This window comes from Rhodopseudomonas pentothenatexigens (genome assembly GCF_900218015.1).
In the GTDB taxonomy this organism is placed as follows: Bacteria; Pseudomonadota; Alphaproteobacteria; order Rhizobiales; family Xanthobacteraceae; genus Rhodopseudomonas; species Rhodopseudomonas pentothenatexigens.
Map to the genome: position 1 here is coordinate 171,673 of NZ_UFQQ01000009.1, position 42,726 is coordinate 214,398.

At 66.2% G+C, this 42,726-nt stretch carries 42 protein-coding genes (1 of these 42 only partly in view); 37 read left to right on the forward strand and 5 right to left on the reverse strand.

What is annotated here, in order from left to right; translation table 11 throughout:
- The 4 genes from hemF to DWA33_RS10585 all read left to right on the forward strand — a co-directional run.
- Positions 1 to 582, forward strand: partial view of an oxygen-dependent coproporphyrinogen oxidase gene (hemF, locus tag DWA33_RS10580; RefSeq protein ID WP_114358098.1) — the 3' portion only. It extends 330 nt beyond the left edge of the window; 582 of the gene's 912 nt are visible here — the last part of the coding sequence; the start codon falls outside the window, past its left edge; its stop codon occupies positions 580 to 582.
- 58 nt (positions 583 to 640) lie between these two features.
- Positions 641 to 775 (forward strand): hypothetical protein, encoded by a 135-nt coding sequence (locus DWA33_RS25600; RefSeq protein ID WP_283808606.1) that lies wholly within the window; start codon positions 641 to 643, stop codon positions 773 to 775.
- Positions 772 to 915 carry a hypothetical protein gene (locus DWA33_RS25170; RefSeq protein WP_167443181.1) on the forward strand — a complete coding sequence of 48 codons (144 nt, stop codon included), beginning with the start codon at positions 772 to 774 and terminating at the stop codon, positions 913 to 915. The genes DWA33_RS25600 and DWA33_RS25170 overlap by 4 nt, the downstream gene beginning before the upstream one ends.
- A gap of 79 nt (positions 916 to 994) precedes the next feature.
- A complete protein-coding gene (locus DWA33_RS10585; protein ID WP_114358041.1) occupies positions 995 to 1,297 on the forward strand; it encodes a GIY-YIG nuclease family protein in 303 nt (100 codons plus the stop codon).
- 327 nt (positions 1,298 to 1,624) lie between these two features.
- Here DWA33_RS10585 and DWA33_RS10590 read toward each other — a convergent pair whose 3' ends face one another.
- Both DWA33_RS10590 and crtD read right to left on the reverse strand, forming a co-directional pair.
- Complete coding sequence (locus DWA33_RS10590) at positions 1,625 to 2,578, reverse strand: carotenoid 1,2-hydratase (RefSeq protein ID WP_114358042.1); 954 nt, start codon at positions 2,576 to 2,578, stop codon at positions 1,625 to 1,627.
- Positions 2,579 to 2,582: 4 nt separating this feature from the next.
- On the reverse strand, positions 2,583 to 4,142 hold the full coding sequence (gene crtD, locus DWA33_RS10595; protein ID WP_114358043.1) for a 1-hydroxycarotenoid 3,4-desaturase CrtD: 1,560 nt from the start codon (positions 4,140 to 4,142) through the stop codon (positions 2,583 to 2,585).
- Between the two features lie 120 nt (positions 4,143 to 4,262).
- Here crtD and DWA33_RS10600 point away from each other — a divergent pair, with 120 nt between their 5' ends.
- The 17 genes from DWA33_RS10600 to DWA33_RS10680 all read left to right on the forward strand — a co-directional run bounded on the left by DWA33_RS10600 (position 4,263) and on the right by DWA33_RS10680 (position 20,091).
- Entirely contained in the window at positions 4,263 to 5,129 is an 867-nt protein-coding gene (locus tag DWA33_RS10600; protein ID WP_114358044.1) for a polyprenyl synthetase family protein, read from the forward strand.
- Positions 5,130 to 5,177: 48 nt separating this feature from the next.
- Positions 5,178 to 6,299 carry a methyltransferase gene (locus DWA33_RS10605; protein ID WP_114358045.1) on the forward strand — a complete coding sequence of 374 codons (1,122 nt, stop codon included), beginning with the start codon at positions 5,178 to 5,180 and terminating at the stop codon, positions 6,297 to 6,299.
- Between the two features lie 88 nt (positions 6,300 to 6,387).
- A complete protein-coding gene (bchC, locus tag DWA33_RS10610) occupies positions 6,388 to 7,326 on the forward strand; it encodes a chlorophyll synthesis pathway protein BchC (RefSeq protein WP_107343538.1) in 939 nt (312 codons plus the stop codon).
- Positions 7,326 to 8,324, forward strand: a complete 999-nt coding sequence (locus DWA33_RS10615; RefSeq protein ID WP_114358099.1) for a chlorophyllide a reductase iron protein subunit X — start codon at positions 7,326 to 7,328, stop codon at positions 8,322 to 8,324. The genes bchC and DWA33_RS10615 overlap by 1 nt, the downstream gene beginning before the upstream one ends.
- Positions 8,325 to 8,347: 23 nt before the next feature.
- Positions 8,348 to 9,937 carry a chlorophyllide a reductase subunit Y gene (gene bchY / locus DWA33_RS10620; protein WP_114358046.1) on the forward strand — a complete coding sequence of 530 codons (1,590 nt, stop codon included), beginning with the start codon at positions 8,348 to 8,350 and terminating at the stop codon, positions 9,935 to 9,937.
- Entirely contained in the window at positions 9,937 to 11,385 is a 1,449-nt protein-coding gene (gene bchZ / locus DWA33_RS10625) for a chlorophyllide a reductase subunit Z (RefSeq protein WP_114358047.1), read from the forward strand. Before bchY ends, bchZ begins: the two co-directional genes overlap by 1 nt.
- Before the next feature lie 76 nt (positions 11,386 to 11,461).
- On the forward strand, positions 11,462 to 11,686 hold the full coding sequence (locus tag DWA33_RS10630) for a hypothetical protein (RefSeq protein WP_114358100.1): 225 nt from the start codon (positions 11,462 to 11,464) through the stop codon (positions 11,684 to 11,686).
- Positions 11,687 to 11,839: 153 nt separating this feature from the next.
- Positions 11,840 to 12,037, forward strand: a complete 198-nt coding sequence (gene pufB / locus DWA33_RS10635; protein WP_011157086.1) for a light-harvesting antenna LH1, beta subunit — start codon at positions 11,840 to 11,842, stop codon at positions 12,035 to 12,037.
- Positions 12,038 to 12,052: 15 nt separating this feature from the next.
- Complete coding sequence (pufA, locus tag DWA33_RS10640) at positions 12,053 to 12,244, forward strand: light-harvesting antenna LH1, alpha subunit (protein ID WP_011157087.1); 192 nt, start codon at positions 12,053 to 12,055, stop codon at positions 12,242 to 12,244.
- A gap of 131 nt (positions 12,245 to 12,375) precedes the next feature.
- Positions 12,376 to 13,209 carry a photosynthetic reaction center subunit L gene (gene pufL / locus DWA33_RS10645; RefSeq protein WP_114358048.1) on the forward strand — a complete coding sequence of 278 codons (834 nt, stop codon included), beginning with the start codon at positions 12,376 to 12,378 and terminating at the stop codon, positions 13,207 to 13,209.
- A gap of 27 nt (positions 13,210 to 13,236) precedes the next feature.
- Positions 13,237 to 14,160 (forward strand): photosynthetic reaction center subunit M, encoded by a 924-nt coding sequence (gene pufM, locus DWA33_RS10650; protein WP_114358049.1) that lies wholly within the window; start codon positions 13,237 to 13,239, stop codon positions 14,158 to 14,160.
- Between the two features lie 288 nt (positions 14,161 to 14,448).
- A complete protein-coding gene (gene ppsR, locus DWA33_RS10655) occupies positions 14,449 to 15,882 on the forward strand; it encodes a transcriptional regulator PpsR (RefSeq protein WP_114358050.1) in 1,434 nt (477 codons plus the stop codon).
- Positions 15,875 to 16,768 (forward strand): chlorophyll synthase ChlG, encoded by an 894-nt coding sequence (gene chlG / locus DWA33_RS10660; RefSeq protein WP_114358051.1) that lies wholly within the window; start codon positions 15,875 to 15,877, stop codon positions 16,766 to 16,768. Before ppsR (DWA33_RS10655) ends, chlG begins: the two co-directional genes overlap by 8 nt.
- Positions 16,769 to 16,770: 2 nt before the next feature.
- Entirely contained in the window at positions 16,771 to 18,093 is a 1,323-nt protein-coding gene (locus tag DWA33_RS10665) for a BCD family MFS transporter (RefSeq protein ID WP_114358052.1), read from the forward strand.
- Position 18,094: 1 nt separating this feature from the next.
- On the forward strand, positions 18,095 to 19,300 hold the full coding sequence (locus DWA33_RS10670; RefSeq protein WP_114358053.1) for a geranylgeranyl diphosphate reductase: 1,206 nt from the start codon (positions 18,095 to 18,097) through the stop codon (positions 19,298 to 19,300).
- A gap of 20 nt (positions 19,301 to 19,320) precedes the next feature.
- Complete coding sequence (locus tag DWA33_RS10675; protein WP_114358054.1) at positions 19,321 to 19,785, forward strand: TspO/MBR family protein; 465 nt, start codon at positions 19,321 to 19,323, stop codon at positions 19,783 to 19,785.
- A gap of 33 nt (positions 19,786 to 19,818) precedes the next feature.
- The gene (locus DWA33_RS10680; protein ID WP_114358055.1) at positions 19,819 to 20,091 is read left to right on the forward strand and encodes a hypothetical protein; all 273 of its coding nucleotides are present in this window, start codon (positions 19,819 to 19,821) and stop codon (positions 20,089 to 20,091) included.
- Positions 20,092 to 20,270: 179 nt separating this feature from the next.
- On the opposite strand, the gene DWA33_RS10685 is transcribed toward DWA33_RS10680, so the two are convergent.
- On the reverse strand, positions 20,271 to 20,690 hold the full coding sequence (locus tag DWA33_RS10685; protein ID WP_114358056.1) for a c-type cytochrome: 420 nt from the start codon (positions 20,688 to 20,690) through the stop codon (positions 20,271 to 20,273).
- A 332-nt stretch (positions 20,691 to 21,022) separates the two neighbouring features.
- Between DWA33_RS10685 and ppsR (DWA33_RS10690) the strand changes: the two genes are divergently transcribed.
- Positions 21,023 to 22,417 carry a transcriptional regulator PpsR gene (gene ppsR, locus DWA33_RS10690; protein ID WP_114358057.1) on the forward strand — a complete coding sequence of 465 codons (1,395 nt, stop codon included), beginning with the start codon at positions 21,023 to 21,025 and terminating at the stop codon, positions 22,415 to 22,417.
- On the forward strand, positions 22,418 to 24,613 hold the full coding sequence (locus DWA33_RS10695; RefSeq protein ID WP_114358058.1) for a GAF domain-containing protein: 2,196 nt from the start codon (positions 22,418 to 22,420) through the stop codon (positions 24,611 to 24,613).
- A gap of 24 nt (positions 24,614 to 24,637) precedes the next feature.
- Here DWA33_RS10695 and DWA33_RS10700 read toward each other — a convergent pair whose 3' ends face one another.
- Both DWA33_RS10700 and DWA33_RS10705 read right to left on the reverse strand, forming a co-directional pair.
- A complete protein-coding gene (locus DWA33_RS10700; protein ID WP_114358059.1) occupies positions 24,638 to 25,300 on the reverse strand; it encodes a biliverdin-producing heme oxygenase in 663 nt (220 codons plus the stop codon).
- 59 nt (positions 25,301 to 25,359) lie between these two features.
- On the reverse strand, positions 25,360 to 26,241 hold the full coding sequence (locus DWA33_RS10705) for a cobalamin B12-binding domain-containing protein (protein WP_114358060.1): 882 nt from the start codon (positions 26,239 to 26,241) through the stop codon (positions 25,360 to 25,362).
- A gap of 331 nt (positions 26,242 to 26,572) precedes the next feature.
- Here DWA33_RS10705 and bchF point away from each other — a divergent pair, with 331 nt between their 5' ends.
- From bchF to hemA, 14 genes are read left to right on the forward strand one after another with little or no spacing between them, the layout of a single operon-like run.
- Positions 26,573 to 27,058 (forward strand): 2-vinyl bacteriochlorophyllide hydratase, encoded by a 486-nt coding sequence (bchF, locus tag DWA33_RS10710; RefSeq protein WP_114358061.1) that lies wholly within the window; start codon positions 26,573 to 26,575, stop codon positions 27,056 to 27,058.
- Positions 27,055 to 28,344, forward strand: a complete 1,290-nt coding sequence (locus tag DWA33_RS10715) for a ferredoxin:protochlorophyllide reductase (ATP-dependent) subunit N (RefSeq protein ID WP_114358062.1) — start codon at positions 27,055 to 27,057, stop codon at positions 28,342 to 28,344. The genes bchF and DWA33_RS10715 overlap by 4 nt, the downstream gene beginning before the upstream one ends.
- Before the next feature lie 2 nt (positions 28,345 to 28,346).
- Positions 28,347 to 29,969, forward strand: a complete 1,623-nt coding sequence (gene bchB, locus DWA33_RS10720) for a ferredoxin:protochlorophyllide reductase (ATP-dependent) subunit B (RefSeq protein ID WP_114358063.1) — start codon at positions 28,347 to 28,349, stop codon at positions 29,967 to 29,969.
- Positions 29,944 to 33,690 carry a magnesium chelatase subunit H gene (locus tag DWA33_RS10725; protein WP_114358064.1) on the forward strand — a complete coding sequence of 1,249 codons (3,747 nt, stop codon included), beginning with the start codon at positions 29,944 to 29,946 and terminating at the stop codon, positions 33,688 to 33,690. The genes bchB and DWA33_RS10725 overlap by 26 nt, the downstream gene beginning before the upstream one ends.
- On the forward strand, positions 33,687 to 34,625 hold the full coding sequence (gene bchL / locus DWA33_RS10730) for a ferredoxin:protochlorophyllide reductase (ATP-dependent) iron-sulfur ATP-binding protein (protein WP_114358065.1): 939 nt from the start codon (positions 33,687 to 33,689) through the stop codon (positions 34,623 to 34,625). Before DWA33_RS10725 ends, bchL begins: the two co-directional genes overlap by 4 nt.
- Entirely contained in the window at positions 34,625 to 35,326 is a 702-nt protein-coding gene (gene bchM, locus DWA33_RS10735; RefSeq protein WP_114358066.1) for a magnesium protoporphyrin IX methyltransferase, read from the forward strand. The genes bchL and bchM overlap by 1 nt, the downstream gene beginning before the upstream one ends.
- Positions 35,323 to 36,756, forward strand: a complete 1,434-nt coding sequence (locus DWA33_RS10740; protein ID WP_114358067.1) for a BCD family MFS transporter — start codon at positions 35,323 to 35,325, stop codon at positions 36,754 to 36,756. Before bchM ends, DWA33_RS10740 begins: the two co-directional genes overlap by 4 nt.
- A gap of 22 nt (positions 36,757 to 36,778) precedes the next feature.
- Positions 36,779 to 37,546 (forward strand): photosynthetic reaction center subunit H, encoded by a 768-nt coding sequence (gene puhA / locus DWA33_RS10745; RefSeq protein WP_114358068.1) that lies wholly within the window; start codon positions 36,779 to 36,781, stop codon positions 37,544 to 37,546.
- Positions 37,543 to 38,205 carry a photosynthetic complex putative assembly protein PuhB gene (puhB, locus tag DWA33_RS10750; protein WP_114358069.1) on the forward strand — a complete coding sequence of 221 codons (663 nt, stop codon included), beginning with the start codon at positions 37,543 to 37,545 and terminating at the stop codon, positions 38,203 to 38,205. Before puhA ends, puhB begins: the two co-directional genes overlap by 4 nt.
- Before the next feature lie 12 nt (positions 38,206 to 38,217).
- Complete coding sequence (puhC, locus tag DWA33_RS10755) at positions 38,218 to 38,724, forward strand: photosynthetic complex assembly protein PuhC (RefSeq protein WP_114358070.1); 507 nt, start codon at positions 38,218 to 38,220, stop codon at positions 38,722 to 38,724.
- A 2-nt stretch (positions 38,725 to 38,726) separates the two neighbouring features.
- On the forward strand, positions 38,727 to 39,026 hold the full coding sequence (locus DWA33_RS10760) for a hypothetical protein (protein WP_011157110.1): 300 nt from the start codon (positions 38,727 to 38,729) through the stop codon (positions 39,024 to 39,026).
- On the forward strand, positions 39,023 to 40,120 hold the full coding sequence (gene acsF / locus DWA33_RS10765) for a magnesium-protoporphyrin IX monomethyl ester (oxidative) cyclase (RefSeq protein WP_114358071.1): 1,098 nt from the start codon (positions 39,023 to 39,025) through the stop codon (positions 40,118 to 40,120). The genes DWA33_RS10760 and acsF overlap by 4 nt, the downstream gene beginning before the upstream one ends.
- Positions 40,121 to 40,133: 13 nt before the next feature.
- Positions 40,134 to 41,198, forward strand: a complete 1,065-nt coding sequence (gene puhE / locus DWA33_RS10770; protein ID WP_114358072.1) for a putative photosynthetic complex assembly protein PuhE — start codon at positions 40,134 to 40,136, stop codon at positions 41,196 to 41,198.
- Positions 41,195 to 42,406, forward strand: a complete 1,212-nt coding sequence (hemA, locus tag DWA33_RS10775; RefSeq protein ID WP_114358073.1) for a 5-aminolevulinate synthase — start codon at positions 41,195 to 41,197, stop codon at positions 42,404 to 42,406. The genes puhE and hemA overlap by 4 nt, the downstream gene beginning before the upstream one ends.
- Positions 42,407 to 42,726: the final 320 nt, after the last annotated feature.

Genomic DNA, 42,726 nt, shown 5'->3' on the forward strand with positions numbered 1-42,726 from the left:
GGCAGCCTCGACTACGTCTCCACCAGCATCAGCCTGATCATCCACCCGCGAAGCCCGCGGGTGCCGACCGTGCATATGAACACGCGATTTCTGTCGACGTCGAAAGGCTGGTTCGGCGGCGGCGCCGATCTGACGCCGATGCTGCCGGAGCAGCGCAGCCAGGATGCCGAAGACGCGGTGACCTTCCACGCCGCGATGAAGCATGCGTGCGACACGCACGATCCGGCCTATTACGAGAAGTTCAAGCCCTGGGCGGACACCTACTTCTTCCTGCCGCATCGCGGCGTGGCGCGCGGGGTCGGCGGAATCTTTTTCGACTATCTCAACAGCGGTGATTTCGATCGCGACTTTGCCTTCACCCGCGATGTCGGCTCGGCGCTGCTCGACGTCTATCCCAGGATCGTGCGCAAGCGCATGATCGAGCCGTGGACCGACGAGGAGCGGGCGCAGCAACTCGCCTGCCGCGGGCTCTATGTCGAATTCAACCTGCTGTACGATCGCGGCACGATGTTCGGTCTGCAGACCGGCGGCAACACCGAGACGATCATGAGCTCGATGCCGCCATTGGTGAGCTGGAGCTGATCAGGGCCGCGACTGCACGGCCCTGAGCCGGCAGCAGGCGGTTTGGCGGAGATTGGCGATGGAACAGTACTACGGACTGATCGAACTGGTCGCGGTGTTCGCCTGCCTGGTCGTCGGCTGGCTGGTGCTGGAGCGTCAAGGCAAACGCCTCGACCGCGCTCGCGCCGACCGCGACAAGACCGACCCGCGATGAACAGCGACAGCGCCTTCAACTATTTCGAAATCCTGATGCTCGGCATGTTCGTCGCCGGCTGGGCCGTGCTGGAGTGGCAGGGTAGGCGGCTGGACCGGAAGCGGGAGGCGGAGAAGGGGAAGCAGGAGGAGAGAAGATAAGGTTTGCGAATGCGACGATTTTCGTCTCTCATCGCAGGCAGGCTGTAAGGTAGCCGTCATCGAAGGATGAGGCCTGACGATGTCCGAGGGCGCCTTTCTCTACATCGTCCGCTGCGCCGACAGCAGCCTTTATACCGGCACGACGCGCGGTTCGCTCGACATGAGGATCGCTCAACACAACGACGGGACCTTCGAGGGGTACACTTCGACTCGGCGTCCCGTGGTACTCGTCTATTCGGAATGGTTCGAACGCATCACCGATGCAATTGCCTGCGAACGCAAGCTGAAGAAGTGGTCGCGTGCCAAGAAGGAGGCGCTGATCCAGGGGGATATGGATGCCTTGCACGTTCTGTCGAAGCGACGAACGCCTTTCGGCGCATGAACATCGCCGACAACAGCCTATGACCTCATCCTGAGGAGGTCGCGAAGCGACCGTCTCGAAGGATGAGATATGGAGCGCTTCATCGCTTCATTGAAGTGGATTTGGCGGTTTTCAAGGGCAGTGAGTCCTCATCCTGAGGAGCCCGGCGAAGCCGGGCGTCTCGAAGGATGAGGGGACGTAAGAGGCTGCGGCGCATGGTTCGAGACGGCGCTACGCGCCTCCTCACCATGAGGTCTTGCCTGGGGTGAGTTTCCAGAGGCGCCTTTGATTCCATCAGAATCAGAAGCGCTCCAGGAAACGCATGTGACAATGAGCATCCAGCGCTTACTACCTCCGCCGCGGCATCCGGAACGGCAGCATGGCCTGCACCACCGGCATGCGGAAGCGGTCGAGCGACAGGCTTTCGTGCACCAGCGTCACCTTCTCGCCGAGCAGCGTCGTCTCGACCATCGAGCGGGCATAGAACGGGGTGTCTTCGAGGGTGCGGACCAGCTTGGCGCCGGCCTCGCTACGGGCGCTGCGGTCGACCTTCCAGCCCGAGCGCGGCAGCGGCAATAGCTGCGGAGGGGTGAATTCCTGCTTGTTGCCGTCGGCGTCGAAGGTGACGGCGAGGTCGACCCGGCTGCCGTCGCGGCGTTCGGCTTCGTACAGGATCACGGTCTTGTCGCGCATCGCGCCGCGCGCCCATTCCCAATGCCGGAAACCGGTCTCGATCGGCTCGTCGCCGGCGTTGCTGTCGAGATAGCCTTCGCCCTGCCAGGAGAGATTCGGCCGCCGCAGATCGACTTCGACCCGCGCGCGCGGCGCGATCGGCCACCAGCGGTGATTGCCCTGCGGGTTGAGGACGAAGAAATCCTTGGTGATCGCGAGCGGCGTCACCCGGACCCGACCTTCAATCCGCCCCGGCACCGGCGCGCCGGTCTCGCGGATGTTGATCGTCAGCGTCTTGCCGTCCCAGCCGAGATCGCTCGGGCCGATCAGGAACGCGTTGACGTTGCGCGCGACGCGTCCGCGGCCGCGCTCGGTCATGGTCCAGCGTTTGCCGGCCTCGTGATACAGCGCGACGTTGATGGCGCAATGGTCGAGCGGATCGGCGGGCGTGCGGCGTCGGGCGAACGCGTAGTACGGCGAGAACACGCTGCCGATGAAGGCGATAATTGTCAGCCCCTCGCGGCCGTCGTCGCTGATCGCGTCGACGTACCACCAGGCGTAGCCGTTGCGCGGAACGTCGGCGTTGAATCCGGCGCGGCGTTCGTCGGTTTCGTTAGGCCAGGCAATCATAGGCTCACGTCGTCTTGGATGAGGCGGGGCGAAGCGCAGGCTTCGGCCCTGCAGGGTTGGAGTCGAGGTCGGCGAGCAGGGTCGCCGCCGCGGCGCGGCCCGACAAAGCGGCCATCGGCACGCCGGGACCCGGATGGGTGCTGCCGCCCGCCAGATACAGACCGGGGATCTTCGTACGCGCTCCGGGACGTTCGAACGAGGCACTCCAGCCGTGCGAGGTGCGACCATACAGCGCGCCGCCGGTCGCCGGGAACAGCCGGTCGAAATCCGCCGGGGTCGTCACCTGTGCCTTGCGCGGATCGACGTCGATCCGCAGCCCGCAGCGCTGCAGCACGCCGAACGCGCGCGCGGCAGCGCTGGCGATTTCGTCCTGACCGAAAGCCTTCTTGTCGCCGACCGGCGGCGCGTTGATCAGCACCAGCAATTCTTCCTCGCCGGTTGCGCCGAGACGAGCCTCGTCGTCGATGCGGTCCTGCGCGCAGACATACACCGTCGGTTCGCTCGGCACCTCGCCGCGGCCGAAGATCTCGGCGAACTCCCGTGGATAATCCCGCGAGAAGAACACCGAATGCCGGCTCAGCGGAAACCCTTCGGTCTTGGCCACCATGCTCCAGGTGATCGCCGACAGCGAACGCAGCCGGGGTGCCAGCGGCGCCGCCGCCGTGCGCACCGCCTCGCCGAACAGTCCGGCCGGCAGTGCACCGACGTCGGCGTTGACGATCACCGAGTGCGCTTCGATCCGCTCGCCGTTCTCCAGAATCACGCCGGCGGCGCGTCCGCCGGAGACCATCACCTCGCGCACGCTTTGATCGTAGCGAATCGTCGCGCCGAACGTCGTTGCGCAATCGGCGAGGGCCCGCGCCAGCGCGTGCATGCCGCCTTCGATGATCCAGACGCCCTCGTGTTCGACATGCGCGACCAGCATCAGGGTGGCTGGCGCATCGAATGGCGACGAGCCGCAATAGGTCGCATAGCGGCCGAACAGTTGCCGCATCCGGGGATCGTGGAAGTAATCGCCGAGCGCCTTCCACATCGTGGTGAACGGGCGGATCTTGCGAAGTTCGAGCAGCCCGCCGAGACCGCCGGCGGTCGCGAGCCTCGGCAGGCTCGGGGCGGTGACGCGGAGGAACGGCTTTTCCAGGATCTCGTAGATCCGCCGGCTGTCGGCGCAGAATTGCCGGTAGCGCTTCGCTTCCGCCGCGCCGGCGAACGCGCCGATCGCGTCAGCCGATCGCGCCTCGTCGGCAAACAGATCGAGGTGCTGGGTGTCATCCCAGGCGTGGCGGGCCAGCACCGACAAAGGTCGTAGGCGCACATATTCGGAGAAGTTCAGGCCGATGCCCGAGAACAGCTCTTCGAACACCCAGCGCATCGTGAACACGGTCGGGCCGCTGTCGATCCGCGACGAGCCGATCGCGACTTCGCGCATTTTGCCGCCAGGGGCGGATGCGCGTTCGAGCACCGTCACGTCGAAACCGCGGGCGGCCAGCGACAGCGCAGACGTCAGTCCCGCGACGCCTGCGCCGATCACCACGACGCGATTCCTCGCGGTCTGATCCCGCATCCGTTTTCTCACTCCGGCCTAGCTGTCTTTGAGCCATATCATTGACAGGTGTCCATAATAACTTACAGTTTCGCATGACAAGTTAAATTGACACTTGTGCCTCAGCGCGGGAGTGTGGCCATGGATGTGACCAATCGGATCGAGCGTGCTTTGACGGATGCGCTCAATCAGGCCGACATGGCCGGATGCCCGCCGCGGCTGGCAGTGGCGATGCGCAGCGCGGTGTTCCCGCGCGGGGCGCGCGTTCGTCCGCGACTGTGCCACAGCGTGGCCCTTGCCTGCGGCGAAGACAATCCGGGCATTACCGAAGCTGCCGGCGCTGCGCTCGAACTGATGCATTGTGCTTCGCTGATCCATGACGACCTGCCGTGCTTCGACGGTGCCGACCTGCGCCGTGGTCGCCCCTCGGTGCACAAGGCGTTCGGCGAACCGCTCGCGGTTCTCGCCGGTGACGCCATGATCGTGCTGGCGTTCCAGACCATCGCCCGGGCCGAAGGTCCAGCGGACCGCCTGTTGAAGCTGACACAGCTGATCGGCAGCGCGGTCGGCGTGCCGTTCGGCATCGTTGCGGGCCAAGCCTGGGAATGCGAGTCGGAGATCAATCTCGCGCATTATCACCGCTCCAAGACCGGCGCGCTGTTCGTCGCCGCCACCGCGATGGGCGCGGCTTCCGCCGGCGCCGATCCGGAGCCCTGGCGGATGGTGGGCGAGAAGATCGGCGAGGCTTATCAGGTTGCCGACGACCTGCGTGACGCCGCTGCCGACGTCGAAGAGATCGGCAAGCCGGTGGGCCAGGACATCGCCCACGATCGCCCCAGTGCGGTGCGCGAGATGGGCATCGACGGCGCGATTTACCACTTGAAGTCGCTGGTGCGCGGCGCCGTCGAAGCGATGCCGGACTGCACCAACGGCAACGAGCTGCGGTCGCTGATCATGTCGGAAGCGACCCGCCTGGTGCCGGCGAAGCTGGCCGCGACCGCGGCCTGATGCGGTTGCCGGCGTGGCCTTCACGGCCAGCCGGTGCTAGCAGAACATATGGTCTCCTTGAGCCTGCGTGACCGGCTGCTCGGCTGGCGCGATTCGATCCTGTCGAATCCGCGGTTTCAGCGCTTTGCCGCGGTGTTTCCGCTGATGCGGCCGGTGGCGCGCCGCCGCGCGGTGGCGATGTTCGATCTGCTCGCCGGCTTCGTCTATTCGCAGATCCTGCTGGCCTGCGTGCAGCTTCGGCTGTTCGACATCGTCGCCGAACGTCCGGCGTCGGCCGAAGAGCTCGCTGTGCGTCTGTCGCTGCCAGTCGAGTCGATGCGGATGCTGCTCGACGGCGCAGTCGCGCTCCAGTTGCTGCAGATGCGCAGCCAATCCCGCTACGGCCTCGGCCAGCTCGGCGCCGAGCTGCGCGGCAATCCCGGTGTGCTCGCGCTCGTCGAGCATCACGCGATGCTGTATCGGGATCTCGCCGATCCTGTGGCGCTGCTGCGCGGGGCGCGCGGTGGGGGCGAGCTGGCGGCGTATTGGGCGTATGTGCGGGGCGAGCGGCCGGGCGAGCTGCCGGGCGATGCGATTGCGTCCTATACCGAACTGATGGCGGCGTCGCAGCCGATGATCGCCCGCGAGGTGCTGCACGTCTATCCGTTCCGCCACCACCGCTGCCTGCTCGACGTCGGCGGCGGCGACGGCTCGTTCCTGTCGGCGGTCGCCGCCCAGGCCCCGCAGCTCCGCTGCATGCTGTTCGACCTGCCGGCGGTCGCCGAGAAGGCGGCGGCACGGTTCGCGGCGAATGGACTGGCGGGCCGGGCGACCGCCGTGGGCGGCAGCTTCACCACCGACCCGCTTCCCGAAGGCGCCGACATCGTCTCGCTGGTCCGGGTGATTCACGATCACGACGACGAGGTCGTCGAGGCGCTGCTGCGCGCCGTCCACAACGCCTTGCCTGACAACGGAAAACTGCTGATCGCGGAGCCGATCGCGGGGCTGCCCGGCACCGCCGCGATCTCCGACGCCTATTTCGCTTTCTACTTTTACGCCATGGGCTCCGGGAAAGCCCGGAGCTTCCCTCGCCTGCGGGCGATGCTGGAGAATGCGGGCTTCTCCCAGGTCACCCTGCACCCGGTTCCGATGCCGCTGGTTGCCTCCGTAATTACCGCATCCAAACGGTAGTTGTGTTAATCTGGCTTGACACTGTGATCCGTCAGTTTAGCATGACAGTCGGCGGCAGAGCTCTGCCGTCCGGAATTTGGAGTAGGCGATGGACACCATCGCGGTCGTACTCAAGCAGCCACAACAGGTCGAACTCAGTCGCTTGAGCCTTACGGCGCCGACTGACGACGACATTGTTGTCGATGTTGCCTGGAGTGGCGTCAGCACCGGGACGGAACGGCTGTTGTGGTCGGGCCGGATGCCGCAATTCCCCGGAATGGGTTACCCGCTGGTCCCCGGCTACGAGTCGGTCGGCGAGGTCGTCGAGGCCGGATCGGCCACCGACCTGAAGCCGGGCCAGATGGTGTTCGTGCCCGGCGCGAAGTGCTTCGGCGAAGTACGCGGCCTGTTCGGCGCCTCGGCGTCGCGGCTGGTGGTGCCGGCCAAGCGCGTGGTGCCGCTGGATTCGCAGCTCGGCGAGCGCGGCATTCTGATCGCGCTGGCTGCGACCGCCTATCATGCGATCGCCGCGCGCGGCGCGACGCCGCCCGACTGCATCGTCGGTCACGGCGTGCTCGGCCGGCTGCTGGCACGGATTTCGATCGCGCTCGGCAATCCGCCGCCGGTGGTGTGGGAGAAGAACCCGATCCGCAGCGGCGGCGCCGAAGGCTATGCGGTGATCGATCCCGCATCCGACGAACGTCGCGACTATCGCAGCATCTACGACGTCAGCGGCGATCCGAAATTGCTCGACACTTTGATCTCGCGCATCGCGGCCACCGGCGAGATCGTGCTCGCTGGATTTTACAGCGAGCCGCTGTCGTTCTCGTTCCCGCCCGCTTTCATGCGTGAAGCACGCATTCGGGTCGCGGCGGAATGGCAGCCGCCGGACATCGGCGCCACCAAGGCGCTGATCGAAAGCGGCAAGCTCTCGCTCGACGGACTGATCACACACCACCAGGAGGCGGCGTCGGCTCCCGACGCCTATCGGATCGCTTTCGAAGACCCCGCTTGCCTCAAAATGGTTCTGAATTGGAGACCGAGCTGATGAACGTCGTTCCGCAGATCAGCCTGCAAGACGCACAACTCCGGGCCGAGGCGTCGGTTGAACCCGATGCCCCGGTGACGACTCCCGTCACCAAGGAAACCCAGATCATTGCGATCTACGGCAAAGGCGGCATCGGCAAGAGCTTCACGCTCGCCAACCTCAGCTACATGATGGCGCAGCAGGGCAAGAAGGTACTGCTGATCGGCTGCGATCCGAAGAGCGACACCACCTCGCTGCTGTTCGGCGGCAAGGCGACTCCGACCATCATCGAGACCTCGTCGAAGAAGAAGCTCGCCGGCGAGGAAGTCACCATCAGCGACGTCTGCTTCAAGCGCGACGGCGTGTTCGCGATGGAGCTCGGCGGCCCCGAAGTCGGCCGCGGCTGCGGCGGCCGCGGCATCATTCACGGCTTCGAGACGCTGGAGAAGCTCGGCTTCCACGAATGGGGCTTCGACTACGTGCTGCTCGACTTCCTCGGCGACGTGGTGTGCGGCGGCTTCGGTCTGCCGATCGCCCGCGACATGTGCCAGAAGGTGATCATCGTCGGCTCCAACGATCTGCAGTCGCTGTACGTCGCCAACAACGTCTGCTCGGCGGTCGAGTATTTCCGCAAGCTCGGCGGCAATGTCGGCGTCGCCGGCATGGTGATCAACAAGGACGACGGCACCGGCGAAGCCCAGGCGTTCGCCAAGGCGGCCGGGATTCCGGTGCTGTCGGCGATTCCCGCCGACGAAGGCATCCGCCGCAAGAGCGCCAACTACGAGATCGTCGCTTTGCCGGACGGACAGTGGGGCCCGCTGTTCTCGACGCTCGCCGAGAACGTCGCCACCGCGCCGCCGGTGCGGCCGAAGCCGCTGTCTCAGGACGGGCTGCTCGGCCTGTTCTCCAGCGACGTCACCGGGCGCGATGTCGTGCTCGAGCCGGCGACGATGGAAGACATGTGCGGCGCCGCGGTGCTGAACAAGCCGTCGCTCGAAGTGATCTACGACGAGGTCTGAGATCGGGTGATCGGGAGTTCGTCATGAACGTCATGTCTCGCTATTCCGGCCCTATCGCCGGATCGATCGCCGATGATGCGGCCGATGTCGCCGCCGGCGAAGCCGCGCCCGCGATCAACGAAGCGGCGACCAAGACCGATGGGCTCGGCTGCCACGCCGGCGCTGCCGAGATGAAGGCGGCGGCGCAGGCTGCAGGCAAGAGCGAAGTGCTCGAACGCTACGCCGCGGACTATCCGAAGGGTCCGCACGACCAGCCGCAGAGCATGTGCCCGGCGTTCGGCTCCTTGCGCGTCGGTCTGCGGATGCGCCGCACCGCGACGGTGCTGTCCGGCTCGGCCTGCTGCGTCTACGGCCTGACCTTCGTGTCGCACTTCTACGGCGCGCGCCGCACCGTCGGCTACGTGCCGTTCAGTTCGGAAACGCTGGTCACCGGCAAGCTGTTCGAAGACATTCGCGAGGCGGTCTACAAGCTCGCCGATCCGGCGCAGTACGACACCATCATCATCACCAATCTCTGCGTGCCGACCGCGTCGGGCGTGCCGCTCGATCTGCTGCCGAACGAGATCAACGGCGTGCGCATCATCGGCATCGACGTCCCGGGCTTCGGCGTGCCGACTCACGCCGAGGCCAAGGACGTATTGGCCGGCGCGATGCTGGAATATGCCCGCAAGGAAGCGGAGCAGGGCCCGGTGCAGGCGCCGCGCGGCGGCCGCAGCGAACGCCCGACCGTGACGCTGCTCGGCGAGATGTTTCCGGCGGATCCGGTTGGTATCAATCTGATGCTGGATCCGCTCGGCCTCGCCGTGGGTCCGGTGGTGCCGACCCGCGAGTGGCGCGAGCTCTATGCCGCGCTCGACTGCCAGGTCGTCGCGGCGATTCACCCGTTCTACAAGTCGTGTATCCGCCAGTTCGAGCTCGCCGGCCGCAAGGTCGTGGGCTCGGCGCCGGTCGGGCACGACGGCACCGAAGCGTGGCTGGAAGCGATCGGCACCGCCTGCAATGTCGAGCGTGCCAAGATCGACGCCGCCAAGAACCGCTTCCTGCCGGCGATCAAGGCGGCGCTCGCCGCCAAGCCGATCAACGCCCGCATCACCGTGTCCGGCTACGAAGGCTCGGAGCTGCTGGTGGCGCGGCTGCTGATCGAAAGCGGCGCGACCGTGCCTTATGTCGGCACCGCGGTGCCGCGAACCCCGTGGTCGGATCCGGATCGCGAATGGCTCGAGGCCAAGGGCGTGCGGGTGCAGTACCGCGCCTCGCTCGAACAGGACTTCGCGGCGGTCGACGAATTCATGCCGGATCTCGCCATCGGCACCACCCCGGTGGTGCAGAAGGCCAAGACGATGTCGATCCCGGCCTTGTACTTCACCAACCTGATCTCGGCCCGTCCGCTGTTCGGGCCCGCCGGCGCCGGTTCGCTGGCGCAGGTGATCAACGCCGCGCTCGGCAACAAGGCGCGATTCGACGAGATGAAGGAGTTCTTCGGCGAAGTCGGCCAGGGCTACGCGGCCGGCGTCTGGGAAGACACGCCGAAGGACGTTCCGGCCTATCGCGAGAAGTACAAGAAGCAGATCGAAGCCGCAGCCAAGAAGCGCAAGGCGGAGGAGATGATCTGATGCTCGTCCTCGATCACGATCGCGCCGGCGGCTATTGGGGCGCCGTGTACGCCTTCACCGCGGTGAAGGGCCTGCAGGTCATCATCGACGGTCCGGTCGGCTGCGAGAATCTGCCGGTGACCTCGGTGCTGCACTACACCGACGCGCTGCCGCCGCACGAACTGCCGATCGTCGTCACCGGCCTCGGCGAAGAGGAGCTCGGCAAGCTCGGCACCGAAGGCGCGATGAAGCGCGCCCATCAGGCGCTCGATCCTTATCTGCCCGCCGTCGTGGTGACCGGCTCGATCGCCGAGATGATCGGCGGCGGCGTCACCCCCGAAGGCACCGGCATCAAGCGCTTCCTGCCGCGCACCATCGACGAGGACCAGTGGCAGAGCGCCGATCGCGCGATCTCCTGGCTGTGGAAGGAATACGGCCCGAAGAAGATTCCCGAGCGCAAGCGCAAGGACGGCGAGAAGCCGCGGGTCAACATCATCGGACCGATCTACGGCACCTTCAACATGCCGTCCGATCTCGCCGAGATCCGCCGCCTGATCGAAGGCATCGGCGCCGAAGTCAACATGGTGTTTCCGCTCGGCACGCACCTGTCCGACATTCCCAAGCTGGTGAATGCCGACGTCAACGTCTGCATGTATCGCGAGTTCGGCCGGCTGCTGTGCGAATCGCTGGAACGGCCGTACCTGCAGGCGCCGATCGGGCTGCATTCGACCACGCGCTTCCTGCGCAAGCTCGGCGAGCTCACCGGCCTCGACCCGGAGCCGTTCATCGAGCGCGAGAAGAACACCACGATCAAGCCGCTGTGGGATCTGTGGCGGTCGGTGACCCAGGATTTCTTCGGCACCGCCAGCTTCGCGATCGTCGCGACCGATACCTATGCCCGCGGCGTGCGGCATTTCCTCGAAGACGAGATGGGGCTGCCGTGCAGCTTCGCGATCTCGCGCTGCGTCGGCAAAAAGACCGACAACGAAGCGGTGCGCGCGGCGATTCGCCAGACTCCGCCGCTGATCATGTTCGGCAGCTACAACGAGAGAATGTACTTGGCCGAGACCGGTGGTCGCGCCGTGTACATCCCGGCGTCGTTCCCCGGCGCCGTGATCCGGCGCCACACCGGCACGCCGTTCATGGGGTATTCCGGCGCCACCTACCTGGTGCAGGAAGTCTGTAACGCGCTGTTCGACGCGCTTTTCAACATTCTTCCGCTCGGCAGCGATCTCGATCGCGTCGATCCGACGCCGGCGCGCCGGCACGAAGAACTGCTGTGGAGCGACGAAGCCAAGGCGCTGCTCGACGAAGTGCTCGAAGCGCATCCGGTATTGGTGCGGATTTCGGCCGCCAAGCGCCTGCGTGACGCCGCTGAAAACAGCGCGCGCCGTGCCGGGCAGGAAAAAGTCACGACCGAATTCGTCAGTAAAGCGCGTGCCGCGCTGCTCGACGGGCAATCGGTGTAACGGTGATTTGAGCTAGAACAATGCGCATCACAATGTCGCGACCAAATATGAGCAATCCAAGAGTGAGGAGATGACGATGTCCGACTATGTCCACACCGGCCGTCGCTCGAGGGTTCTACCGGATAGTGCCGCGCTCGAATGTCGGGCGATGTTCGGTGCGTGCTACGCGCTGTTTCTGATCCGCGCGATCGTGGTGCGTGCCATGCCGTGGCGCAAGAAATCCGGCTCCCAGGAATCGGTATTCAGCGAGGCTCACAACGCCGCGAGCGTGCTGGTGACGTCGTCGTTCATGGGAATGTAATTCGGGGATTTCGTCCGGCCTCCGCCGGACGGAAGGCTGCCGTTTTGGAGACGAAACGGTAAATCGCTGTCGTTTCGGAAACGATACGGCAATCGTTGCCGCCCTCGCTCGGGCGGCGTGTCGGCCGAAAGGCCATCACTAGGAGGTGACCAAATGAGTGACGGTTCCATCTCGGGACTTTCCGAAGCGGAAGCCAAGGAATTCCACTCGATCTTCGTGACCAGCTTCTTCCTCTTCATCGTCGTTGCGGTTGTCGCTCACATCCTCGCCTGGATGTGGCGTCCGTGGCTGCCCAAAGCGACCGGCTACGCGATGGACAGCGTTCATCAACTGACCTCGTTCCTGTGCTAAGGGGAGACGACTACTATGTGGCGAATTTGGCTTCTGTTTGATCCGCGTCGCGCGCTGGTCCTGCTGTTCGTGTTCCTGTTCGGCCTGGCCATCATCATCCACTTCATCCTGCTGAGCACCAGCCGGTTCAACTGGCTCGATGGTCCGCGTGCGGCGAAGGCGGCGTCGATCTCGCTGCCGTTCACTCCGCCGAGCATGCCGGTCTAATGGCGTGACTCACTGCTTGCCGGAAGGGAAGGGAAACGGACCGATCTGCCGGGCCCGAACCCTTCCGGGAAGCGACATGGACTGGACGACGACGATGGATTTTCCCTGGCTCGCACGCGGAGGAACGATCGATGGCAATGCTCAGCTTTGAGAAGAAATACCGCGTTCGTGGCGGAACGCTAATCGGGGGCGACCTGTTCGATTTTTGGGTTGGCCCGTTCTACGTTGGGATCTTCGGGGTCATGACCGTGTTCTTCACGCTGATCGGCGTCGCGCTGATCATGTGGAACACCGCGCTCGGCCCCACCTGGAATCTCTGGCAGATCAGCGTCAACCCGCCGGACGCAAAGTACGGTCTGGGATTTGCGCCGCTCGCCGAGGGCGGCATTTGGCAGTGGGTGAGCATCTGCGCGACCGGCGCGTTCGTCACCTGGGCGCTGCGTGAGGTCGAAATCTGCCGCAAGCTCGGCATTGGCTTTCACGTCCCGTTCGCCTTCAGCTTCGCTATCTTCGCTTACGTCACGCTGGTGGTGATCCGTCCGGTCCTGATGGGCTCCTGGAGCTACGGCTTCCCCTACGGCATCTTCACGCATCTCGATTGGGTGTCGAACACCGGCTACGCCTACGGCCAGTTCCACTACAATCCCGCGCACATGATCGCGATCACGTTCTTCTTCACCACCTGTCTGGCGCTCGCGCTGCACGGCGGCTTGGTGCTGTCGGCGCTGAATCCCGACCGTGGCGAACCCGTGAAGTCTCCGGAACACGAGAACACCGTGTTTCGTGATCTCGTCGGCTACTCGATTGGTACCATCGGCATTCACCGCCTCGGTCTGTTCCTGGCGTTGTCGGCCGTGTTCTTCAGCGCGGTCTGCATGATCATCAGCGGTCCGGTGCTGGCGGAAGGTGGTTCGTGGCCCGATTGGTGGAATTGGTGGCGCAACCTGCCGATCTGGAATCCGTAATTCAACCGGTCACAAGAGAGTCTTGTCATGGCCCAATACCAGAACATCTTCACGCAGGTCCAGGTTGAAGGACCTGCCTATGCGGGGGTGCCGCTACGTCCCGGCAGCTCACCCCGCGAGACCCAGACGACGTTCAACTACTGGCTCGGCAAAATCGGCGACGCGCAGGTCGGCCCCGTCTATCTCGGCTTCACCGGTGTCTGCTCGCTGCTGTGCGGCTTCGTTGCGATCGAGATCATCGGTCTCAACATGCTGGCGTCGGTGGACTGGAGCCCGATCGAGTTTCTCCGCCAGTTCTGCTGGCTGGCGCTCGAGCCGCCGAAGCCCGAATACGGTCTGACCATTCCGCCGCTCAAGGAAGGCGGCTGGTGGCTGATGGCCGGCTTCTTCCTGACCGTGTCGATCCTGCTGTGGTGGGTCCGCACCTATCGCCGCTCGCGGGCGCTCGGCATGGGCACTCACGTGTCGTGGGCGTTCGCCTCGGCCATTCTGCTCTATCTGGCGATCGGCTTCATTCAGCCGCTGCTGATGGGCACCTGGAGCGAAGCGCCGCCGTTCGGCATCTTCCCGCACCTGGACTGGACCAACAACTTCTCGATCAAGTACGGCAACCTGTACTACAACCCCTTCCACTGTCTCTCGATCGCCTTCCTGTATGGCTCGGCCCTGCTGTTCGCCATGCACGGCGCGACCATCCTGGCCGTGAGCCGCTACGGCGGCGAGCGCGAGATCGAGCAGATGCTGGATCGCGGTACCGCACTTGAACGCGCTGCTCTGTTCTGGCGCTGGACGATGGGCTTCAACGCCACGGCCGAATCGATCCATCGCTGGGCTTGGTGGTTCGCAGTGCTCTGCCCGCTGACCGGTGCCATCGGCATCATCCTGACCGGTCCGGTGGTCGACAACTGGTTCGATTGGGGCGTGAAGCACGGTCTGGCGCCGCCGCGGTAAACACAACCGCACGTCTATCCGAGCGAATGATGCGCGCGCCTGATGGTACAAATCCAATCAGGCGCGCGCTGCTGCTTTCAGCTTCCGAAAAAGGTTCTGGCGAACGGTGATTTCGTACCGTTGGCTGGTGACGAGGGAAGCGACCTGCTGTAAACGAAGCGCCTCCAACTCCGCCTGAGAGGCCAACAAACAAGCCTGAGAAGACGTTCAAAACAAAACAAGGCTCGACTTGTAAGGACGCCGACGTCGGAGTGGAGGACGAGTTCTTGCTGGAGGATATTTGCCCTGGTGCAAGTGTTCAAATCTCCGAAGGAGTCGCTGGGGGAACTCGGTGCTCAATCCGCTGCGAAGCTGATCGCCGCCGCGACCGATGTCGCGCTGGTGGTCGATGCGCAGGGTATGATCCGGGACGTGGCGTTCAATAAGGACGAACTGGCGCAGGAACTCGACCGCCAGGGACGCTGGCTCGGGTCGCGACTGGTCGACATCGTCACGTCCGACACCCAGCCGAAGATCCGCGAATTGCTGCTCGACGCCACCGTGCGCGACGCACCGACCTGGCGACAGGTCAACCACCCTTCGCCGAACGGCGAGGACATTCCGGTGCTGTATTCCGCGATCAATTTCGGGCGAGACGATCGCCTGCTGGTGGTCGGTCGTGATCTGCGTCAACTCGCGACGATGCAGCAGCGGCTAATCAACGCCCAGCAATCGATGGAGCGCGACTACATCAGGCTGCGGCACGCCGAGACGCGCTACCGGCTGCTGTTCCAGGTGTCGTCGGAAGCGGTGATGATCGTGGATGCGGCGAGTGAACTGATCGTGGACGCCAACCCGGCGACGCTGGCGTTGTTCGACACCAGCGCACCGCAGGCGTTGAACGCGCCGGTGACCGGCTTCGTCGACGGCGCCGATCAGCAGACGGTGCTCAACCTGTTCGCCGACGTGCGTTCCACCGGCCGCGACGGTCGGGCGCGGATCAAGCTGGCCGACGGTGTGCGCGCGTGCGAGTTGTCGGCATCGCTGTTTCGTCAGGAGAACGCGTCGCTGTTCCTGGTGCGGCTCGCGGCGCACGGCGCGCCGCACGAAGCCGGCAGCGCCAAGACCAATTCGTTGCTGCTGAAGTATTTCGAAGCCGCCGCCGATGCGCTGGTGATCACCCAGTACGACGGCCGCGTCGCCCGCGCCAATCTGGCGTTCCTGGAAATGGCCCAGCTCGGCAGCGCCGAGCAGGCGCGCGGCGAACTGCTCGACCGCTGGCTCGGCCGCACCGGGGTCGACCTGTCGGTGGCGCTCGCCAATCTGCGCCAGAGCGGCGCGATCAAGCTGTTCGCAACCGTGCTGCGCGGCGAATACGGCGCGGTCGCGGAGGTCGAAGTGTCGGCGGTCTCGCTCAAGGACGCCGACGACAAGCCGTGCTTCGGCTTCGCGATCCGCAACGTCGAGAAGCGGCTGACCACCGCGGCGACGTCGAAACGCGAGCTGCCGCGCTCGGTGGCGCAACTGACCGAACTGATCGGCCGGGTGCCGCTGCGCGATCTGGTGCGCGAAACCACCGACGTGATCGAGAAGCTGTCGATCGAGGCGGCGCTGGAATTGACCGGCGACAATCGCGCCTCGGCCGCCGACATGCTCGGATTGAGTCGCCAGAGCCTGTACGTCAAACTACGCCGCTACGGTCTGGCGGAACACGCGCCGGAAGGAGACGGAGCCGATGAGTAACAGCGTGGCCGTGCGTCCGGCGCCTTCTGCGGTGCTCGAGGTGCTGCACCCGATCACCTGGTTTCCGCCGATGTGGGCGTTCGGCTGCGGCGTGGTGTCCGCCGGGGTTCCGATCTCGAGCCGCTGGCTGGAAGTGATCGCCGGCATCGTGCTGTGCGGTCCGCTGCTGGTCGCGACCAGCCAGGTCGTCAACGACTGGTTCGACCGCGACGTCGACGCCATCAACGAGCCGAACCGGCCGATTCCGTCCGGCCGGATTCCGGGGCGCTGGGGCCTGTATCTGTCGTTCCTGTGGACCGCGGCCTCGCTGCTGCTGGCGAGCATGCTCGGCGCCTGGGTGTTCGGCGCCGCCGCGCTCGGGCTGGTGCTGGCCTGGATGTATTCGATGCCGCCGTTCCGGCTGAAGCAGAACGGCTGGCTCGGCAACGCGGCCTGCGCCATCACCTATGAGGGCTTCGCCTGGTTCACCGGCGCCGCGGTGATGCTCGCCGGCCTGCCGCCGTGGTGGATCGTGACGCTGGCGCTGCTGTACAGCGCCGGCGCGCACGGCATCATGACGCTCAACGACTTCAAGTCGATCGAAGGCGACATCAAGACCGGCGTCGGTTCGCTGCCGGTCAAGCTCGGCGTCGACAACGCCGCGCGGGTGCTCTGTGCCGTGATGGCGATCCCGCAGGTGATCGTGGTGGCGCTGCTGCTGTCGTGGGATCGGCCGATCCAGGCCGGCATCGTCGGCTTCGTGCTCGCCGTCCAACTCGTCTTGATGGTTCGGTTTCTGCGCTCGCCGGTCGAGCGCGCCACCTGGTTCTCGGGCCTTGGTGTCGCGCTGTATGTTTCCGGCATGATGGCCAGCGCCGTCGCCGTGTCGTCGTTCGGAGCCGCCTGATCATGATGCGACCGCTGTCCTGGCTCGGCATTGTTCGGATGGGGCTGGTGCAGACCGGCCTCGGCGCGATCGTGGTGCTGACCACCTCGACCCTGAACCGGGTGATGGTGGTCGAGCTGGCGCTGCCGGCGATGCTGCCCGGCGCGCTGGTGGCGATCCACTACGCGCTGCAGGTGTTTCGTCCCGCCTGGGGCCACGGCTCGGACCGCGGCGCGCGCCGCACGCCGTGGATCATCGGCGGCATGGCGGTGCTGGCGCTCGGCGGTTTCCTCGCCGCCTGCGCGACCGCGCTGATGACGGTGCAGCCGCTGGCCGGCACGGCGCTGGCGATCGTCGCATTCTGTCTGATCGGCGGCGGCGTCGGCGCCGCAGGCACCTCGCTGCTGGTGCTGCTCGCCAAGCGGGTCGACGAAAAACGCCGCGCCGCGGCCGCGACCATCGTCTGGGTGATGATGATCGCCGGCTTCATCGTCACCACCGCGATCGCCGGGCATCTGCTCGATCCGTTCTCGCCGCAGCGGCTGGTCGCGGTGTCGGGCGGCGTGTCGCTGATCGCGATGGTGCTGACCTTCCTGGGCGTCTGGGGCGTCGAAGGCCGCGGCGCCGCGGCCGCACCGGCGAAGCCGGCGGCGCAGCAAGAATCCTTCCGCAAGGCGTTCGCCGACGTCTGGCACGAGCCGCAGGCGCGGCGCTTCGCGATCTTCGTGTTCGTGTCGATGCTGGCGTACAGCGCCCAGGACCTGATCCTGGAGCCGTTCGCCGGTGCGGTGTTCGGCTTCACGCCCGGCGAGACCACCAAGCTGTCCAGCGTGCAGCACGGCGGCACGCTGATCGGCATGGCGATGGTGCCGATGATCGGCGCGCTGTTTCCGAAATCGCGCGGCAACCTGCAACTGTGGACGATCGGCGGCTGTGTCGCCTCGGCGATCGCGCTGCTCGGCCTGTCGTCCGCGGCGATGATCGGGCCGTCCTGGCCGCTGCGCGCCACCGTGTTCATGCTCGGCGTCACCAACGGCGCCTATGCGGTCGCGGCGATCGGCTCGATGATGGAACTGGTCGGCGCCGGCGGCGAGCATCGCGAAGGCGTGCGGATGGGGCTGTGGGGCGCCGCGCAGGCGATCGCGTTCGGGATCGGCGGCTTCATCGGCACCCTGGCGAGCGATCTGGCGCGGCTGATCCTGTCGTCGCCGGCGCTGTCCTATGCGGCGGTGTTCGCCGCGGAAGCCGGTCTGTTTCTGGTCTCGGCGGCGATGGCCGTGTGGGTGCATCGCGCGCAGAACCGTCGTGCCGTCGATTTGTCCAATGCAGCAGTAGCCGGAGGTTGAAATGAGCGATAACTCCGCAATTTACGATGTCGTCGTGGTCGGCGGCGGCCCTGCCGGCGCCACCGCGGCGTGCGATCTGGCGCGCGCCGGCAAGCGCGTGGTGCTGCTCGACCGCGCCGGCCGGATCAAGCCGTGCGGCGGCGCGATTCCGCCGCGTGCGATCCAGGACTTCGCGATTCCCGACAGCATGCTGGTGGCCAAGATCAACGCCGCGCGGATGGTGTCGCCGAGCAATGTCGAGGTCGACATGCCGATCGACGGCGGTTTCGTCGGCATGGTCGACCGCGAGCATTTCGACGAGTGGCTGCGCCAGCGCGCCGCCACCGTCGGCGCCGAGCGGCGCACCGGCCTGTTCAAGCGGTTCAGCCGCGACGAGTCGGGCGTCAACACCGTGCATTACGAAGAGCGCGGGCCCGACGGCACGATGGCCGACCAGACGGTGCGCTGCCGCGCGATCATCGGCGCGGACGGCGCGGTGTCGGGGGTGGCGCGGCAGTTCCTGAAGGACGCCGACCGGGTGCCGTTCGTGTTCGCCTATCACGAGATCATCAAGGCGCCGCAGCCGGAGCAGAAGGCCGCCTATGGCAGCCGGCGCTGCGACGTGTACTACCAGGGCCACGTCTCGCCGGACTTCTACGGCTGGGTGTTCCCGCACGGCCAGACCGTCAGCGTCGGTACCGGCTCGATGCACAAGGGCTTCTCGCTGCGGGATTCGGTCGCCGAACTGCGCAAGGCCACCGGGCTCGACGAGGTCGAGACCATCCGCAAGGAGGGCGCGCCGATCCCGCTGCATCCGCTGCCGCGCTGGGACGACGGCCACAGCGTGCTGCTTGCCGGCGACGCCGCCGGCGTAGTGGCGCCGGCCTCGGGCGAGGGCATCTACTACGCACTGCTGGGCGGCCGGCTCGCCGCCGAAGCGGTCGGCGAATTCCTGCAGACCGCCGACGCCAAGGCGCTGAAGCTGGCGCGCAAGCGCTTCATGCGCGACAACGGCTCGGTGTTCCGGATCCTCGGCCTGATGCAATGGTACTGGTACGCCAATGACAAGCGCCGAGAACAATTCGTCAGCATCTGCCGCGACCGCGACGTGCAGAAGCTGACGTGGGATTCCTACATGAACAAAAAGCTGGTGCGGGCGAAACCGATCGCGCATGTTCGGATCTTCTTCAAGAACCTGGCCCACATGACGGGGCTGGCGTCGGTTTGATTGCTGCAGGCGGTGGCCTCGTGAATCCGATTTTTGTCGCGGCCGCCGTCGCGATCTTCGTCGGTCTGCTCGGCGGTTCGCTGACCGACACCGGGACCTGGTATCAGAGCCTGGTTAAACCTTGGTGGCAGCCGCCGGACTGGGCGTTCGGGCCGGCCTGGACGGTGATCTTCGCGCTCGCCGCGATGGCGGCGGTGTACGCCTGGCGCGGCGCCCGCAGCCGCGCCCAGCGCGATTTCGTGATCGGGCTGTTCGCCGCCAACGGCTTCTTCAACGTGCTGTGGAGCATGCTGTTCTTCACGGTGCGGCGGCCGGACTGGGCGCTGCTCGAAGTGCCGCTGCTGTGGCTGTCGGTGCTGCTCGGCGTCGTGGTGTTCTGGCGCAACGCCCGCACCGCCAGCTACTACCTGATCCCGTATCTGATCTGGGTCACGTTCGCGGCCTATCTCAACTGGACTGTGGTGGCGCTGAACACGCCGTTCTGAGCGCGTGACGACGCGGCCACATCGAGAGCTGCCATGCAGATGATGTCCGACTTGTTCGCCAGCGGCGCCTTCGTCGACTGGGTGCTGATCTTCCTCGTCGTCGAGGCGGTCGCGGTGATCGGCTATTGGCTGTGGCGCCGGCGCGGCATCGCGCCGGCCGATTTCCTGCCGGGGATGATCTCCGGGGCGCTGATGCTGCTGGCGCTGCGCGCCGTGCTGGCCGGCAGCGATTGGCTGGCGCCGACGCTGTGCCTGCTCGCCGCCGGCGGCGCGCATCTGGTCGACGTGCTGCGGCGCTGGCGCTGAACCGCGGGCTGGTATCCGCCGAGGTGTCAGCCGGCCGTGCCGACGGCGCGCGGGGCAGGGCGCTTGGCACCCGGTCGGCGGCCGAAACCGCGCACCTCGAAACCCTCGAAACACGAAGGGCTCCGGTTCGTGCGAACCGAAGCCCTCGTGACGTCCAGACGTCGTTAAGTCGGATCGACTTACTTGAGGGTGGCCAGATAGGCGGCGACGTCCTTGCGCTGCTGCTCGTTGGCGAGCTTGAAGGTCATCTTGGTGGCGCCGACCGCCTGATCAGCATGACCCTTGTCGGTCAGGAACTTCTTCAGGAAGGCGTTCGGATCGGCCAGGTAGGTGATGATGTTGTCCTGGGTCCAGACCAGGCCGGCTTCGCCCGAGTGGTGGTTCAGCGGCGAATAGCTGAAGCCGGCGGCGGTGCCCGCCTTGCGGCCGACCACGCCGGCCAGCGCCGGACCGACCATGTTCTTGTCGGCGCGGTGGCAGGTCATGCACTGCTTGAACACGGCTTCGCCCTTCGCGGCGTCCTGCGCAGCGGCCGAACCGACCGACAGGGCGCCCGCGGTGGCGGCGATGCTGACAATTGCGAGAAGTTTTTTGACCACGTCTCTCTCCTTAAGAACCCGTAGAACCCGTCTTGGCGTCAAGCGACCCCGACACGCGCAGGGCACGACAAACAGTCGCATCCAAACCCTTTCCGGCCGGTTCTGTAAAGTCGTTCTAACAAAGCCGCGGCGTGATGGTTCAACCGCTTGGACAGAGATGACGTTGATCTGTCGAAATTATATTACCGCCTAGACAATTCGGCTAATTTTTAATTGCGGTTCCGAAACAGGCCCTTGTCAAGGGAACTGACACGGCCTAAGTCCGTGTCAGCACGGCATTGTTCTAGACAATGCGTCGTATTGACGCCCTGCGTGTGCCGCGAGCGGAGTTGATGACGACAAAACCCGTTCATGCCGACGTGACCCTCCTGCTCGATATGGAGGGCGTGATTCGCGAAGCGACCTTGTCTCCGGCGATGGCGGCTGAGAGCGTCGACGGCTGGCTGGGGCGGCGCTGGAGCGATATCGCCGGCAACGACGGCAGCGACAAGGTTCGCCGCATGGTCGACGACGCCCGGCGCAGCGGAATTTCCGCTTTCCGCCAGATCAACCAGACCTTCCCCAGCGGCGTCGAAATCCCGATCGAATTCACCACCATGCTGCTGGGCGACCGCAGCGGCATGATCGCCGTCGGCAAGAACATGCAGGCGGTCACCGAGCTGCATTCCCGGCTGATCGCGGCGCAGCAGGCGATGGAGCGCGACTATTGGCGGCTCCGGGAATTGGAGACGCGCTACCGCCTGGTGTTCGACGCCGCGGCCGATGCGGTGATGGTGGTGTCGGCGGCCGATCTGCGGATCATCGAAGCCAACCGGGCCGCGATCAACGCGGTCAGCGGCGAGCGTGGCAACGAGGATCTGGCCGGGCGGGACTTTGTCGCTCTGGTTGCCGCGGCCGACCGGGATGCGGTGCGCGACATGCTGGTGCGGGTGCGCGAGCGCGGTACGGCCTTGAGCGTGCTGGTGCATCTCGGCCGCCACGGCCGCGCCTGGATGTTGCGCGGCTCGCTGATGTCGTCGGAGCGACGCCAGGTCTTCCTGCTGCATTTCACCCCGCTGACCACCGCGCCAGTCGTCGACGAAGCCGACGACGACGCTGTGCTGCGCGGCCTGATCGACCGCATCCCAGATGGCTTCGTCGCGCTGGATGCGGCGGGCGTGGTGCGTCACGTCAACCAGGCGTTTCTCGATCTGGTGCAGGTCGGCTCGAAACCCGCCGCGATCGGCCGCTCGCTCGGCCGCTGGCTGGGCCGTCCCGGCGCCGATCTGGCGAGCTTGCTGACGCTGCTGCGGCGCTTCAAATCGGTGCGCCTGTTCCAGACCACGATCCGCGGCGAACTCGGCGGCGAGACCGAGGTCGAGATTTCCGCGGTCGACGGCGACGACGAGGATAAGTACATCGGCGTGCTGATCCGCAACGTTTCGCGCCGGCTCGACGGCGCGGACGACGGCGATGCGTTGCACCAGGCGCTTAGTCCGATCAGCAAGCAGCTCGGACGCTCGTCGCTGCGCAAGCTGGTCAAGAATGCCGTCAGCATCGTCGAGCAGCACTACGTCAAGGAAGCGCTGGAGCGTTCCAAGGGCAACCGGACGGCCACCGCGGAATTGCTCGGATTGAGCCGGCAGAGCCTTTATGCCAAGCTCAACCGCTACGGATTCGACGAAAAAGGTGCCGGCTCCGCTGCTGTCGACGACGGAGGCGACGCCTCAGACGACACCGAGGATTGAGTGGCTGGTCGTGCCTTGGGTAGCCCCGCATTCGGGACCGCCGATCTTTCGAATTGCGAACGTGAAGAAATTCATCTCGCCGGCTCGATCCAGCCGCACGGCGCGCTTCTCGTCGTCAGCGAACCCGATCACGTCGTTGTTCAAGCCAGCGCCAACGCCGCGGAGTTTCTGAACCTGAAGCGCGTGCTCGGCGTGCCGCTCGCCGAGATCGATGGCGATCTCCTGATCAAGATCCTGCCGAATCTCGACCCGCCGGCGGAGGGCATGCCGGTCGCGGTCCGTTGCCGGATCGGTGCCCCCGCCGCCGACTATGACGGGCTGATCCACCGCCCGCCGGACGGCGGGCTGGTGATCGAGCTGGAACGCGCCGGGCCGCCGATCGATCTGTCCGGCACGCTGGCGCCGGCGCTGGAGCGGATTCGCACGGCCGGCTCGCTGCGGGCGCTGTGCGACGATGCCGCGCTGCTGTTTCAGCAGCGCACCGGTTACGACCGGGTGATGGTGTACCGCTTCGACGAGCAGGGCCACGGCGAAGTGTTTTCCGAACGCCATGTGCCCGGGCTCGAATCCTATCTGGGTAACCGCTATCCGGCGTCCGACATTCCGCAGATGGCGCGGCGGCTGTACGAGCGCCAGCGGGTTCGGGTGCTGGTCGATGTCGGTTATCAGCCGGTGCCGCTGGAGCCGCGGCTGTCGCCGCTGACCGGGCACGAGCTCGACATGTCGGGCTGCTTCCTGCGCTCGATGTCGCCGATCCATCTGCAGTACCTCAAGAACATGGGCGTGCGCGCCACCCTGGTGGTGTCGCTGGTGGTCGGCGGCAAGCTGTGGGGCCTGATCGCCTGCCACCACTACCTGCCGCGCTTCATTCATTTCGAGCTGCGCGCGATCTGCGAACTGCTCGCCGAAGCCGTCGCGACACGCATCACCGCGCTGGAGAGCTTCGCGCAGAGCCAGTCGGAGCTGTTCGTGCAGCGGCTGGAGCAGCGGCTGATCGAATCGATCACCCGCGAGGGCGACTGGCGCGCCGCGATTTTCGACACGGCGCAGTCGATCCTGCAGCCGCTGCGGGCCACCGGCTGCGCTCTGGTTTACGAGGACCAGATCCGCACGGTCGGCGAAGTGCCCGGCACCCAGGACATCCGCCAGATCGCCGCTTGGCTCGATCGCCAGCCTCGGGCCCCGGTGATCGCGACCGCCTCGCTCGGTCTCGACCTCCCGCAATTCGCCCATCTCACCCGCGAAGCGAGCGGCGTCGCGGCGGCGCCGATCTCCGATCATCCCGGCGAATTCCTGATGTGGTTTCGCCCCGAGCGGGTTCACACCGTCACCTGGGGCGGCGATCCGAAGAAGCCGTTCACGATGGGCGACACCCCGGCCGATCTGTCGCCGCGGCGATCGTTCGCCAAGTGGTATGAGGTCGTCGAGGGGACGTCCGATCCCTGGACGGCGGCGGATCTCGCCGCCGCCCGCACCATCGGTCATACCGTGGCCGACATCGTGCTGCAGTTCCGCGCGGTGCGGACGCTGATCGCGCGTGAGCAGTACGAGCAGTTCTCCACTCAGCTTCACGCCTCGCTGCAGCCGGTGCTGATCACCGACTCCGACGGCCGCATTCTGCTGATGAACGACGTGTTTCGTGCGATGCTGCCGACCGGGACGCCGACCGTCGCGCATCTCGACGATCTCGCCGGCCTGTTCGTCGAACCGCAGGACTTCCTGCGCAACGTCGCGGAGCTGATCGACTACGGCCGCGGGTGGCGGGGCGAGGTGCTGCTGCGCGGCTCAGGCAATGCGCCGCATCCGCTGCTGGTCCGCGCCGATCCGGTCACGCCGGCGCAGGATCAGGCGCTCGGCTTCGTGCTGATCTTCAGCGACGCCACGGACCGGCGCACCGCGGACGCGGCGCGCACCCGGTTTCAGGAAGGCATCCTCGCCAGCGCGAGAGCCGGCGTCCGGCTCGACTCGAAATCCGACCTGGTGCACGAAAAGCTGTTGTCGGCGCTGGTCGAAAACGCGCAGCTCGCGGCGCTCGAGATCACCTACGGGGTCGAAACCGGACGCATCGCCGAACTCCTCGAGGGTGTGCGGCAGTCGATGCTGCGGACCGCCGAAGTGCTCGGCCATCTGGTTCAGCACGCCGCCCGCACCGGGGGGGACGGCGGCAGCGACGGCGGGACGCGCAGCGGCGCGTAGCGTCCAGGCGCCCGAGGCCGGCGGTCAGGCGACGTGTCGCTGCACTTCCATCGACAGCGCGATATTGCAGGTGAACGCGACTGCACCTTCCTCGACGATCGCAGCCGGGTCGGTCGCCGCCGCGCCCGCCCGTTCCAGCGCGTCGCGATAGGCGAGCTTCAACGTCGCCGGATCGCCGATCGCGGAGAAATCATAGTGCATCAGTTCGTTCGGACCGAGCTGCATGGTCTTCTCCAGCAGCCGCCGCACGATCTGTCCGCCGTTGAGATCGCCGAGATAGCGGGTGTAGGCGTGGGCGATCAGCAGGCTGCCGTCGGCCGCGGTCACCTCGGCTATCCGATCCGCATAGGCCGCGGCGGCCGGAAGTAACGGCAGTCGCTCGGTCCAGTCGTCCCCCGCCAGTGCGACCAGATCGGATTCGATCGCCGGCGTGCGTGCCAGCGGATACTCCGCCAGCGGCGCCAACGCCGGATCGTCGCGATGCTGCGCGATACCGGCCTCGATCGCCTGATAGGCCGGATGCAGATTGCGCAGCAGCAGGGTGTAGCCGGCTCGCCCTGCGGTGCCGTGCAGGATCTCGGCGAGAATTCCGGTCTTCTCGGCTTCGAGATGAAGCTGTCGGGTCCGCACGTACAATGCGCTCACGACGCTGTCGCCGGCGCCGCGCTTTGCCGAATTCACCACCATGCTGGCCTCCAATGCAGCGCGCCTTATAGCAGAGACCTGCCGGCGTGCACGAGGCGTCGTCAGCGCTTGTCCTTGGCCGCTGCCGCTATCTGTCGGGCGACGCGCGGCGCGCTCGCGCCATCGGTCGCACAGGCATCGGCGCCGAGCGTGCGGACCAGATCCGGCCGGCGGATCAGCAGCGGCCCGCCCAGAAGGACGGCAACCCGCCGATTGCGCGAGTCACGACGAATGTCCTGGATGTCGCGTTTCAGTTCGTCGAGCCGCCGATCGCCGCTGACGGAAAAGCCCACGACGTCGAACGCGCGTTCCTGCACCAGCGCCATCAGTTCGCGGCGCGATGCGAACGGCCCGGTCCAGATGTCCCAGCCGTCCCAGCGAAAGAACTCGGCGACCATCGCCAGTCCGAAGCTGTGCTGCTCACCGGGGATTGCGGTGAGAAGCACGGTGCCGGCGCCGCTCGCGCGGCGTTCATCCGCGACGCTCTCGCCGAGATGACGAAGAATCCGTTGCAGACGACTAACGGCGAGCGTGACGTTGGCGAAGCTCGTGGTGTCGTCTTCCCACATCTCGCCGAGGCGATGCGCGGCCGGCGCCAGCAGGTTGAGGAAGATCAATTCGGTGGCGGTCCCCCGCGCGATAAGACTCTCCACGTAGTCCAGCGCAGCCGTCTCGTCGTTGCCGAGAGCCAGCAGGGTGAACTGTTGCAAACCGAAAGGCGTACCAGGATCGACCGGGGCGGACATGTTCGTAATCGGGATCGGCGGCAGCGTCATTCGGGAATGGGTGAGAGTACGAAGCGAGGCGGCAATGGCGGCGGCCTGGAGCGGTGGGCGGTGCCGCCAGATCGGCTCCGGAATCGGAGGCGACAGAGGAGTTACCGGCGGGATGGCCGGCTCGGCGGCGGCAATCGCCGCAATCGGAAGGTCGTTCCAGTCCGCCATGAGGGGTGCTCCCTGACCATAGACTTAAGGCTGACGGCCTTCCGACCGTCAAGTTTAATTTACGTATGGTTTGATTGACAGTGGCATGCGTGGAGACTAGCCTTTGTTGATCAGCCGCACTTTTGGGAGTGGCGCGGTGCATCGTCTGTCGGCATCAGATCAAGAAAAAGAGGGTCTGGGTGCGACAGTCCCAGCCTCCCAACCGAGCGTGTCGGTATCGCACCACCGCGACGCGCAGGTGTCAAACGTTCTTTACATGAAGGCCTCGGAGTGTGCAGTGCCGCACAATGGCACCGCCAACTCGGATCCCCAGCAAAAGCAAACGGTTAAGATGCTCTACACGCCCGAAGAGCGGGTCCGCCGAGACGCAACAAAATGGACGCTGGTGCAGGGCATCCTGGCGCCGGTTCAGTTCGTGGTGTTCCTGATCAGCCTTGGCCTGGTGCTGCGCTATCTCGCCACCGGCGACGGCTACACCGCTGCGACGGTGTCGGTCGTGATCAAGACCCTGGTGCTCTACACCATCATGATCACCGGCGCGATCTGGGAGCGCGAAGTCTTCGGCTGTTACTTGTTCGCCAAGGCGTTCTTCTGGGAAGACGTGTTCAGTTTCCTGGTGCTGGCGCTGCACACCGCCTATCTGGTGATGCTGTTCTTCGGCCTCGGCGAGGCGCGCGATCAGATGTACGTCGCGCTCGCCGCTTATGCGACCTACGTCGTCAACGCCACTCAATTCCTGCTCAAGCTGCGCGCCGCGCGTCGTGACGAGCGGATCGCAGGTCTGCGCGAGCCCTCGGTGTCCGGGGGGCGCGTATGACCGTCCATGTCACGGGCTGTTCGACCGCGACCGCGGATCAACTGGTGTCCCGCGAGATCCGCACCGAGAGCGGCCAGCGCGAAGTGTTCTGCGGGCTGACCGGCATCGTCTGGCTGCATCGCAAGATCCAGGATGCGTTCTTTCTGGTGGTCGGATCGCGCACCTGCGCGCATCTGATTCAATCGGCCGCCGGCGTGATGATCTTCGCCGAGCCGCGGTTCGGCACCGCGATCATGGAAGAGAAGGATCTGGCCGGACTCACCGACGCCAATGACGAGCTCGACCGCGTCGTCACCCAACTGCTGGCGCGCCGGCCCGATATCAAGCTGCTGTTCCTGGTCGGCTCGTGCCCGTCCGAAGTGATCAAGCTCGATCTGTCGCGCGCCGCGCTGCGGCTGTCACAGCGGTTCTCGCCGGAGGTGCGCATCCTGCACTATTCCGGCAGCGGCATCGAAACCACCTTCACGCAGGGCGAAGACGCCTGCCTCGCATCGCTGGTGCCGGAGCTGCCGGCATCGACCGATAGCAAGCCGTCGCTGCTGGTGATCGGTTCGCTGGCCGACGTGGTGGAAGATCAGTTCTCCCGGATGTTCGATGCGCTCGGCATCGGCGACGTCGCGTTCTTCCCGCCGCGCAAATCGACCGCGCTGCCGAGCGTCGGGCCCAACACCAAGATTCTGATGGCGCAGCCGTTCCTGCCCGACACCGTGCGGGCGCTGGAGGAGCGCGGCGCCAAGCGACTCGCCGCGCCGTTCCCGCTCGGCGTCGAAGGCACCACCGGCTGGCTGCGTGCCGCCGCCGATGCGTTCGGCATCGACCCGGCGAAGTTCGAGCAGGTCACCGCGCCCAACCGCGCCCGCGCCGAGCGTGCGCTCGCCGCGTTCAAGAGCGAACTCGGCGGCCGGCGGATCTTCTTCTTCCCCGACTCGCAGCTCGAGATTCCGCTGGCGCGTTTCCTGTCGCGCGAACTGGACATGCAGCTCGTCGAAGTCGCAACGCCGTATCTGCACCGCGAACAGCTCGCCGAGGAGCTGAAGCTGCTGCCCGCCGGCGTCGCTCTGACCGAAGGACAGGACGTCGACGATCAGCTCGACCGCTGCCGCGTCGCGCGTCCCGACATCGTGGTGTGCGGCCTCGGTCTCGCCAATCCGCTCGAAGCGGAAGGCATCACCACCAAATGGTCGATCGAACTCGTGTTCACCCCGATCCAGGGCTACGAGCAGGCGGCCGATCTCGCTGAATTGTTCGCGCGGCCGCTGGTGCGGCGCGCCAAGTTGGTGGCCTGATCATGCAGCTCACCGTCTGGACCTACGAAGGACCTCCCCACGTCGGCGCGATGCGAATCGCCACCGGCATGGAAGGGCTGCACTACGTGCTGCACGCGCCGCAGGGCGACACCTACGCCGATCTGCTGTTCACCATGATCGAGCGCCGCAACAAGCGGCCCCCGGTGACCTACACGACGTTCGCGGCGCGTGATCTCGGCAAGGACACCGCCGAGCTGTTCATGACCGCGGCCCGCAATGCCTATGCGCGCTTCAAGCCGCAGGCGATGATCGTCGGCGCCTCCTGCACCGGCTCGCTGATCCAGGACGATCCGGGCGGGCTCGCCAAGTCGCTCGGCTTCTCGATTCCGGTGATTCCGATCGATCTGCCGGCGTATCAGCGCAAGGAGAACTGGGGCGCGTCCGAGACGTTCTACCAGCTCGTGCGCGCGATCGTCGGTCCGAAGGCGCCGCCGCCCGGCACCAAGCGTCCCGAACGTCCCGCGGGTCAGCGCCCCAAGTGCAATCTGCTCGGGCCGACCGCGCTCGGCTTCCGCCATCGCGACGACGTCACCGAGATCACCAGGCTGCTCGGCCAGCTCGGGATCGACGTCAACGTCGTGGCGCCGATGGGCGCGACTCCCGTCGACCTGACCCGGCTCGGCGATGCCGACTTCAACGTCGTGCTGTATCCGGAAGTGGCCTCGCAGGCGGCGTCCTGGCTGCAGCGGATCTTCCATCAGCCGTTCACCAAGACGATTCCGATCGGCGTGTCGGCGACGCGCGAGTTCGTGCGCGAAGTCGCAAGCCTTGCCGGCGTCGATCCGGAGCCGGTGCTGGCCGCGGCGTCGACCCGGCTGCCGTGGTACTCGCATTCGGTCGACTCGACCTACCTGACCAACAAGCGCGTCTTCATCTTCGGCGACGCCACCCATGCGATCGCCTCGGCGCGGATCGCATCGGAAGAGCTCGGCTTCAAGGTGGTCGGGCTCGGCACCTACAGCCGCGAGTTCGGCCGCGACGTCCGCGAGGCGGCGGCGAAATACGGCGTCGAGGCGCTGATCACCGACGACTATCTCGAAGTCGAAGCCAAGGTCGCCGAACTGCATCCGGAGCTGGTGCTCGGCACCCAGATGGAACGCCACATCGCCAAGCGCCTCGGCGTGCCCTGCGCAGTGATCTCGGCGCCGGTGCACGTCCAGGATTTCCCCGCGCGCTACGCGCCGCAGATGGGATTCGAAGGCGCCAATGTGATCTTCGACACCTGGGTCCATCCGCTGATGATGGGTCTCGAAGAGCATCTTTTGGCGATGTTCAAGGACGATTTCGAATTCAAGGACGGCGCGCTGCCGTCGCATCTCGGCACCGGCCACGCACCCGCTTCGGCGCCTGCCGTGGTGGAGGTCGCCGTTGCGCTGCCGCAAAGCGCGCCGGTTCTCGACGGTGCAGCATCTCAGCCGGTTCCGGCCGCACCCGCCCCTACGGGGGCCGTGTGGGCACCGGAAGCCGAAAAGGAACTGCTGAAGATACCGTTCTTCGTCCGCGGCAAGGCGCGCCGGAACACCGAGCGCTTCGCCAACGAGAATGGTGTCGCAACCATTACTGTCGAGACCTTGTACGATGCCAAAGCGCACTTCGCCCGCTGACAAGACCCCGGTCCGGGTCGTCATCGTCACACTGGACAGCCATCTGTCCGGCGCCGCTGCACGCGCCCGCAACGCGTTGCGCAAGGACTATCCCGGAATCGAACTGACGGTGCACTCCGCCGACGAGTGGGGCAGCGACGGACACGCGCTGCAGCGCTGCCTCGCCGACATCGCCACCGGCGACATCGTCATCGCCACCATGCTGTTCATGGACGATCACGTCCGTGCGGTGATGCCGGCGCTGCAGGCGCGGCGCAACGACTGCGACGCGATGGTGTGCTGCATGTCGGCCGCCGAGGTGGTCAAGCTCACCCGTATCGGCAAGTTCGACATGAGCGCCGAAGCGCTCGGCATGATCAACTGGCTGAAGAAGCTGCGCGGAAAGAAGACCGAAGGCTCGGCCGGCAAGGGCGAGATGAAGATGCTGCGGCAGCTGCCGAAGCTGCTGCGTTTCGTGCCCGGCACTGCGCAGGACATGCGCGCCTACTTCCTGACGCTGCAATACTGGCTGGCCGGCTGCGAGCAGAACATCGCCAACATGGTGCGGCTGCTGATCGACCGCTATGCGGACGGGCCGCGCAAGGGACTGCGCGGCGTCGCCAAGGTCGAGCCGCCGCTCGAATACGCCGATGTCGGCGTGTATCACCCGAAGATGAAGGGCCGCATCGCCGAGTCGCTCGACAAGCTGCCCCCGGGGCCCGCCGAGGCCAAGGGCACGGTCGGCGTACTGTTGCTGCGCTCCTATCTGCTCGCCGGCAATGCCGGCCACTATGACGGCATGCTGGAGTCGTTCGAGGCCAAGGGGCTGCGCGTCATTCCGGTGTTCGCTTCGGGCCTCGATCAACGCCCGGCGATCGAGAAGTTCTTCATCAAGAACGGCCGTCCGGTGGTCGACGCGGTGGTGTCGCTCACCGGCTTTTCGCTGGTCGGCGGTCCCGCCTACAACGACTCCAAGGCGGCCGAAGAGATTCTGACCGCGCTCGACGTGCCGTATCTGTCGGCGCACCCGGTCGAGTTCCAGACGCTGGAGCAATGGGCGACGTCGGATCGCGGCCTGATGCCGGTGGAGAGCACCATCATGGTGGCGATCCCCGAGCTCGACGGCTGCTCGAACCCGATGGTCTATGGCGGCCGCTCCGACGGCGGCGACATCGCCTGCCCGGGCTGCGAGAAGTTCTGCAAGTTCGACCGCAACGAGAGCGGCGGCGACATGTATGTCTGCTCCGAGCGCGCCGAGATGCTGGCGTCGCGCACCGCGCGGCTGATCGCGCTGCGCCGGAGCGAACGCAAGGACCGCAAGATCGCTGCGGTGCTGTTCAACTTCCCGCCGAACGCCGGCAACACCGGCACCGCGGCGTTCCTCGGCGTGTTCGAGTCGCTGTTCAACACGCTGAAGGCGATGAAGGCCGAGGGCTACACCGTCGAGGTGCCGGAAAGCGTCGACGCGCTGCGCGAGGCGATCATCACCGGCAATGCGGCACGGTTCGGTTCGACCGCCAACGTCCATGCCCGGGTGATGGCCGGCGATCACGTCAAGGCCGAGCGCTGGCTGCGCGAGATCGAAGGGCAGTGGGGTCCGGCGCCCGGCAAGCAGCAGAGCGACGGCTCCTCGATCTTCATTCTCGGCGAGCGCTTCGGCAACGTGTTCGTCGGCGTGCAGCCGGCGTTCGGTTACGAAGGCGACCCGATGCGGCTGCTGTTCGAGAAGGGGTTTGCGCCGACGCACGCCTTCTCGGCGTTCTATCGCTGGATCAAGCAGGATTTCGGCGCTCACGCGGTGCTGCATTTCGGCACCCACGGCGCGCTGGAATTCATGCCCGGCAAGCAGACCGGCCTGTCCGGCACCTGCTGGCCCGACCGCATGATCGGCGATCTGCCGAACATGTATCTGTACGCCTCCAACAACCCGTCCGAGGGCGCGATCGCCAAGCGGCGCTCGGCCGCGACGCTGGTCAGCTATTTGACGCCGCCGGTCGCGCATGCCGGCCTGTATCGCGGGCTGCTCGAACTGAAATCCTCGCTCGAGCGCTGGCGCGGGCTGACGCCGGAGGAAGAGACCGAGCGCGAGAATCTGGCCACGCTGGTGCAGGCGCAGGCCGCCGGCCTCGATCTGGTCCCGGCGGAGCCGGCGTGGACCGCCGAAGAGGCGGGCGCCGCCATCGCCAAACTCGCCGATGCCGTGCTGGAGATGGAGTATGCGCTGATCCCGCACGGCCTCCACGTCGTCGGCAACGTGCCGTCCGAAGAGGAGCGGGTGGAGACGCTGGAAGCGGTCGCCGATGCGATGCACGGCAAGCGCCCAGACAAGTCGGTGCTCGAAGCGCTGGTGCGCGGCGGCCATCCCGAACATCTGTCGGGCAACGGGCCGGAGGCGCAGGCCAATCTCGACATGCTCAAGGAGCTGGCCGGGATCGACAAGCTGCTCGCCGAGGATCACGAGCTCGCCGCGATCCTGCGTGCGCTCGACGGCAAGTTCATCCGTCCGGCGCCGGGCGGCGACCTGCTGCGCACGCCGCAGGTGCTGCCGACCGGCCGCAACCTGCACGGCTTCGATCCGTTCCGGATCCCGTCGGCCTACGCGCTGCAGGACGGCGCCAAGCAGGCGCAGCGGCTGATCGACAAGCACATCGCCGAGGGCAATCCGCTGCCCGAGACCGTCGCGATCGTGCTGTGGGGCACCGACAATCTGAAGAACGAAGGCGCGCCGATCGGCCAGGCCCTGGCGCTGATGGGGGCCCGGCCGCGGTTCGACGGCTACGGCCGTCTCGCCGGCGCCGACCTGATCCCGCTGGAAGAACTCGGGCGGCCGCGGATCGACGTGATCATCACCATGTCGGGCATCTTCCGCGACCTGCTGCCGCTGCAGATCAAGCTGCTCGCCGAAGCCGCCTTCATGGCGGCGAGCGCCGAGGAGCCGGCCGAGCAGAACTTCATCCGCAAGCATTCGCTGGCCTATCAGGCCGAGCACAAATGCGACATGGAGACGGCGTCGCTGCGGGTGTTCGGCAACGCCGACGGCGCCTACGGCTCCAACGTCAACCACCTGGTCGAGAACAGCCGCTGGGAAGACGAGGACGAGCTCGCCGACACCTACACCAAGCGCAAGAGCTTTGCCTACGGCCTCAAGGGCCAGCCGGTGCAGCACGCCGACCTGCTCAAGAGCGCGCTGGCCGACGTCGATCTCGCCTATCAGAACCTCGACTCGGTCGAGCTCGGCGTCACCACGGTCGACCACTACTTCGACACGCTCGGCGGCATCAGCCGCGCGGTGCGCAAGGCGAAGGGCGGCCAGGCTGCGCCGGTGTATATCGGCGACCAGACCCGCGGCGCCGGCACGGTGCGGACGCTGTCGGAGCAGGTCGCGCTCGAGACCCGCACCCGGATGCTGAATCCGAAGTGGTACGAAGGGATGCTGAAGCACGGCTACGAAGGCGTGCGTCAGATCGAAGAGCACGTGACAAATACTATGGGCTGGTCGGCAACCACGGGTGAAGTCGCGCCGTGGGTGTACAAGCAGCTCACCGAGACCTTCGTGCTCGACCCTGAAATGCGGGCACGCCTCGCCGCGCTCAATCCGGTCGCCTCGGCGAAAGTCGCCAACCGCCTGATCGAAGCGCACGAACGCAACTACTGGTCTCCGGACCCGGAAATGCTCGAGACCCTGCGCAAGGCAGGCGAAGAGCTCGAGGATCGCCTGGAAGGCGTGGGAGTGGCCGCATGAACATCCTGACTGATCCCAACAAGCTGAAAACCTCGGGCTGCGCCGACGTCAATGCCGGCAAATGCGCCGAGGGCGACGGCGAGGGCAGCGTCCAGGTCCAGCTCGACCCCAACGTCAAGATCGGCACCGCCAAGGTGTTCTCGATCTACGGCAAGGGCGGCATCGGCAAGAGCACGACCTCGTCGAACCTGTCGGTGGCGTTCTCCAAGCTCGGCAAGCGCGTGCTGCAGATCGGCTGCGATCCCAAGCACGACTCCACCTTCACGCTGACCAAGCGGCTGATGCCGACGGTGATCGACGTGCTGGAGTCGGTGAACTTCCACTCCGAGGAGCTGCGCCCCGAGGACTTCGTATTCGAAGGCTACAACGGCGTGATGTGCGTCGAGGCCGGCGGTCCGCCGGCCGGCACCGGCTGCGGCGGCTATGTCGTCGGCCAGACCGTCAAGCTGCTCAAGGAACACCATCTGCTCGAAGACACCGACGTGGTGATCTTCGACGTGCTCGGCGACGTGGTGTGCGGCGGCTTCGCCTCGCCGCTGCAGCATTCCGAGCGGGCGATGATCGTCGCCGCCAACGACTTCGATTCGATCTTCGCCGCCAACCGCATCGCCGCGGCGATCCAGGCGAAGTCGAAGAACTACAGCGTGCGGCTGGCGGGACTGATTGCCAATCGCAGCCGCGAGACCGACCAGATCGACAAGTTCGGCGAGCGCACCGGTATCAAGCGCGTCGCGCATCTGCCGGATCTCGATGTCATCCGGAAGAGCCGTCTGAAAAAGATGACACTTTTTGAGATGGATCACACCGCAGAAATCGAAGCTGTGCAAAATGAATATCTTCGGCTCGCTACCGAATTGTGGGAGGCGAAGGAACCCCCGGTCCAGGGCAAGCCGCTGAAGGATCGCGACATCTTTGATCTCTTGGGATTTGATTGATGGCGTTGGGCAGCTACATCGAGCGACGCGGCGAGCTTGAAACCTATTTCGACCGCACCGCCGCCGACACCTGGGCCAAGCTGACGTCGGACGCGCCCGTCAGCGGCATCCGCGCCACCGTGCGCGCCGGCCGCGACGAAATGCGCAACACGCTGCTGTCGTGGCTTCCCGCCGACATGACCGGCACCCGGCTGCTCGACGCCGGCTGCGGCACCGGCGCGCTGTCGATCGAGGCGGCGCGTCGCGGCGCCAAGATCGTTGCGATCGATCTGTCGCCGACGCTGGTGGCGGTGGCGCGCGAACGGCTGCCGGCCGACATCGATCCGGCCGCGATCGACTTCCGCTCCGGCGACATGCTCGACCCCGAACTCGGCGAGTTCGACTTCGTGGTCGCGATGGACTCGCTGATCCACTATTTGCCGCACGACATCTGCCGGATGCTGGCGACGCTGGCGTCGCGCACCCGGCAGTCGATGGCGGTGACCTTCGCGCCGAAGACGCCGCTGCTGACGCTGATGCATTTCGTCGGCGGCTTCTTCCCGCGCGCCGACCGCGCCCCGGCGATCGAGCCGATCAGCGAAAAGACGCTGCGCAGCCTGGTGGCGGCGGAGCCGCTGCTGGCGCAATGGCAGCCCGGCCGCACCCATCGGGTGTCGTCCGGCTTCTACACCTCGCAGGCCCTGGAGATGGTTCGACGATGAGCCAACTGGCGGCGACATTGGCGAAAGGCTGGATGCGTCTCGGGACGCGTTTCCTGCCGTTCGCCGACGCGGCGACCAAGGAGCTTCCGCTCGGTCGTCTGCTGCGTCTGTCGCTGTTCCAGGTTTCGGTCGGCGCCTCGGTGGTGCTGCTCAACGGCACGCTGAACCGGGTGATGATCGTCGAGCTCGGCGTCACCACGCTGCTCGTCTCGCTGATGGTGTCGCTGCCGCTGGTGTTCGCGCCGTTCCGCGTGCTGATCGGCTTCAAGTCCGACCATCATCGCTCGGTGCTCGGCTGGCGCCGGGTGCCGTATATCTGGATGGGCACGCTGCTGCAGTTCGGCGGCTTCGCGATCATGCCGTTCGCGCTGCTGGTGCTGTCGGGCGAGGGCGCTTATCCGGCGGTGTACGGCCAGTTCGGCGCCGCGCTCGCCTTCCTGCTGGTCGGCGCCGGCCTGCACACCACCCAGACCGCCGGCCTGGCGCTCGCCACCGACATCGCGCCCGAACAGTCCCGGCCGCGGGTGGTGGCGTTTCTGTACGTGATGCTGCTGATCGGGATGACCGGCAGCGCGCTGATCTTCAGCGAGCTGCTGCGCGACTTCAGCGAGCTTCGGCTGATTCAGGTGATCCAGGGCGTCGCGGTGCTGCAGCTCGTGCTCAACGTCGTGGCGCTGTGGAAGCAGGAAGCCCGCAATCCGGCGCTGACCTCGGCGTCGCGGCGGCGTCCGCATTTCGCCGAGTCCTGGACCCAGTTCCGGGACGCCGGCGGTTCGACCCGGATGCTGGTCGCGGTGGCGCTCGGCACCGCCGGCTTTTCGATGCAGGACATTCTGCTGGAGCCGTACGGCGCCCAGGTGCTGCAGCTCACCGTCGGCCAGACCACGGCGCTGACCGCGTTCTTCGCACTCGGCACGCTCGCCGGCTTCGGACTGGCGGCGCGCACGCTCGGGCGCGGCGGCGATCCGTACCGGCTCGCCGGGCTCGGCGCGATGATCGGCATGTTCGCGTTCGCCGCGGTGGTGATGTCGGCCCCGGCGCAATCGGCGCTGCTGTTCCGGGTCGGCACCGCGCTGATCGGTTTCGGCGGCGGGCTGTTCGCAGCCGGCACGCTGACCGCGGCGATGGCGGTGGCGTCTCGCAGTGATTCAGGAATGGCGCTCGGCACGTGGGGCGCAGTGCAGGCGACCGCTGCCGGCGGCGGCATCCTGCTCGGAGGCGGCATCCGCGACGCCGTCACTTCGCTCGCCAGCGACGGCGCACTCGGCGCCGTGCTGTCGGGGCCGGCGATCGGTTACTGCTTCGTCTACTACATCGAGATCGCGTTGCTGTTCGCAACGCTGGTTGCGGTCGGTCCGCTCGTGCGCACGACACGAACGGACTACGCGCAGTCGTCAGCCAAATTCGGCCTAGCCGAATTTCCAGGTTAACTAAGAGGAAGGGGTCTGTCCCATGCAACCCGGAGCGTATTTGGACTTAGCACAGGTTACCCTGTACGTATTTTGGATCTTCTTCGCTGGCTTGCTGTTCTATCTTCGCCGGGAAGACAAGCGCGAGGGCTATCCGCTGGTCGCCGATGTCGGCACCGGCACGCGCCTGGCGAAGATCGGCGTGCCGGCCCCGCCGGATCCGAAGACCTACCTGCTGCGCGGCGGCGCCACCAAGACCGTGCCGTCGACCGGCAACGACCGCCCGAACGTGGCGCTCGCCCCGTCCGCGCCGTGGCCCGGTGCGCCGTTCGTTCCGACCGGCAACCCGTTCGCCGACGGCGTCGGCCCGGGCTCCTACGCCCAGCGCGCCGACGTGCCGGAACTCGGCCTCGACAACCTGCCGATCATCGCGCCGCTGCGCGCCGCGAAGGGCATGTTCCTCGACCCGCGTGACCCGAACCCGGTCGGTATGCCGGTGGTCGGCTGCGACGGCGTGGTCGGCGGTACGGTGACCGAAGTCTGGGTCGACCGCGCCGAAGTGCTCGCCCGCTACCTCGAGGTCGAGGTCGCCAAGAGCCGCAAGCGCGTGCTGCTCCCGGTGCCGTTCGCGCTGATCAACGACCCGTTCGGCAAGGTGTCCGTCGACGCCATCCGCGGCGATCAGTTCGCCGGCGTCCCGACCACCGCCAAGACGGACCAGGTCACCAAGCTCGAAGAAGACAAGATCTGCGCGTACTACGGCGCCGGCACGCTCTACGCCACGCCGCTGCGTTCGGAGTCGCTGGTATGACCGACGCCCCCAGCCAGTTTCGTGAGCTTCCATCGCCCTTGCCGGAGGGAGAGCGCGTCATCTGGCAGGGGAAGCCGACCTACAAAGGGTTGGCCATCAGGTCCTTCCACATGCGGGCGGTGGCGATCTATTTCGCCCTGCTGATCGCGTGGAAGGCCTGGTCGAACTGGTCGCAAGGCCAGTCGCCGGCGGAAGCGTTGATGTCCGCATCGACGCTTCTGATCCCGGCGGCGGTCGGCCTCGGCCTGCTCGCACTGCTCGTCTGGCTGTTCCGCCGGGCGACCTGTTACACCATCACCTCGAAGCGCGTCCTGCTGCAGATGGGCGTGGCGCTGCCGATCACCATCAACATCCCGTTGACACGGATCGCCAACGCCGACCTCCGCCGCAATCGTGACGGCAGCGGCGATATCCCGTTGCGGATCATCGACGACAAGCGCGCATCCTACGTGCTGCTGTGGCCGCATGTGCGGCCCTGGTACATCAACAAGCCGGAGCCGATGCTGAATTCGGTTCCGGACGTCGCCACCGTCGCCGCCAAGCTGACCGAGGCGGTGAAGGCGCAGACCGACAGCTCCGCGGTGGCGATCGTGCAATCCAACAGCAGCGGACCGGAGGATGGCCCGCTGCCGAGTTCAACAGCAACGGCAGTTGCCTAACCGGAGATCGAGATGAGCGAGGCCGCGCACAATCTCAATGTTCCGAAGGGTGCTCTGATCGCGGCTGCGGCGGTCGTGTTGTTCACGATCGCTGCGGCGGCGACCACCAGCCTGACCGGAATCGGTCATTCCCGGATGACGCCGCCGGCGATGGTCGAAAGCCTCGACCTGAACTTCGAAGACAGTCCGGACGGAGCGGTGCTGGTGTATCGCTCGGCGGACCGCAGCCTGGTGACGTCGCTGCAGCCGGGTCAGTCCGGCTTCGTCCGTGTCGTACTGCACGGCATGGCGCGCGAGCGCCAGAAGTCCGGCGTCGGTTCGGCGCCGTCGTTCCAGCTCGCCCGCTACGTCAACGGTCAGTACACGCTGACCGACCCGGTCACCAAGAAGGTGATCGATCTCAATGCATTCGGCGCCGACAACCTCCGCGCCTTCGCGCAATTGATGCCCGCCGGCAACGGCACAAACCAAACCACCTCCAACAACCAGAACCTCACCGAGAAAGGCGCTTCGAAATAAGCATGTTCGGACTAGGGAAACGCACGAGCTTCGACGTCCCCTGCACGGTCGAGATCGAACAGACCTCGGAAACCCTGCATGCGCACGTCGTCCTCGACGGCGACATCGAAATCGGACCCGGCGACGAGGTCCTGGTTCACGATGCGCCGACCCACGTCGACTTCGGCGAACGTTTGGTCGTTCGTCGCACCGCAACCGTGGTCCGTGCCGGTCTTCTCGACAAGATCCGTGCGCGGTTCGAAGGCTACCGTGAACTGACCGAACTGTACGAAGTCAGCTTTTCGACCGGGAGGGTTCAATGATTCCAATGGAGGGCGGCGCCCAGGGCGCGCTGCGATCACGACCGGACATCAAAGGCAGCGTCGACAGCCTCAACATCGCCAAGCAGGACACCATCCTGACGCCGCGGTTCTACACCACCGACTACGCGGCGATGGACAAGCTGGACGTCAGCCTGGTGCGGACCGAATGGACCGCGATGATGAACGAGCTGCGGGCCGACTACAACAAGTCGCACTTCAAGAAGACCGACGAGTTCATCAACGCCGATCTCGACAAGCTGCCGCCGGAGCTGCGCGCGGAGTTCAAGGACTTTCTGGTGTCGTCGCTGACGGCGGAGTTCTCCGGCTGCGTGCTCTACGCCGAGATCAAGAAGCGGATCAAGAATCCCGAGATCCGCGAGCTGTTCGGCCTGCTCAGCCGCGACGAAGCCCGCCATGCCGGCTTCATCAACGAAATCCTCAAGGATCACGGCATCGGCGTCGACCTGTCGTTCCTGACCAAGGTCAAGAAGTACACTTACTTCCGGCCGAAATTCATCTTCTACGCGACCTATCTGTCGGAGAAGATCGGCTACGCCCGCTACATCACGATCTACCGGCAGATGGAGCGCCATCCCGAGCGCCGCTTCCACCCGATCTTCAAGTGGTTCGAGCGCTGGTGCAACGACGAGTTCCGGCACGGCGAGGCGTTCGCGCTGCTGATGCGCGCCGATCCGTCGCTGCTGTCGGGCGTCAACAAGCTGTGGATCCGGTTCTTCCTGCTCGCGGTGTTCGCCACGATGTACGTCCGCGATCACATGCGGCCGGCGTTCTACGAGGCGCTCGGGGTCGATGCCACCGAGTACGGCATGCAGGTGTTCCGCGTCACCACCGAGATCTCCAAGCAGGTGTTTCCGGTGATGATCAATCTCGACGATCCGCGTTTTCTCCAGAACCTCGAGCGGCTGCGCATAGCCGCCGAGAAGATCGACAAGAGCCACGGCCAGGGCCTGCTCGGCAGGCTGAAGCGGCCGTTCTACGCCGCCTCCGCCGCGCTGGCGTTCGGCCGGCTGTTCCTGCTTCCCGCGAAGCGCAACGAGCTGCCGCGCGTCATCGGCCTGCGTCCGGCGTGGTGAGGGGAACGATCCGATGATCAGCTACCTCGGCCCGCCGATCTTCGCAGCCTTCGTCTGGTGGTTCTCCACCGGAGCGGTGCTGCTGCTGGTCGGCAGCGTCGGCCGTTCCGAATTGCTGCGGGCGGTGTGTGCCGGGGGCATGGTGACCATCGCGCTGTGCGGCCTGTCGGTCACCGCGCACGACGTCAATGTCGGCGCGGCCTACATGGCGTTCAGTTGCATCATCTTCCTGTGGGGCGCGCAGGAGATTGCGTTCCTGTCGGGCTGGCTCACCGGCCCGCGGGCCGAGCCGTGTCCGCCCGACGCCAAGGGGTTCGCCCGGCTCAGCTACGCGCTGCAGGCGATCATCTATCACGAGATCTGCCTGCTCGCCTGCGGCGGGGTGGTGCTGCTGGTCACGCTCGGCGCTCCCAATCAGGTCGGCCTCTGGACCTATGTGGCGCTGTGGGTGCTGCGCCAGAGCGCGAAGATCAATCTGTTCCTCGGCGTGCCCGTCACCAATGACGAGCTGATGCCGGATGCCGTCCAGTTTCTGAAGACCTATTTCGCGCGCAAGCCCGTCAGCGCGTTCTTTCCGATCTCGGTGACGCTGTCGACCGCGGTGCTGGTGGTGATGATCCAGCGCATCGTCGAAGTCGCGAACACGCCGTTCGAGGTCGTCGGTCTCACGCTGGTGTCGACGCTGTTTGCGCTCGGCGTCGTCGAGCATTGGTTCATGCTGCTGCCCCTGCCTGCCATCACGCTGTGGAGCTGGGGCATTCGTCCAGGTTTCTCGCCGGAGAACATCGTCATGGAACAGAACCCCTCCGCCACCATCACCGCCGCATCCGCGCAGGGCTCGCCTGCGCAGCTCAACGAAGCGCCGACCGCGGTCGACGCGCGCCCCGCCGCACCGCAGCTCGTCGTGGTGCCGACCGCCCGGGCCGAGGAGGCGCAGCCGAAGGCGCGCCAGCTCTGCTCCCGGCAGCGGCTCGAAGATCAGTTCCGCCAGACCTTCCTGGAGCAGCATCCCCGGAGCGGCCTGGCATCGGCACGGGTCGCAGAACCCGCCGCGACGCTCAACGGGAGGACGTCATGAACTACGAAGCGTATTTCAAGCGGCAGATCGAAGGCCTCCATCGCGAGGGTCGTTACCGGGTGTTCGCAGACCTGGAGCGCCAGGCCGGCGCGTTCCCGCGAGCGACCCATCATCGCCCCGACGGCACCAGCGACGTCACCGTGTGGTGCTCCAACGACTATCTCGGCATGGGCCAGCACCCGGCGGTGCTGAGCGCGATGCACGAAGCGATCGATTCGTGCGGCGCCGGCGCCGGCGGCACCCGCAACATCGCCGGCACCAATCATTATCACGTCCTGCTCGAGCAGGAGCTGGCGGCGCTGCACGGCAAGGAGGCCGGCCTGCTGTTCGCCTCCGGTTACGTCTCCAACTGGGCGACGCTGTCGACCCTGGCATCGCGGATGCCGGGCTGCGTCATCCTGTCGGATGAATTGAACCATGCCTCGATGATCGAGGGGATCCGCCACAGCCGTAGCGAGACCCGGATCTTCGCCCACAACGATCCGCGCGACCTGGAGCGCAAGCTCGCCGATCTCGATCCGCACGCGCCGAAGCTGGTCGCCTTCGAGTCGGTGTATTCGATGGACGGCGACATCGCCCCGATCGCCGAGATCTGCGACGTCGCCGACGCCCACAACGCGATGACCTATCTGGACGAAGTCCACGGCGTCGGCCTGTACGGCCCGAATGGCGGCGGGGTCGCCGACCGTGAAGGCCTCAGCCACCGCCTGACGGTGATCGAGGGCACGCTGGCCAAGGCGTTCGGCATCGTCGGCGGCTACATCACCGGCTCGGCGGCGCTGTGCGACTTCGTCCGCAGCTTCGCCTCCGGCTTCATCTTCTCCACCGCGCTGCCGCCGGCGGTCGCCGCCGGTGCGCTGGCGAGCGTCCGGCATCTGCGCTCGAGCTCGGCCGAGCGCGAGCGCCATCAGGATCGCGTCGCCCGGCTGCGGATGCGGCTCGATCAGGTCGGCGTCGCCCACATGGCGAATCCGAGCCACATCGTCCCGGTGATGGTCGGCGACGCGGCGTTGTGCAAGCAGATCAGCGACGAGCTGATCAACCGCTACGGCATCTACGTGCAGCCGATCAACTACCCGACGGTGCCGCGCGGCACCGAGCGGCTGCGGATCACGCCGTCGCCGCAGCATTCCGACGCCGACATCGAGCATCTGGTGCAGGCGCTGTCCGAAATCTGGTCCCGGGTCGGCCTCGCCAAGGCCGCCTGAGTCCTTCACTGATCTACCCGAGCAAGACTGGCGCGCGCCGCAAGGCGCGCGCTTTTGTCTATGGCAGGCTCTGCGCTTCAGGCTCTACGCTGCGGCGGTGTCCGCCCCTCACCCCGACCCTCTCCCCGCGAAGGGCGGGGAGAGGGAGCGAGCCGCTCTTGGGGGGGCGCTGGAGCCCGACCTGGCGCGGACGCTTGAGAGTCTCAGTCTCGCGCTCGGCCTAGATGTGAGCTTTCATTAGGTTGTCCATCCGGTCCGGACCGGGGATGCTGAGGTTGCGATGCTTCAGTATCCAGGGAGGGACCGGATGAACATTCACA

Coding starts and splice junctions, on each gene's coding strand:
- DWA33_RS25600 (WP_283808606.1), top strand. CDS start 641: ATGGAACAGTACTACGGACTGATCGAACTGGTCGCGGTGTTCGCCTGC.
- DWA33_RS25170 (WP_167443181.1), top strand. CDS start 772: ATGAACAGCGACAGCGCCTTCAACTATTTCGAAATCCTGATGCTCGGC.
- DWA33_RS10585 (WP_114358041.1), top strand. CDS start 995: ATGTCCGAGGGCGCCTTTCTCTACATCGTCCGCTGCGCCGACAGCAGC.
- DWA33_RS10590 (WP_114358042.1), bottom strand. CDS start 2,578: ATGATTGCCTGGCCTAACGAAACCGACGAACGCCGCGCCGGATTCAAC.
- crtD (WP_114358043.1), bottom strand. CDS start 4,142: ATGCGGGATCAGACCGCGAGGAATCGCGTCGTGGTGATCGGCGCAGGC.
- DWA33_RS10600 (WP_114358044.1), top strand. CDS start 4,263: ATGGATGTGACCAATCGGATCGAGCGTGCTTTGACGGATGCGCTCAAT.
- DWA33_RS10605 (WP_114358045.1), top strand. CDS start 5,178: ATGGTCTCCTTGAGCCTGCGTGACCGGCTGCTCGGCTGGCGCGATTCG.
- bchC (WP_107343538.1), top strand. CDS start 6,388: ATGGACACCATCGCGGTCGTACTCAAGCAGCCACAACAGGTCGAACTC.
- DWA33_RS10615 (WP_114358099.1), top strand. CDS start 7,326: ATGAACGTCGTTCCGCAGATCAGCCTGCAAGACGCACAACTCCGGGCC.
- bchY (WP_114358046.1), top strand. CDS start 8,348: ATGAACGTCATGTCTCGCTATTCCGGCCCTATCGCCGGATCGATCGCC.
- bchZ (WP_114358047.1), top strand. CDS start 9,937: ATGCTCGTCCTCGATCACGATCGCGCCGGCGGCTATTGGGGCGCCGTG.
- DWA33_RS10630 (WP_114358100.1), top strand. CDS start 11,462: ATGTCCGACTATGTCCACACCGGCCGTCGCTCGAGGGTTCTACCGGAT.
- pufB (WP_011157086.1), top strand. CDS start 11,840: ATGAGTGACGGTTCCATCTCGGGACTTTCCGAAGCGGAAGCCAAGGAA.
- pufA (WP_011157087.1), top strand. CDS start 12,053: ATGTGGCGAATTTGGCTTCTGTTTGATCCGCGTCGCGCGCTGGTCCTG.
- pufL (WP_114358048.1), top strand. CDS start 12,376: ATGGCAATGCTCAGCTTTGAGAAGAAATACCGCGTTCGTGGCGGAACG.
- pufM (WP_114358049.1), top strand. CDS start 13,237: ATGGCCCAATACCAGAACATCTTCACGCAGGTCCAGGTTGAAGGACCT.
- chlG (WP_114358051.1), top strand. CDS start 15,875: ATGAGTAACAGCGTGGCCGTGCGTCCGGCGCCTTCTGCGGTGCTCGAG.
- DWA33_RS10665 (WP_114358052.1), top strand. CDS start 16,771: ATGATGCGACCGCTGTCCTGGCTCGGCATTGTTCGGATGGGGCTGGTG.
- DWA33_RS10670 (WP_114358053.1), top strand. CDS start 18,095: ATGAGCGATAACTCCGCAATTTACGATGTCGTCGTGGTCGGCGGCGGC.
- DWA33_RS10680 (WP_114358055.1), top strand. CDS start 19,819: ATGCAGATGATGTCCGACTTGTTCGCCAGCGGCGCCTTCGTCGACTGG.
- ppsR (WP_114358057.1), top strand. CDS start 21,023: ATGACGACAAAACCCGTTCATGCCGACGTGACCCTCCTGCTCGATATG.
- DWA33_RS10700 (WP_114358059.1), bottom strand. CDS start 25,300: ATGGTGGTGAATTCGGCAAAGCGCGGCGCCGGCGACAGCGTCGTGAGC.
- DWA33_RS10705 (WP_114358060.1), bottom strand. CDS start 26,241: ATGGCGGACTGGAACGACCTTCCGATTGCGGCGATTGCCGCCGCCGAG.
- bchF (WP_114358061.1), top strand. CDS start 26,573: ATGCTCTACACGCCCGAAGAGCGGGTCCGCCGAGACGCAACAAAATGG.
- DWA33_RS10715 (WP_114358062.1), top strand. CDS start 27,055: ATGACCGTCCATGTCACGGGCTGTTCGACCGCGACCGCGGATCAACTG.
- bchB (WP_114358063.1), top strand. CDS start 28,347: ATGCAGCTCACCGTCTGGACCTACGAAGGACCTCCCCACGTCGGCGCG.
- DWA33_RS10725 (WP_114358064.1), top strand. CDS start 29,944: ATGCCAAAGCGCACTTCGCCCGCTGACAAGACCCCGGTCCGGGTCGTC.
- bchL (WP_114358065.1), top strand. CDS start 33,687: ATGAACATCCTGACTGATCCCAACAAGCTGAAAACCTCGGGCTGCGCC.
- bchM (WP_114358066.1), top strand. CDS start 34,625: ATGGCGTTGGGCAGCTACATCGAGCGACGCGGCGAGCTTGAAACCTAT.
- DWA33_RS10740 (WP_114358067.1), top strand. CDS start 35,323: ATGAGCCAACTGGCGGCGACATTGGCGAAAGGCTGGATGCGTCTCGGG.
- puhA (WP_114358068.1), top strand. CDS start 36,779: ATGCAACCCGGAGCGTATTTGGACTTAGCACAGGTTACCCTGTACGTA.
- puhB (WP_114358069.1), top strand. CDS start 37,543: ATGACCGACGCCCCCAGCCAGTTTCGTGAGCTTCCATCGCCCTTGCCG.
- puhC (WP_114358070.1), top strand. CDS start 38,218: ATGAGCGAGGCCGCGCACAATCTCAATGTTCCGAAGGGTGCTCTGATC.
- DWA33_RS10760 (WP_011157110.1), top strand. CDS start 38,727: ATGTTCGGACTAGGGAAACGCACGAGCTTCGACGTCCCCTGCACGGTC.
- acsF (WP_114358071.1), top strand. CDS start 39,023: ATGATTCCAATGGAGGGCGGCGCCCAGGGCGCGCTGCGATCACGACCG.
- puhE (WP_114358072.1), top strand. CDS start 40,134: ATGATCAGCTACCTCGGCCCGCCGATCTTCGCAGCCTTCGTCTGGTGG.
- hemA (WP_114358073.1), top strand. CDS start 41,195: ATGAACTACGAAGCGTATTTCAAGCGGCAGATCGAAGGCCTCCATCGC.